Genomic DNA, 54052 nt, shown 5'->3' with positions numbered 1-54052 from the left:
GCATGATCGCAGAGGCCTGAGCGGCCGCGTCCTCGGCAGCCTGCTGCTCAGCCTCGGCCTTGCCGGCCTCCGGCTGTTTGTCTGCGATCGCGGCCTCCGGTTCCGGCCGCCTCGCGGCGCCAGCGCTAAAACCCTGGTCGCGACCACCACCGGCTGCGGCGCGTGCCTGCGTGCCGAAGATACGTTCGATCATTTCTTCTGCCGGTTCGGCAGCACCCGTCTTCTGCTGGTTGGCGGCATCGGCCGCGGTCTTCTGGGCGGCGGCGCGCGCGAGTTCTTCCATCACGCGCTCGGCATTGGCTTGCGCTGCCTTGGCACGCATGGCAGCTTCGCGAGCCGCCTGGCGCTGTTGCATGATCGTGTTCTCATTGGCTTTGGCTTCCGCCATGCGCGCGGCATTGTCGAAGAGGCTCCGCTTCTTCGGATCCTTCAACGTCTCATAGGCGCGGCCAATCTCGGCAAAGCGGGCGCTCGCCGTCGGATCACCCTGATTGTGGTCCGGGTGAACCGCCTTGGCCATGTGGCGCCAGGCTGCCTTGATCTCGTCCTGCCCCGCGTCCCGCTTGACGCCCAAAATCTTATAAGGATCGCGCATGTCCCCAAACCGCCGGTGTTCCGATGCGGTGTGCCTGTCCCTTGCCCTAGCACCCCGAAGCCTCTGACTTGGCGCTCGGCCTCATCCCCAGGGAAGCAGCCGTGCGCACGTCAGGCGGATTGTGAGTAGAAGTTGCTAATCAGTTCTTAGCCCGCGTGGCGGACAACTCGCTTTTGCGCCGAATGGTTAGCCTTTTGCTAAACATCATGAGAGGACGGAACCGCGCGCGTTAAGCACGCAACGCGCGGCACTCAGCTTTCCGGCTGGAAACTCATCAGTTGCCAGTTGCCGCCGCCGACCAGGCAGGTCTTGCCGTAAAATTTCGCGATGCCGACATAGGAGTGCCGCGTCGTGCGGAACTGGCGGCAAACCTGGCCGGAATCCGTGTTCTCGACGATCGTGTCGATGACGCCGGCGCTGCCGGTCGAGGCATTCGCCCAGGGGAGGGGGCGTCCCTCCAACCTTTGGATATCGGCCGAGGTCACGGCGTTGCCGACGGTCATTTCGTCGGAAATCGAGTCGCTCGTCGGCGCTGGCTGTGGCACGGTGCCAGTCGCAACCGACCGATCGACCTTCGAGCTGCTGAAGAGGTCCAATCCGCTGGAGACGCAGGCGGAGAGGGAGAGCACCGCCGTACCGACAACGCAGAGGTCCGCGCTGCGACGCAGCAGACCCTTTGTATGGCGATCTGACTTTGCTATGACTTCCACCCTGCGTCCTGTCCAGTAGCTAAAAGCTGGGCAAACTTCGAATAAACCCGGGGCATTTGAGCTAATATGTCGGCAAATGAGTTAACAAGCGGTGACTTCACCGAGCGAAACGAACCCTTCGATCTTTTCTCGGAGTGGCTGAAAGAGGCAGAAGCTTCCGAGATCAATGACCCGAATGCGGTAGCGCTTGCGACGGTCGACGAGGACGGCCTTCCCAACGTCCGCATGGTACTCCTTAAGGGATTCGATCACGACGGCTTTGTCTTCTACACGAATTTCGAGAGCCAGAAAGGCCAGGAAATTCTCGGACAGAAGAAGGCGGCCATGTGTTTCCACTGGAAAACGCTGCGCCGCCAGGTTCGGTTGCGCGGGCCTGTCGAAGCTGTGACGGACGAAGAAGCAGACGCTTACTTCAAGACGCGCGCCCGCGGCAGCCGGATTGGCGCCTGGGCGTCGAAGCAGTCGCGGCCGCTGGAGAGCCGGTTCGCGCTTGAGAAAGCTGTTGCCGAATACACCGCCCGCTACGCGATCGGCGAGATCCCGCGTCCTGCGCATTGGTCGGGCTTTCGGATCCGACCGGTGTCGATCGAGTTCTGGAAGGACCAGAAGTTCCGCCTGCATGATCGTATCGAGTTTCGCCGGGCTTCGCCGGAAGGCGATTGGACGAAGGTTCGCATGTATCCGTGAAGCGTTCAGCTCCTGTTTGGCGCAAACCGAAACGGAATACCGGAGGCAAGGCCGGACACGTACCGCACCTTTTGATAGAGACCGTTGATCGAAAGCCTCGGCAGATAGGTCATGTTGTTGAGCGAGCGCTTCGTGACGACACCCGCCTGTGTCGTCACCGCGAGGTCGAAACCGACTTCGCGCGCGATCTGTGCCTGTCTCTGGGTTACGGCCTCGCGCGTGCCATAAGGGTAGGCGAAGGAGCCCGGCCGGTGTCCGGTGATCGCTGCAACGTAGTCGCGGGACACCTCCATCTCGTCGCGAACCTCCTGATCGGAGAGGCGTGAGATCGCCCGGTGGCTGATTGTATGGGCGCCGAGTGAGGCGAGGGGGCTCGCCTCAAGCAGATTGAATTCCGCCGGTGTCATGACGAGATCGTCGACGATTTCGTCCGGATCGATCTCGTGCTTTCGCGCCATCAGGTCGATGGCCGCGACGGCGGCGCGTTCGTCATGTCGATGAAGATGGCTGGCGATGCGCGCGAAAGCGCGGCCCTTTGCTTCGGTCGTCGTGATGTCAAGCATCTCGTGGCCACTACCGAAATCGAAGCCGAGCCTCTCCTCTCTCCGCAGAAGCGCTGCCAGCGTCTCCCACCAGATCGTATGCGTGCGTTCGGCGAGGCCCTTGGCGACGAATACCGTGAAAGGCGCATCGTACTTTTCGAAGATGGGCAGGGCGTAGACGAGATTGTTGCGGTAGCCGTCATCGAGCGTGAAGGCGGCAAAGGGCTGGCTGGACCCGGTTTGCGAAAGCAGCGCTGGAATCTCGTGGAGCGCCACGAAACGATAGCCGTCGCTCTTCAGGCGATCGAGAACGAGATCGAGGAATACCGGCGTGATTTCCAGGTGCGCGTTCGGCGCGAAAGCGGTTTCCTCGCGTGGACGGACATGATGGAGCGTGCAGATGGCCCCAAGTCCGCGCGCGCCGCGCATCACGCCTGCTGCGCGCAGGAGGTTGGCCGTCTCAAGACCGCCTGCAATCGCAATCTGCTTTGCAAGCCCTTTGATACTCGCCGCCATCTCAACTGCTCGCTGGTTTCTGGAGCCGCGAAACTAGCAAGCCTGCGGTTAAGTGTTGCTGAATGAAGATTTTTGAGTGTCCTCTTTACGGGATTTTCACTATGAAAGGTAAAACTTGACAAAAATGGTACCGGTTGCCGCAAAGTCGCGCCATATCGGCGACTGCTGTAGTGGAACGGGACAAATCCGAATGGCGCCGGCTATTCGTTCATTGAGGGGAAATTTCATGAAGAAGCTGTTGGCCGCGATTATGACAGCGACGCTCGTCGTTGCGGCGCCGTTGACCGCGATGGCAGGCAGCGCCTCCCTGATCCTGGATGCCCGAACCGGCAAGGTGCTCAGTGCCGAGAACGCCGATGTGCTGAATCATCCCGCGTCGCTGACGAAGATGATGACCATTTATATGGCCTTCGAGGCGATCAAGCGCGGCAAGATCAGCTGGAACACTCCGCTTGTCATGTCGAGATACGCCGCCTCGCGGCCGCCGACAAAGCTCGGCGTTCGCGCGGGCGATTCCATCACCGTTCAAGAAGCAATCCTCGGCATGATCACCAAGTCGGCCAACGATGCTGCCGCAGCCATGGCCGAGAAGCTCGGCGGTTCCGAAGCCAACTTTGCAGCCATGATGACGCAGAAGGCGCGGCAGCTCGGCATGCGCCGTACGGCCTTCTACAATGCCTCCGGCCTTCCGGATGGTCGGCAGGTCACTACGGCGCGGGACATGTCCACGCTTGCCGTGGCGCTGATGCGGAATTTCCCGAGCGAATACCGCCTGTTCTCGACGGCGAGCTTCACGTTCCGTGGGCGCACGATCCGCGGCCACAACAATCTGATGTACCGCTACCAGGGCATGGACGGCATCAAGACGGGTTATACCAACGCGTCTGGCTTCAATCTGGTCAGCGCTGTCAAGGATGGCGACCGCCGGGTCGTCGGCGTCGTGCTCGGTGGCCGCACTGCCCGCAGCCGCGACGCCAAAATGGCCGGTCTGCTCGACAAGTATCTTGGCCGCTCGGCGGGCGGCAACCTCGTCGCGAGCACCAACTCGCGCCAGACAGTCGAAGTTGCTTCGGCTGCCGCTGATGCCGATCTGCCGATCCCGGGAACTGCGCCGCGCACCAATGATCTCGCGCCGAAGGCGCTCGGCTTTCAGAGCGATACGACTGTACCGTTGGAGCGCCCGTTCGCCGCCGCCGAACCCGCCAATGCCGGCAAGATCGCCGCCAAGTCCGCAGGCGCGCCGTCGGCATCCGGCGACTGGCAGATCCAGATCTCGGCTGCATCGAGCGACGATGCCGCCCGTGCCCTTCTGGCCCAGGCCAAGGCCGAAGGTGGTGCGGCACTGAAGGCCGCATCGCCTTATACCGAGGCTGTCGGCAATGGCGCGAACAAGGTCTATCGCGCTCGCTTTATCGGCTTTCAGAGCCGCGAGGCCGCTACATCTGCCTGCGACGCGCTGAAGCAGCGTTCCTACGACTGCATGCTGTTGCCCGATCACGGCTGATCCATCTCGACTTTCCGACAGAATCAGGGTTCTCCTTTGTAAACAAAAGGAGAACATGATGCTGAGTGATCTCGCCGAAAAGTTCGAGCGTGCGTCGCGGAACTACGCCGATGCCAACGGCATCGAGCGCGACGCCGACTGGTTTCTGCTGAAGCTTCAGGAGGAAATCGGCGAGCTTACCCAGGCTTGGAACCGTGTCAGCGGGAGAGGGCGCAAAAAGGGCAGGTCGGATGAGGAGCTACGGCTGGACCTTGCCGACGAGGCGGCGGATGTCCTCGGCCACATCCTTCTTTTCGCGCACAGGAACGATCTGGATCTCTCAGCGGCAATCAAGCGCAAATGGCTCTTCCGGCCAGAGCAGCGCTAGGCTGCAGTGATCCTGCGCCGATAGAATTTGCTGTCCACGGCCATCAGTGGGAACGATGGCGGAAGCTCACTTTTCGAAACTTCGGCGAATCCATTCTTCTCGTAGAACCGGTGGGCGGCGAGGAATTTGTCCGTGGTCCCAAGGAAGATGTCTTTGATCCCCTGAGCCTCCGCATGGTCAACCAACCCGGCAAGAAGACGGGCTGCGACTCCATGTTCGCGACCGCGCACATCGGCAGCAACAAACATCTTGCGCAGCGCCGTCTGGCTGTTGCCGATGTCCTTCAGCCCGATCGTGCCGACGATCTGGCCATTGCGCACCGCCACCCAGAACTGACCTTTTCCGGATTGATAGAAATCAGGAATGGCGGCGAGATCAGGCTGGTCGTCGGCTGTGATCGCGATGCCGAATTCCTCGCGCTGGATCGGCAGGATCACCGCGAAAACATCATCGATATCGGAGGCAACGAAAGGTCTGATTTCGATTTCGCTCATCGCCGCTGCTCGTTCTAGACTAGGCTTTCGTGCCGCCGACGGTGATCTGATCCATCCTGAGGTGCGGCTGGCCGACACCAACCGGAACCCATTGCCCAGCCTTGCCGCAATTGCCGATCCCGGTGTCGAGCTTCATGTCATTGCCGACCATTGAAACACGCTTCATGGCGTCCGGCCCGTTGCCGATCAGCATCGCGCCCTTGATCGGGGCGCCAATCTTGCCGTTGTCGATCAGGTAGGCCTCCGTGCAGCCGAACACGAACTTGCCCGATGTGATATCCACCTGGCCGCCGCCGAACGAAACCGCGTAAATGCCCCTCTTGACGGAGGAAATGATTTCCTCCGGCGTCTTGTCGCCACCCAGCATGTAGGTGTTGGTCATGCGGGGCATTGGAACGTGGGCATAGCCCTGCCGACGGCCGTTGCCCGTCGGTGTCATGCCCATCAGGCGGGCGTTCTGTCGGTCCTGCATGTACCCGACCAGCTTGCCGTTTTCGATCAGCACGTTGTAGCCGGACGGCGTGCCCTCGTCATCGATGGTGATCGAGCCGCGGCGGTTGTCGATCGTACCGTCGTCAACGACTGTGACGCCGGGCGCCGCAACCATCTGGCCGAGGAGACCGGCAAAGGCCGACGTCTTTTTCCGGTTGAAATCCCCTTCGAGACCGTGGCCTACCGCTTCGTGCAACATGACACCCGGCCAGCCGGAACCAAGCACGACGTCCATGGTGCCGGCGGGCGCCTCGATCGCCTCCAGGTTCACCAGCGCTTGCCGCAAGGCTTCGTCGGCGCCGTATTGCCAGTTGTCCTCGGCGATGAAATCGCCAAAACCGATGCGGCCGCCGCTGCCGTAGGAACCGCTCTCCTGGCGGTCGCCTTCGCCTGCAATGACCGAGATGTTGATACGCGTCATCGGCCGGATATCGCGAACGCGGTGACCATCGGCGCGCAGAATATCGACAACCTGCCAGCTGGCGGCGATCGATGCGGTCACCTGGCGCACCTTGGCGTCCTTGCCGCGCAGATAGGCGTCGATGTCCTGTAACACCTTGACCTTCTCTTCGAAGGTCGGCGTGCCGATCGGGTTCTCGTCGGAATAGAGCTTCTTGTTGGTCCGCTGGGGAGCCGCCGCATAGCTGCCCGCATGACCGCGGGTGACGGCGCCAACCGAATCGGCGGCGCGCTTCAGGGCCGCGACGGAGAGGTCGCCCGCATGCGCATAGCCGACCGCTTCGCCGGCAACTGCGCGCAGGCCGAAGCCTTGCTCGGTGTTGAAGCTGCCGCCCTTGAGGCGTCCGTTATCGAACATCAGCGATTCCGCCTGGGAATGTTCGATGTAGAGCTCCCCATCATCAGCGCCGGAAAGCGCCTCGGCAACAAGCGAGCGCATCTTCGCTTCGTCGGCATCGAAAAGCGTCAGGAGATCCGTATTCATATCTTTATGCTCCGCTGAAGCAGGAATGCTATCAGCCGATGTAGGTTCGGTGGACGGTTCGAGCAAGCCCCGAAGGCGAGACGATCAGGGGAGGGCGTCGTAGCCTTCAGCGAAACCCTTGAGGTCGACAGGAATGCCGATCCCCTCTTCCGGCGTCTGGAAGACGATGAAGGTGGCGCTCGCGCCGCTGCGGAAGGTCTTCAGCAGCTCGTCCTCGAGAACGACCTCAGCGTAGCAGCCATCGGCGAAGCAACGTACGAAATAGGCGCGGCCGATATCCTTGCCGTCGACGTTAAGGCCGAGGCCGTTCGGCAGCAGGACGCCGAGCGGGGCGAGGACGCGCAGGATTTTTGACTTGCGGTCGGCGGTCTTCAGCACCACGACGGAGAGACCGACCTCAGGCCGATCCTCGGCTATGACGTTCTGCATCAAGGCGCACTGCTCGGTCGAGGCGCCGGCCGGCTTGTCGCAGACGACCGACCATGCGCCGTGGTTCGACTTTACGGTGCCGGGTGCCTGCGGCTGCGTCTGGCCGGGCGTTGCCTGTGTGGCGGGAGCTTGGGGCGCGGGCTGTGCCGGCGCGGGCTGCTGCTGGGCGAAAGCGGGAGCAGTCGCTGCGGCCGCAATGCACGCTGTCAGCACGAACGGCCGTGCGAGGGAACGGAAACCCATGAAAACCTCTGCAATTCGAATCAGTGCCGCTAAATTGGGGCGCGCCACCAAAAATGAAAAGCCCCACCCGCTGAAAAGCCGGGGACTACGGCGGAAATGGGACGTTTATCCGAGAATGTTGGCGTAGTCGGGCGCTGCACAAGCTTTATTTCGTCGGTGATAGCGAAAAGATGGAATGTTTCTTTATGCTTGGATCAAGCTGTTTGAATGCGAAAATGCCGCACGAACAAACGCTTTGGGCGGTTGCGATCAATGACAAACTGTGGTTTGAAGCGCTGAGATGGCAAGGATTCTGTGCGCGATTTTGCACGGACCAGCGCTCGAGGGAGATATTAAGGTGATTAAGAAGGCTTCTGCAGCTCTGACCGCGCTGGTCTGTCTGCTTTTTGCTTCCGGCAGTTATGCCGACCAGCCGCAGCCGTGGCAGGCAACATTGCAGCCGGCAGCCACGCCGATCATGCGAGACATTCATTGGTTTGAGCAATATACCCTGTGGTTTATCGTTCCGATCACGCTTTTCGTGTTGGTCCTTCTTATTGTCGTCTGTCTGAAGTTCCGCTCCGGTGCCAATCCGGTGCCTTCCAAAACGAGCCACAATACGCTGATCGAAGTCGCATGGACCGTGGGACCGGTTCTCGTGCTTCTTTTCCTCGCGGTGCCTTCGTTTAACCTTTTGACCGCCCAGCTGACTTTGCCGGAAAATCCGGATGTCACCATCAAGGCGACGGCCACCCAGTGGCAGTGGAACTATGAATATGAAGGCTCGGGCGAAACCCCGGTCGCTTTCGACTCCTATCTTCTGAAGGATCAGGACCGCGCCGCTGCCGGCAAGGAAGACAAGTCGCGTTATCCGCGCCTCCTGGCCGTGGACAATGAGCTGGTCCTGCCTGTCAACAAGACCGTCCGTGTTCTCGTGACGGCTGCTCCCACCGACGTCATTCACGCTTTTGCAATGCCGTCTTTCGGCGTCAAGATCGACGCCGTACCGGGTCGCCTGAACGAAACCTGGTTCCGTGCCGAGCGGGAAGGCCTGTTCTACGGCCAGTGCTCCGAACTCTGCGGCAAGGACCATGCGTTCATGCCGATCGCTATCCACGTCGTTTCCGAGGACAAGTACAAGCAGTGGCTCGCCGGTGCTGCTACTGATCTGCCTGGGGCGTACAAGACACTCATGGCCGCAACCGATGGTCCCGCAAAGACCGTCGACGTTGCCGAAAACGTCGCACAGTAAGGGAAGAGGGAACGGGACATGGCTGGACCTTCCGCACACGATCATTCGCATGATCACGGTCATGGCGCACACGCCCATGACGACCATCACGATCACTCGCACAAGCCGAGCTTCATCAATCGCTGGTTCTTTTCGACGAACCACAAGGATATCGGCACGCTTTACCTGATCTTCGCGATCATGGCCGGCATCGTCGGCGGCGCGCTCTCCGTTGCCATGCGCATGGAGCTGCAGGAGCCGGGCATCCAGATCTTCCACGGTCTGGCATCGATGGTTTACGGCTATGAAGGCGACGCCGCCATCGACGGCGCCAAGCAGATGTTCAACATGTTCACCACAGCGCACGCGCTGATCATGATCTTCTTCATGGTCATGCCGGCGATGATCGGTGGCTTCGCCAACTGGATGGTGCCGATCATGATCGGTGCGCCTGACATGGCGTTCCCGCGTTTGAACAACATCTCCTTCTGGCTGATCGTTCCGGCCTTCCTTCTGCTGGTCATGTCGATGTTCGTCGAAGGTCCGGCGGGCGCTTACGGCGCAGGCGGCGGCTGGACGATGTATCCGCCGCTGTCGAGCTCCGGCACGCCGGGTCCGGCTGTCGACCTTGCGATCTTCGCGCTCCACATTGCCGGTGCGTCCTCGATCCTCGGTGCGATTAACTTCATCACCACGATCCTGAACATGCGCGCTCCGGGCATGACGCTTCACAAGATGCCGCTCTTTGCCTGGTCGGTTCTGATCACCGCCTTCCTGCTTCTGCTGTCGCTCCCGGTTCTTGCCGGCGCCATCACCATGATGCTGACCGACCGCAATTTCGGTACGTCCTTCTTCGTGCCGGAAGGCGGTGGCGACCCTATCCTCTACCAGCACCTGTTCTGGTTCTTCGGTCACCCCGAAGTATACATCCTGATCCTGCCCGGCTTCGGCATCGTCAGCCACATCATCTCGACCTTCTCGCGCAAGCCGATCTTCGGCTACCTCGGCATGGCCTACGCCATGGTCGCGATCGGTGCCGTCGGCTTCGTCGTCTGGGCGCACCACATGTATACGGTCGGCCTGTCGCTCGACGCGCAGCGCTACTTCGTGTTCGCAACGATGGTCATCGCCGTTCCGACGGGCGTGAAGATCTTCTCCTGGATCGCGACGATGTGGGGTGGCTCGATCAGCTTCCGCACGCCGATGGTCTGGGCGATCGGCTTCATCTTCCTGTTCACCGTCGGTGGCGTGACGGGCGTCCAGCTCGCCAATGCCGGTCTCGACCGCTCCCTGCATGACACCTATTACGTCGTGGCTCACTTCCACTACGTTCTGTCGCTTGGCGCCGTCTTCGCCATCTTCGCTGCTTGGTACTACTGGTTCCCGAAGATGACCGGCTACATGTACAACGAGTTCATTGGCACGCTGCACTTCTGGGTCATGTTCATCGGCGTCAACCTGGTGTTCTTCCCGCAGCACTTCCTTGGCCTCGCGGGCATGCCGCGCCGCTACATCGACTACCCGGATGCGTTTGCCGGCTGGAACTATGTTTCCTCGATCGGTTCCTACATCTCGGCCGTCGGCGTGCTGATCTTCCTCGTCGGTGTCTTCGAAGCCTTCGCCAGGAAGCGCGTTGCCGGTGACAATCCGTGGGGTGAAGGCGCAACGACGCTCGAATGGCAGCTGTCTTCGCCGCCGCCGTATCACCAGTGGGAACAGCTCCCGCGCATCAAGTAAGATGCGAGAAATCGCGACCGCCGCGTGTTACAGTGCGGCGGTCGGCTTACAAGTTTGCAGGACAATAGAATGACAGTTATCGGCAATCGCAAAGCTCTTGCACACGACGGCGAGTTCCGCCTGTCGGAGGCGAGCGCGCGCGATTATTTTGAGCTTCTGAAGCCGCGCGTCATGTCGCTCGTGGTCTTCACGGCATTTGCCGGTCTCGTTCTGGCACCGGGGCACATCAATCCGGTTCTCGGTCTCATTGCCATCCTGTGCATCGCCATTGGCGCAGGCGCTTCAGGCGCGCTCAACATGTGGTACGACGCCGATATCGATGCGATCATGACCCGCACAGCAAAGCGTCCGATACCGGCCGGTCGTGTCGCTCCGCGCGAGGCGCTGGCATTCGGCTTGGTGCTTTCCTGTTTTTCGGTGGTTATCCTGGGGCTCGCCGTCAATTGGCTCGCAGCCTCGATCCTCGCCTTCACGATTTTCTTCTACGCCGTGATTTATACGATGTGGCTGAAGCGCTCGACGCCGCAGAACATCGTTATCGGCGGTGCCGCCGGCGCCTTTCCGCCGATGATCGGCTGGGCCTGCGTGACGGGTACCGTCACGATCGAAAGCTTCGTGCTCTTCATGATCATCTTCCTCTGGACGCCAGCCCATTTCTGGGCGCTGGCTCTGTTCAAGATGAAGGATTATGAGGCCGTCGGTGTTCCGATGCTGCCCAATGTCTCGGGTGAGCGCACCACCAAGCATCAGATTGTTGCCTATGCCGTGCTGACGGCGGTGTGCGGCGTGCTGCCGACTGTCCTAGGCTTTGCGAGCCTCGGCTACGGCCTGGTTGCCGCAGTCCTGGGCGCAATCTTCATCTACTGTTCCATCGCCGTCTGGCGGATGCCGGACGGCGATGAGAAGATGATCCCGGCCAAGAAGCTCTTCGGCTACTCAATCCTGTATCTTTTCGCAATTTTCTCCGCCCTGATGTTCGACCGGCTGGCGGCCGTGCTCGTTTCGCATGCGGGAGGCATTTTCTGATGGACGTCGTCAAGCTTACGGAAGCGCAACGCAAGTCGCGCCGCAATCGCAACGTCGCTCTTGGCCTGGTTCTGGCCGGCCTTGTCGTACTCTTCTACGCGGTCACGATCGTGAAGTTCACATCGGGGCACATGTAAGATGAGCGAGATGCAGAGCACGCCGAGGAAACAGCGCAACAATGGCGCCGTCGTTTTCATGTGCCTTGCCTTCGTCGTCGGCATGGGCGCTGCGAGCTATGCGGCTGTTCCGCTCTATCGGATGTTCTGCCAGCTTACTGGTTACAACGGCACGACACAGCGCGTCGGGCAGGCCTCCAGCGTGATTCTCGACCGCAAGATGCGCGTCACCTTCGACGCCAACATTGCGCCGGGTCTCGACTGGGAGTTCAAGCCGGTCCAGCGCGAGGTCAACCCGCGCATCGGCGAAACCGTTCAGGTGAATTTCACCGCGGTGAACAAGTCGAACGAGCCACAGCGCGGCCAGGCGGTGTTCAACGTCACCCCCGGCGAAGCTGGCGTCTATTTCAACAAGGTGCAGTGCTTCTGCTTCAACGAGACTGTGTTGAGGCCGGGCGAAAAGCTTGAAATGCCGGTCGTATTTTACATTGACCCTGACATTACCAAGGCCGTGGAATCGAAAGATATCCACACTGTTACCTTGTCCTATACGTTCTACCCTAAAGAGGGTCCGAAGCCGGTGGCTTCGAATGAGGGTGGAACGGTAAAGCTTGAAAAGAAACTTTGATTGAGGTTCGTGTCCGGCGATGCCGGAGCGGAGAGGAAGAGATCCGGGGATAGCTTACATGGCTGATGCGCATCAGAAACATCACGACTACCACATCATCGATCCGAGCCCGTGGCCGCTGCTGGCTTCGATCGGCGCGTTGATCATCACCTTCGGCGGCGTTGGCTTCATGCGCTACCTCAACGGTGGCTCGCTGCATCTCTTCGGCGTCGAATGGGCGCATCCGTGGCTGTTCTTCATCGGCCTCGCGCTCATCCTCTACGTCATGTTCGGCTGGTGGTCGGACACGGTGAAGGAAGCGAATGAGGGCGCTCATACGCGCGTCGTCTCGCTGCACCTTCGCTACGGCATGATCATGTTCATCGCTTCCGAAGTGATGTTCTTCGTCGCCTGGTTCTGGGCCTACTTCGACGCCAGCCTGTTCCCGAATGAAGCGATCCAGGCCTCGCGCGTTGCCTTCACCGGTGGCCAGTGGCCGCCGAAGGGCATCGAAGTCCTCGACCCCTGGCACCTGCCGATCTACAACACCGTCATCCTGCTGCTGTCGGGCACGACCGTCACCTGGGCGCATCACGCGCTGCTGCATAACGACCGCAGGGGCCTGATCCAGGGCCTGACGCTGACCGTTCTGCTCGGTGTCCTATTCTCGAGCGTGCAGGCCTACGAATACGCGCACGCTCCGTTCGCCTTCAAGAACTCGATCTACGGCGCGACCTTCTTCATGGCGACCGGTTTCCACGGCTTCCACGTTCTGGTCGGAACGATCTTCCTGCTGGTCTGCCTGCTGCGCGCGATCCGCGGCGACTTCACGCCGAAGCAGCATTTCGGCTTCGAAGCGGCGGCCTGGTACTGGCACTTCGTTGACGTCGTCTGGCTCTTCCTGTTCTTCTGCATCTACGTCTGGGGCGGCTGGGGCGCTCCGTTGGCGGCAGGCTGAGCGGGCTGTCTGGAATTTGAATAGGGCGGGTGCCACGGCACCCGCCCTATTCGTTTTGGGGATTAGCGCATGGCGGCGATGCGCTCGAACGCGGAGGGTTCCGGAATGCCGAGGTCCAGGCGTTGCCGGATCGCCTCGGCGCATTCGAAAGGCGTCAATACAGAGGTATCGACCTCCAGGTCGTAGATGCCGGGGATATGCACCTGCTCCTGCCAGAGCTGGACCGGATGGGGGACGGCGTCGTGTTCGTCGGCGCGCACATACAGCGTATGCCGTCCGGGCGCAGGAATGTTTCGCCTTTTCATGATGACCTTGATTGGACATTTGACGCCGACGAAAAGCACCGGCAATCCCTCAAGCCGACGCGCGCAATCGGAAAGAATACCGAGCGGCCGAGAGTAGCTGTCGTGATGACCGAGGTCAGCCACCACATTGAGCCCGAGGCCGGCATGGATTGCAATCGACTCGTAAAGCGCAGCATAGAAGAACGGCACCATCTCCTCGAGGTCGGGACGTTCCCCACCCGGGCGGAGCCCGATGCCCGGCAGATAGCGTTCCGGGGTCATGTCGTTGTAGGTGTCGACGCCGAGGTTCATCCAGGGACCGTCGAAGTGCTCCTGGATCGTGTTGGCGATCGACGATTTTCCACTGCGCGGGGCGCCGTTCAGAATGACGATCTGTCCGGCCGAGCTGTCGTATGTCATCAGTTTTCTTCTTCTGTTTGGCGCGAATCGCTGAGGCGAAAGAGCGCAGGTATTTCCTTTCCCTCTGCGAATACTTTATGGGTGAGTTAAGGCAGACGCACAGGTTGGCCATAGGCAATTGGAAGGATGGCATGAACGAGGACAGCGCGCATTTTCCACCGGTCGATCCGGTGAAGACAGGCATCAGGGGATGCTGCCCGCGCTGCGGCCAGGGGAAGCTCTTTGATGGCCTGCTCGCGCTGAAGCCCCGCTGCTCGGCCTGTGGTCTGGACTACGCCTTTGCCGATGCTGGCGATGGCCCCGCCGTGTTCGTCATTTTGATCGTCGGCTTCATTATCATCGGCTCGGTGTTGTGGCTGGAAGTCAACTACGCGCCGCCGATCTGGCTGCACATTATGCTGTTCGGCCCCCTGACCGTCATTCTCTCCCTGCTTGCCCTTCGCTGGTGCAAGGGGATCCTGATCGCGATGCAGTATCGCCACAACGCCAGCGAGGGGCGCATTTCCCGTGACTGAATTTCATGTTTCGGCGTCACGCCGAAAGCGACCGGTCCTCACCGGCATCGCGGTGGTCATTGCGCTTGCCATCCTCCTCTCGCTCGGCACCTGGCAGGTCGAACGGCTGCACTGGAAGGAAAAGCTGTTGGCCAATATCACCGAGCGCCGGCAGGCGTCGCCGGCATCGCTTGCTGATATCGAAGGAATGGCCGCGACGGGCGAGGATATCGACTATCGCCACATCACGGTCAGCGGCGAATACGTCAACAGCAAGGAGCGGCACTTCTTTGCGACCTGGCATGGCCAGACGGGTTTCTATGTCTACACCCCGCTGCAGTTTGCCGATCGCCGCTATCTCTTCGTCAACAGAGGTTTCGTTCCTTACGACAACAAGGAGCCGGAAATGCGGATGCAGGGCCAGCTCACCGATCAGCAAACGGTGACCGGCCTTGCTCGTGCAAAACTTCCGGGCAAGCCGTCCTGGGTGGTGCCTGATAATGATGTCGCCAAGAATATCTTCTACTGGAAGGACCTCGACGTGATGGCGTCGAGCGTCGGGCTCGACAAGGCCGAGGTGGTTCCGTTCTTCGTGGATGCGGACGATACCCCCAATCCGAAGGGGCTGCCGATCGGCGGGGTCACCGATGTCGATCTGCCCAACAACCATCTGCAATATGCCTTCACATGGTTTGGGCTTGCGGCAACGCTTGTCATCATCGTCGTAGTCGCGCGTTTCCGTAAGCGGGGTCCCGCGCAATAGTATCGCTTCAATTCTTGCCTATATTGGGCTAGAGAGCCCTATCCCTACGAACCGGAACAGACATGAATATTGCGGCGAAACCTCCCTTGACGATCAGGCTCTGCGGACCGCGCGGCTTTTGCGCAGGCGTCGACCGTGCCATCCAGATTGTCGTGCTGGCGCTGAAATCCTACGGTGCGCCTGTTTATGTCCGCCACGAGATCGTCCACAATCGCTATGTGGTCGAAGGCCTGGAAGCCAAGGGCGCCGTCTTCGTCGAGGAGCTCGACGAGATCCCGGAAGAGCACCGCGCTCAGCCGGTCGTCTTCTCCGCGCATGGCGTGCCAAAATCCGTGCCGGAGGATGCAAGCGCCCGCAACCTCTTCTATCTCGACGCCACATGCCCGCTGGTCTCCAAGGTGCACAAGCAGGCGATGCGCCACAACAAGCTCGGTCGCCATGTCGTTCTGATCGGCCACGCGGGCCACCCGGAAGTGATCGGCACGATGGGCCAACTGCCGGAGGGCACGGTCTCTCTCATCGAGACGGTCGAGGACGCCGACGTCTATCAGCCCGCCGATCCCGACAATCTCGGCTACGTGACGCAGACGACCCTGTCTGTGGACGATACGGCCGGCGTGATCGCGCGCCTGCAGGAACGTTTCTCCAATCTGACCGCACCGGCGGCCGACTCGATCTGTTACGCCACGACCAACCGGCAGGAAGTGGTGAAGCAGGCAGCCCCCGGCTGCGATCTCTTCATCATCGTTGGAGCGCCGAATTCCTCGAACTCCAAGCGGCTCGTCGAGGTGGCTTTGCGGGCAGGGGCCAAGAAATCGCTCCTTGTGCAACGCGCCTCGGAACTGGATTGGGACGAGATCGGCCCGATCTCCACGCTTGGTCTGTCAGCCGGTGCATCGGCGCCCGAGGTGATCGTCAACGAGATCATCGAGGCCTTCCGCGCGCGCTTCGACGCCAAGGTCGAGCTTGCCGAGACGGTTCAGGAAAACGAGCATTTCCTCGTCAACCGCGAACTGCGCAGCATAGAGCTGACGCATGAGGATATGGCGTGGGTGAACGGGTGAGCCGCAATCCCGGTTAGGGGAGCAGTCGTCGAGGGGACGATTGCGGTGGCTGCCAACGCTCTGCGGGGCGCTGGCGTTCGATTGATCAAGCTTTCGTGGGACGTAAATTGGCAGTCTATACCGATATTTCCGAAGACGATTTGAAGTGGTTCCTGACGGAGTACGACACCGGAACGCTGCTCTCCTACAAGGGGATCGCGGAAGGCGTCGAGAACTCGAACTTCCTGCTGCACACCACCAAGGATCCGTTGATCCTCACCCTTTACGAGAAGCGCGTCGAGAAGAACGATCTGCCGTTCTTTCTGGGGCTGATGCAGCATCTGGCCGCTCGCGGTCTGTCCTGCCCGCTGCCGTTGCCGCGAAAGGACGGGGCCTTGCTTGGTACGCTGTCCGATCGCCCGGCGGCGCTGATCTCGTTCCTGGAAGGCATGTGGCTGCGCAAGCCGGAAGCCAAGCATTGCCGCGAGGTCGGCAAGGCGCTGGCAATGATGCACGTCGCTGGCGACGGCTTCGAGTTGAAGCGGCCCAATGCGCTGTCGGTCGATGGCTGGAAGGTACTCTGGGAGAAGTCCGAGGCTCGCGCCGACGAGGTGGAGAAGGGGCTGCAGAACGAGATCCGCACGGAGCTCGATTTTCTCGCGGCCCACTGGCCGAAGGACCTGCCTGACGGTGTCATCCATGCGGATCTTTTCCCCGACAACGTCTTCTTCCTCGGCGACGAGCTATCGGGCCTGATCGATTTCTATTTCGCCTGCAACGACCTCTTGGCCTACGACGTCTCGATTATCCTGAACGCCTGGTGCTTCGAGAAGGATGGCGCCTACAACATCACCAAGGGCATGGCGATGCTGGAAGGCTACCAGAGCGTCCGACCGCTCAGCGATGCCGAACTGGCAGCACTACCGATCCTTTCGCGCGGTTCGGCATTGCGCTTCTTCCTGACGCGCCTCTACGACTGGCTGACGACGCCGGAGGGGGCGCTGGTCACCAAGAAGGACCCGCTCGAATATCTGCGCAAGTTGCGCTTCCACCGGCAGATCGCCAACGCCGCGGAATACGGACTCTCGGCATGAAGCACGTCGATATCTACACCGACGGCGCCTGCTCCGGAAATCCCGGCCCCGGCGGCTGGGGCGCGGTGCTGCGCTATGGCGAAGTCGAAAAGGAACTGTCGGGCGGTGAGGCGGAGACGACCAACAACCGCATGGAGCTGCTGGCCGCCATCTCGGCGCTGACGGCGCTGAAGAGCGCGTGTGAGGTCGACCTCCACACCGACAGCAAATACGTAATGGACGGCATCTCCAAGTGGATCTTCGGCTGGAAGAAAAACGGCTGGAAGACCGCCGACAAGAAGCCGGTAAAGAACGGCGAACTTTGGCAGGCGCTAGACGCCGCCAACCAGCGCCACAAGGTCAAGTGGCACTGGGTCAAGGGCCACGCCGGCCATCCGGAAAACGAGCGCGCCGACGAGCTCGCCCGCAAGGGCATGGAGCCGTTCAAGAAGCGCTAGACTTGGTGCTCGGAATGGTGCGGAAACAAGGACATCGCGCGTTTCCCTGAATCTGCAAGGAAACGTTCGGCGTAGATCGGGGAGGGATGTGATGCGGATTGTCTCGCTGAATGCATGGGGCGGAAAGCTGCATGCGCCGCTCATTCCCTACCTCGCCGAGATCGACGCCGATGTTCTCTGCCTGCAGGAAATCACGCGCTCGGTAACCGTTTCCAGTGACTGGCTGGTCTACCGCGACCGCAGTCATATCCTGCCGCAACGCGCCAATCTGTTTGCCGAGATCAAGGCGATCCTTCCCGCCCATGATGCCCTCTACGCGCCGACCGCAAGGGGCGAACTTTTCGAAGGCGAGACCTCTGTCGTGTCGGAATTCGGGCTTGCAACCTTCGTGCGCCAATCGCATCCGGTCATTGGCCAGGCGATGGACTTCGTACACGGCGACTTCTCGAGCGATGGCTATGGCGCACACCCCCGCGCGCGCAACGCGCAGTGCCTTCGCCTGTTCGATTATCGCGCCAATCGTCCGATTACCATCGCCCAACTGCATGGCCTACGCGACCTTGCCGGCAAGGGCGACACGCCAGCGCGTCGCGGCCAGGCGGATGTCTTGGTCGCTCTCATCCGCCGCATATGGCGCGAGGGCGAGCCGCTCGTCGTCTGCGGCGACTTCAATGTGCTTCCTGACAGCCTCATGTTCGACGCGCTTGCCGAACTCGGTCTCACCGACCTCGTGACCTCGCGCGGCCATAAGGATACTCGAACCTCGCACTACACCAAGGAAGGCCGCTACGCCGACTACATGTTGGTCACGGCAAATGTTGACGTCGTGGGGTTCGACGTCGTTGAACAGCCCGAGGTGTCCGACCATCGGGCTCTCTTGCTGGATATCGCGTAGGAATTTTGGGGTGGCGCAACGGACGCGGAATGCACCCGCTGCGCCGAGCCTCGGGAGGCTTGTTGATTACGCCGCCTTGGCGACTTCGCCGTGCGGGTCGAGCACGAACTTCATCGCAGCACCATGGTCGAAGCTTTCGTAGCCCTGTACCGCATCTTCAAGCGGGATGACCTTGGCGTTGACGATATCGGCGATCGGCAACCGGTCATGCAGGATCGCCTGCATGAGCTGGCGGTTATACTTCAGCACCGGCGTCTGGCCCGTATGGAAGGACTGCGCCTTTGCCCAGCCGAGGCCGAAGCGGAGCGACAGGTTGCCGTGCTTGGCGGCGTTGTCGACGGCGCCCGGATCTTCGGTCACGTAGAGGCCGGGAATGCCGATCGAGCCGGCCGCGCGGGTGATTTCCATCATCTGGTTCAGAACGATCGCCGGTTGCTCGCCGCCCGAATGCCCGCGTGCCTCGAAGCCGACGGCGTCGATGGCGCTGTCCACTTCGTTAGTGCCGGTCACCTGCGCGATCATGTCGCCGAGCCGGTCGCTCTTCGACAGGTCGATCGGCTCGAAGCCGACCTTGGCGGCATGGGCAAGGCGATCCTTGTTGAAGTCGCCGATCATCACGACGGCAGCCCCGAGGATGCGGGCGGATGCAGCCGCCGCAAGCCCGACCGGACCGGCGCCGGCGACATAGACGGTGGATCCGACGCCGACACCGGCGCGCACCGCACCGTGGAAACCGGTCGGCAGGATGTCGGAGAGCATGGTCAGATCGCGGATCTTTTCCATCGCGCGGTCGCGGTTCGGGAATTTCAAGAGATTGAAATCGGCATACGGAATGGTCACGTAGCGGGCCTGCCCGCCGATCCAGCCGCCCATGTCGACGTAGCCGTAGGCGCCGCCGGCGCGCGACGGGTTGACCGTCAGGCAGACGCCCGTGTCCTGCGATTTGCAGCAGCGGCAGCGGCCGCAGGCGACGTTGAACGGAACGGAGACGAGATCACCGATCTGCAGCATCTCGACATCGACACCCTTCTCGATCACCTCGCCGGTGATTTCGTGGCCGAGAACAAGGCCGGGCATCGCGGTAGTGCGGCCGCGAACCATATGCTGGTCCGATCCGCAGATGTTGGTGGAGATCACTTTCAGGATGACACCGTGCTCGATCTTGCGGCCATCGGGTGCCTCAAGTTTCGGATCGTCGATGTCGTGGATTTCGACCTTGCCGGGCCGCATGTAGACGACGCCTCGGTTCTTGCTCATTTCCATCTCCTCCGTTGAAAATGCTGCCTCGTGCGGGGCTCCTCTTCCCCGCGCACTGGATACCGACAGATTAGACGAGAATGTAGGACGCGCCGTTCCGTTTACGACGGTTTAGGGCGTCGAATTGGTCACGTCTCGCACGCCGGTCTTGCCGTGGCCATTCAGATGGGGATCTCTGCAAAACGGCACATCCTTGTCACTTGCCCCCGCGACGTTTCTCCTTATGCTCGCCTGAAAACGGATCCGGGAGGTCACCACATGATCCTGCACTGCGTGCTGATGCGGCTTAAGGCTGCCATGACAGGGGAAGAGAAGCAGTCCTTGTTTGACGCGATCGTCGCATTGAAGCAGGTGATCCCCGGCATCATCGACATCAAGTATGGCCCGAATGTCTCGCCCGAGGGGCTACATGCGGGCTACGTCGATGGTTTTGCCGTCACCTTTGAAAGCGCGGAAGCGCGCGACGTCTACCTCGTGCATCCCGAGCACGTCGGCGTCGGCGAGCGCATCGTGTCCTCGACCGACGGCGGCTTGGGCGGCCTGATCGTCTTCGATCTCAACTATTGAGGCCGGGCCGCGCCTTGGCGCGACCCAGCCGTCGCCGTCAGCTAGCTTTCGCCATCGCCGCCACGAGCTGGTCGACGTTGTAACGCAACATCTTCTCGTAGGTCGGAGCCGGCCCCTTGGTGTCGGAAAGAGACTCGACGTAAAGCTCGCCGCCGGGCTCTGCCCCCGTCGCCTTCGCGATCTGCCTGACGAGGCGCGGATCGTTGGAATTCTCGATGAAGTACGTCTTCACGTGCTCGGCCTTGATCTGCTCGATCAGCTTGGCGACATCGGCGGCGGAGGCTTCGCTCTCTGTCGAGACGCCGACCGGAGCGAGGAACTGCACGCCATATTCACGGCCGAAATAACCGAAGGCGTCGTGGCTGGTCAGGACCTTGCGATGGTCCTCAGGGATTTTGGCAAGCTCCGAGTGCGCGTAGGCATCGAGCGCATCAAGCTTCTTCAAATAGACTTCGGCGTTGGTCTTGAACGCCGCAGCATCGGCCGGCGCGGCCTTCGCAAGCGCCCCTTCGATGTTGGCGACCCAGACCTTGACGTTGACCGGGCTGTTCCAGACATGCGGGTCGGTGACCGTCTGCCCATCCTCTTCCATGGTGCGGAACTTGATCCCTTCCGAGACGACGACCGGTTTGCCCTTGTAGCCCGAGGCGCTGATCAGGCGGTCCATCCAACCCTCCAGACCCTCACCGCTGACGAAGGCAACCTGTGCAGCGTTGAGGTTCTTCGCGTCGCTTGGTGATGGTTCAAACTCATGGGGGTCGCCGTTCGGGCCGACGAGGCTTGTGACCGTGACGCGGTCGCCGCCGATCTGGCGGACGACGTCGGCAAGCACGGTGAACGATGCGACCACCTTGAGGGTTGCGGCAGAAGCCGACGTCGTCGAAAGCGCGACGAGTGCGGGAAGCATCATTGAGAAAAGCAGTCTGCGGGAAATCATTGGGGGTCTCCGGTTGTCAGCCCTTCAGATGCGGGCGAGGAAGATACCGCCGGGCAAGGCCCGACGGGGCAAGGAAGATCGAAATGGCGTAAAGCAGCGCCGCCGTCATGATGATCGTCGGTCCGGAGGCGAGTTCGAGATGGTAGGAGGCGATGAGCCCGAGATAGCCGGAGGCTGTGGCACTCGCCGCCGCGATTGCCATCATCGACGGGAGGCTAGGCGACCAGAGCTGCGCGATAGCGGCCGGCAGCATCATAAGGCCGACCGCCATCAACGTTCCCAGGGCCAGGAAGCTCGCGACCAGATTGAGTACGACCAGCAGCAGGAAGATAAAGTGATAGATCGGTCCGCGTCCGCCGATGGCTCGGAGAAAGCCGGGATCGAAGCATTCCGCGACCAGCGGCCGGTAGATGATCGCAAGCGTTGCCAGCGTCGCCGTGCTGATCGCGCCGATCTCGTAAAGGGCGGATGCATCGATCGCGAGGATGGTGCCGAAGAGAACGTGCAACAGGTCGATATTCGAACCGCGCAGCGAAACGATGAGCACGCCGAGCGCCAGCGAGGAGAGGTAGAAGCTGGCGAAGCTCGCATCCTCCTGTAAGGAGGTCGCGCGGCTGACCATGCCCGACAAAAGTGCAACTGAAAGCCCGGCAACGAGCCCGCCCAATCCCATTGCCGTAAGCGAGAGCGAACCGGCAATAAGATAGCCGATGGCGGCGCCGGGGAGAACGGCATGGCTCATGGCATCGCCGACGAGGCTCATTCGCCGCAGCATCAGGAACACACCGATCGGCCCGGAGCCAAGCCCCAGGCACAGGCAGGCGACGAGCGCGCGGCGCATGAAGCCATAATCCGCGAAGGGCGCGAGGAGGAGATCGTAGGCGGTCATCTGGCGGGCTCGCAAATGCCGGCGCTCTCGTCCCATCGCTCGGCCATCGCCCGCGCTTTGCGAAGGTTCGCCTCGGACATGACATCCGCCGTTGCGCCCCAGCCGATGACGTCGCGCGCAAGCAGGAGTGTCTGCGGAAAGTGGGCGCGGACCTGCGCGAAATCGTGAAGGACAGCAAGCACCGTTCGGCCTTCGCCATGCCAGTTGGCAACGATATCCAGAAGATCCCGCGTGGTGCGGCCATCGATAGCCGTGAACGGCTCGTCGAGAAGGATGACATTCGCATCCTGCAGCAGCAGCCTTGCAAAGAGCACGCGCTGAAACTGGCCAGCCGACAGCGATCCGATGCCGCGCCGTTCGAAGCCTCCCAGCCCAACTGCCTCCAGTGCGTCGTGCGCTTTCTGCCACTCCGCTGATGCAATGTGCCCTAAGGCCCCAGACTGTCGCCAGGCTCCCAGCAGAACCGTGTCGAGTACCGAGATAGGAAAGCGGCGGTTGATGTTGGCTGCCTGTGGCAGATAGCCGAAATCCGTGCTCTTCAGCCGGTGCCTTATCATGCCGGAGGAGGGACGGAGTTCTCCGATAATCGCCTTCAGCAGGCTCGATTTGCCGGCTCCGTTTGGGCCGGCGATCGCCGTCAGGCTTCCGGCCGCGATGGTTCCGGTCACATGATGCACGGCTGGATGCCGCTGATAGGCGACCGTCAGATCTTCAAGCTCGATCGCAATGGCGCTCATGGCAGCAGCGTCGCCCAATGGATTGCCGCCCAGAGCGGGATGCCGATCAAGGCAACATAGAAGACGCGACGGCCGGCAGAGAGCGCCATCAGGCCTGAAGAATGTCGAAGCTCCCAAAAAGTCATAGCAACACCAATGTAATAACATTACAGTTATGTTATAACAAATGAGGCAAAAAAGTGGCGTGCTGTGAACTTTGACGACGAAACACAAAAGCGGCCGCATGGGCCGCTTTCAGTTTGGGTGAGGCTCGAAGCCTTACAGCTGTTCCAGCATCCTGGCGGCGCCGGAAACCGTAGCCTGACCTGGGCTTTCTTCGACGTTCAGTGATTTCACGACGCCGTCTTCGACGAGCATCGAGTAACGCTTCGAGCGAACGCCGAGACCGCCTGCCGAGAGATCGGTGTCGAGGCCAAGCGCCTTGGTAAAGCCCGCGTCCCAGTCGGCGAGGAAGTGGATCTTGCCCATGCCGCCGGAAGACTGGGCCCAGGCACCCATCACGTGCCAATCGTTGACGGCGACGACGGCGATGTCATCGACGCCTTTGGAAAGGATGGTGTCGCGGTTCTCGAGATAACCCGGCAGGTGGTTCAGCGAGCAGGTGGGCGTGAACGCACCGGGGACCGCAAAGAGAACAACGCGCTTGCCGTTGAAAAGCTGCTCCGTCGAAATTTCGACCGGGCCATCCGACGTCTTTTCCTTGAAAGTGGCCGCAGGAAGCTTGTCGCCGATTGCGATGGTCATGGACGTCTCCTTGTCATATGGCGGCACTAATGCCGCGATTTTGGCGCGACTATAGAACGCGATCACTCAAAGGCAAGCGGTGTCTCGATGGCGCGCGAGCCGTCGATGACAAGAGCACTCCATGTCTTTCCGCTGAGGTCATATGCCTTGGGAAGCTTGTCCACGGACAGCGTCGTCGTGAAGTTGCGACCGTCGCGATGGGTTGCCGTCTGTTTGGTAAAGACGCGCCCGCTCGGGCCTGTGACGATCACCTCAGGCGCGCTCTCGCCACTCTCCGGCAGGGTAATGCTGAGGGAAAGTTGCTTCATGTCGGCCGACAGCGCGTGGTCGTCGACTTTGAATGCGGAGGAGGCGGCTTGTGGCAAGGCTGCCTCGGCATCCCTGAGAATAGCCTCTTCGGCCGGCCGCGACTGGGCCAATGGTTTAAAGGTCAGCGATAGCTCTGCCTGGAAGGGGATGCAGATTTCCTCGCAGATGCCGATAAAGGCGTTTGCCTTGAGCTCATGAAGAGCAGGGTCTTTCGCCGTCAGTTGCAGCGGGAAGGTGACAGGCGCGTCGTAGGCAACCTCATCGATCTTGTCGGCGACAATGTGCTTTGGGACGGGGTAGCTCATCTTGTCGAGCGACACGCCTTCGGAGGAGAGAGTGACTTGAGGCGGGATGCCGCTGTTGCCCGGTTCGCGCCAATAGGTGATCCAGCCTGGCTTCGGCTCGATCTGCAATCCGGCGCGAATATTTCCGTTTGCATCGGGCGGAAGCGCGATCAGGCGCATCCGACCGCCCTCGTTGTCGGCCCAGGCGCTCATCTCCGCCCTGGCGGGCTGAGAAAACTGCAGCACGGCGACGAACAGGCACAGGGCGGAACCGCATTGGCGGATGGTGAGTGAAATAGTCTGCATGGATCAATGATGTATTGAAAATCCCTATGCTCGGCTAGAACTCGCGTACATTTAAGTTTTCATTTTCAGTTGATTGATCCGTGACATTGGCTCATGCTCATGGTGTCGGGGCCTAGCGCGGTCTGGCAGAAGGAGGAGTGATGTCCTTGGCGACCGTGAAAAACAAAAGAGAACGCGGCTTCTTCGATGGCCAGTTTCTCATTGCCATGCCGGGCATGGAGGATCGCAATTTCGCCCGCACGGTGATCTACATCTGCGCCCATTCGGATGCCGGCGCGATGGGGTTCGTGATCAACCGCCCGCAAGAGCTGACCTTTACTGACGTTCTCCTGCATCTCGAAATGATCAAGGACGAAGAAGCTATCCTCCTTCCTCAGCATGATTGCCCGATCCAGACGGGTGGGCCCGTGGAAAGCGGCCGCGGCTTCGTGCTGCACTCCGATGACTATCTCTGCGAATCCAGCATTCCCGTCAGTGACGATATCTGCATGACGGCAACGCTCGACATCATCCGCGCCATTTCCAATGGCAAGGGACCGAAGCGGGCGACCATGCTGCTCGGCTATGCCGGCTGGGGTGCGGGACAGCTGGAAGCCGAAGTCGGCAACAATGGCTGGCTCACATGCGCGGCGAATGAGGAGCTGATCTTCGATCGCAGCCTCGACGACAAGTACGAGCGAGCACTGGCCGCAATGGGTATCAATGCCGCCATGCTTTCAGCCGAAGCCGGCCACGCCTGATCGGCGGAACGATCTGCAAAAAAAGCGCGTTCTCTGCTGGCGCGGGCAATAAGGCCCAGTCAGGAGAAGCAGGTTGATGGAAACCACGACCGGAAATTGCCCGCCGTCCATGTTGCACGATGGGTTTTTGATCCCTATCCCGAGGGAGGCGCGCGTTGAGGCTCTTTGTATGTGACAACTGCGACCAGGTTGTTCATTTCGACAATCGCCAGTGTGTTCGGTGCGGTCATCGCCTTGGCTTCGTGTCGAATAGTCTGCGCATGCATGCAGTTCAGCAGCAGGACGGCGATGTCTGGCAATACGTGGCTCAGCCGGATCTGGTGCGCTTCTGTGCCAATGCCGGCCTCGACGTCTGCAACTGGCTGGTGGAGGACGGAGACGCGGGGGATTACTGCGTCGCCTGCCGGCATAACAGGCTTGTGCCGAATTCAGCGACGCAGGATGGCGTCGATCGGTGGCGCCGCATCAGCCAGGCACAGCGGCACCTCTTCTACTCCCTCTTGCGTTGGCGGCTGCCGCACCCGGACCGCACGCAGGATCCCGTAGGCGGCCTGGTTTTCGACTTCCTCGAAGACACCGTCAAGGAAGACGGCAGCGTCGTGCCAGCGATGACGGGACACGAGGAGGGCCTTATCGCAATTCGGGCCGCCGAGGCCGACGACGTCACGCGCGAACAGGCTCGCACCTCGATGAACGAACCTTACCGGACGCTGCTCGGTCATTTCCGCCACGAGACGGGTCATTTCATCTGGAACCGCCTCGTGCGCGATAGGAACGCCTTCGATGGATTCCGAGCGGTGTTCGGCGATGAGCGCAAAGACTACAGCGAAGCCCTTGCACGGCACTACGCGAATGGCGCTCCGCCCGGCTGGCAAGAGAGTTTCGTCAGTGCTTATGCCAGCGTTCATCCCTGGGAGGACTTCGCTGAGTGTTTTGCTCATTACCTTCACATTGTCGATACCTTGGAGACCGCTCGCGCCTTCGGCGTTGCAATTGATCCCCGCGGTCACGAAGAGATGGCGGCCGAGGTGGATTTCGACCCCTACAGGGCAGCAAGTGCCGATCAGCTTGTCGACGAGTGGGTGCCGCTCAGCGTTGCGATCAACTCGATACAGCGCAGCATGGGACAGCCCGATTCCTATCCGTTCGTGCTCTCAGCGCCGGTGGTCACCAAGCTTGAATACATGCATCAGCTGATAGCGGGAGCCGCTGCGCCGCAATAGGGAGCGGCATAGCTTGGGTCGCGGGTCGGCTAGGCGCGCTTCGTCAGCGGGAACCGCTCCTTCAGCAGCCGCAAGACGGACTCCGATGCCATCGGCGGTCCGAACAGATAGCTTTGCCCGAAGGTGCAGCCCATCTTGGCGAGTTCCATCGCATCCTCGTTGGACTCGATCCCCTCGGCAACGACCTTCATATCCAGTTCGCGCGCCATGGCGATCACGGAGCGAATCACGGTCGCCTTCTTGTCGCTAGTGTCGCACACCATCGTCTTGTCGAGCTTGATCGTGTCGAACGGGAAGCGCGTCAGATAGGCAAGCGACGAATAGCCGGATCCGAAATCATCCAGAGCAAGGCCAAGGCCCATTTCGCGCAGCTTCTCGAGAACGAGGCGCGCCTGTTCCGGGTTCTCCATGACCATGGATTCCGTCAGCTCGAGTTTCAGGCGTGACGGATCGCAATGGGTCTTCGCCAGCACCGAGCGCACATCGTCGAAAAGCTCGTTGTTAAGCAGCTGCGCACTGGAGAGGTTGATCGAGACGAAGATCGGCAGTTCGCCCGTCTGGTTCTCCCAGCCCATCAGGTCGTTCGTCGCCTGCTCCAGCGCAAAGCGGCCGAGCATGTCGATAATGTCGGATGCCTCCGCGATCGGTATGAACTCCGAAGGCGGAATGCCGCCGCGTTTCGGATGCTCCCATCGCATCAAAGCTTCGAAGCCGGCGATCTCCACGTCTTCAAGCCCTGCGATCGGCTGGTAGACCATCGACAGTTCCTTGCGCTCGATGGCGCGGCGCAGGTCGGATTCGAGCTGCAGCCGGTCGGCGCCGAAATCGCGGAAGGCGGGCTGGAACGGCTCGACGCGATTGCCGCCGGCGCGCTTTGCCCGGTACATCGCGAGCTCCGCGTCGCTGAGCATACCCGCAGCACTTTCCTGCTGATCGACGAAGGAGGCCAGCCCGATCGACGCCGTCAGGATGATCTCGCGATTGGAGAAGTTGATCGGCACCATTATCGCCTTGCTGATCGCATCGGCAAAATCGGCCACCTTCGTCGGATCGCGTTCGGACGTCAGGATGAGACCGAACTGATCGCCGGAGAGGCGCGCGAGCGTATCCTGCGGCTTGAGGAGGCGGCGCAGGCGGCGCGTGAGCGCGATCAGGATATTGTCGCCGGCGGCGATCCCGAGCGTATCGTTCACCAGCTTATAGCGGTCGATATCGATCACCATCACCGTCGGGCGCAGCGTCTCGCCACCGGGCGCCAATGCCAGCACGGCCTGCAGGCGATCGAGGAACAGCTGGCGGTTCGGCAAGCCGGTCAGGTTGTCGTGCAGTGCGTCGTGGAGCAGCCGCTCGACGGAGTTCTTCTGTTCGGTGACGTCGATGATGGTGCCTACGCAGCGGATGATCTCACCGTTCGAGCCAAGCACAGGCCGCGCGCGGATGAGAAGCCAGTGGAAATGACCGTCTTCCGCGCGGATGCGGAACTCGTGGTTTAGTCGCCCGCGGCGATGTTCAAGGAGCACATCAAGCGTCGCGCGGAAGCGGTCGCGATCGTCGGGATGCAGCCGCGGCAGCCAATTGCGCGCGGCGCCATGCATAGCGCCGGGCGGGAGGCCGAGCTTGACGGAGACATCGGGTATCGTGACGATACGATCGCGCGCCACATCCCAGTCCCAAACCGTATCACCCGAGCCCGTTAGAGCCAGCGATTGACGCTCGAGATCGGAAAACAGCCCTTGCTGGAACGCGCCGCCAGCAAAGGCGTGCTGCATCACGGTAAAGCCGATCAGCAGGACGATGAGAACAAGGCCGCCGCCGAGTGCGGGCTGGATGATGTCGTTATCGAGCCGGCCGGTAATCGTCAGCCATGCACCGAAGATCCAGACAAGGATCAAGGCCCAGGCCGGGACCAGCAGGATCGCGCGGTCATAGCGGTTGAGCCCGAGGTAGACGATCAGCAGAAGGCCCAACGTCGCGGTCAGCGCGAAGGAGAGGCGCGCGATGCCTGCGGCAATTGCCGGGTCGTAGATCGCGACGCCGAAAAGCAACGCCAGGCCGAGCACCCAGGCGAGCGTCACGTAGCCGAGGTGCGTGTGCCACCGGTTGAGGTTGAGATAGGTGAACAGAAAGATGACGAAGCTGGAGGCAAGGGCGACTTCCGCACAGGCGCGCCATATTCGCTGGTCGGTCGACGCAATGCTGATCAGTTTACCGAGAAAGCCGAAGTCGACGCAAATGTAGCCGAGGACGGCCCAGGCGAGTGCCGCGGTTGCCGGCAGCATCGACGTGCCCTTGACGACGAAAAGGATAGTCAGGAACACCGCCAGTAGGCCGGCAATGCCGAGCACGATGCCGCGATAGAGCGTGAACGCGTTGATCGTGTCCTTGTAGGCGTCGGGTTCCCAGAGGTAGATCTGCGGCAGCTCCGGCGTCGTCAGCTCAGCAACGAAGGTGATGACGGCGCCGGGGTTGAGCGTGATGCGAAACACGTCCGCCTCGTCGCTCGGCTGCCGGTCGAGCGCAAAGCCTTCGCTCGGCGTAATGGCGATAACGCGCTGCGAACCGAGGTCCGGCCAGAAAAGCTTGGAATTCACGAGGCGGAAGTGGGGGGCCACGATCACGCGCTCAAGCTGCTCGTCGGAGACGTTGGCAAGCGCGAAGACGGCCCAGTCGCCCTGGTGGTTGTCGGAGCTGGCACGTACCTCAATACGGCGACGGATACCGTCGGCACCGGCAGCGGTCGAGACCTGAAAGGCTTCGCCCTGGTTGGCGTAGATCTCCGTCGTGGCAGTCAGGTCGAGTGCCGTGTCGTCGCGGGAAATCTTGACCGGTTCGGCGGCCTGAACGTGGCCAGCCACTAGCAGGATGGCTGACAGCAAGAGAGCTGCGATCACCGCGATCGATCGCCTGGCCGGTGATGAGAGCAGCATGCGGTTGTTGGTCATCGGCTGTCGGTTATCCTGCCTTTATCCGTGTCGGTGGCGAGCAATGAGAACATTACATGGTCGTGCCAATGACCGTTGATTTTCAAGTATCCGCGCAGATAGCCTTCCCGCTGAAACCCGGCTTTTTCAAGCAGGCGGATGCTCCGAGCATTGTCTGGAATACAGGCTGCTTCGATACGGTGCAACTCAAGCCCTGCGAAGATGTAGGGTATAACCAATTGAAGTGCGGCGAACATATGACCCTGACCGGCATAAGCCTCGCCCATCCAGTAGCCGATCATGCAGCTTTGTGCCGCCCCGCGCCTGATGTAGCCGATCGTGATGCCGCCGAGCAGCGTCATGCCCTGTTTGTGAAACAGAAGGAGCGGAATGGCCTGGCCGGAAGCGTACTCCTGCTTGCCGCGGATGACACGGGCGCGATAGGAGCCCTCCGTCAGCTCGTCGCGGCGCCATGTCGGCTCCCACGGTTCCAAGAACTGCCGGCTCGCCGCCCGCAGCTTGTGCCACTGGTTGAAATCCTGGTAGCGCGGCAGGCGCAGCACATAGTGCTCGTTCTCGAGCTCGACCGAATCCGGCTGCCGCGACAGAAACCGAAAAACCGATTTTGGCATCGATCACTCCCGGCAGGATGGATCTGGGATCAGACGAGGGCTTGCTTGCCCTGGTGATCGGGCGAGGAAAGAGACGCGGTAATATCCTCCATCGGGGCCAGATGTTCGAGCGGTCCAATGGCCGAGAGCGTCGGCACGGTATCGAAGAACAGGCGTCCCGCAAGATCCGTAAGGCGCTCGACCGTGATCCCCTCGAGGCGTTCCATCATCTCCTGGTTGGAGATGGGGCGGCCGTAGAGCATCATCTGCCTTGCGATCTGGCCGGCGCGGGCGGCGGGGCTTTCCTGGCCCATCAGCAGCTGGGCGCGGATCTGGGCGCGGGCGCGTTCGATTTCCTTCTGTTCGATCGTCGCCGCCGACTTGTGTAGTTCGTTAATGATAACAGGCACCAGTTCCGGCAGGTTCTCGCCACCGGTGGCGGCATGGATGCCGAAGATCCCGGTATCGGAGAAACCCCAGTGGAAGGCGTAGATGGAATAGCAGAGGCCGCGGATCTCGCGCACCTCCTGGAACAGCCGGGATGACATGCCGCCGCCGAGGATGTTGGCGAGGATCTGCGAACAGTAGAAGTCGCGGGCGTGATAGGCCTTGCCTTCGAAGCCGAGCAGGATCTGCGCATCCATCAGGTCGCGCGTCTCGCGGATATTGCCGCCGATGTATTTTGCAGGCTCCATGACGGGCGTCGCCGATGGCGAGGTGGGAAGGCTCGCGAAGCGCTCCTCGACCATGCGAGCGAACTCGTCGTGCCGGACGGCGCCGGTCGCAACGACGAACATCCGGTCGGTCGTGTAATTGCGGCTGAGATAGCCGCGGATCTGCTGCGGCGTGAACGACACCACGGTCTGCGGCGTGCCGAGGATCGCCCGGCCGAGGGTCTGGTCGCGATAGGCGGTCTCGGAAAACTTGTCGAAAACGACGTCGTCAGGCGTGTCGTTTGCCGCGTTGATTTCCTGCAGGATGACCTGTTTCTCACGCTCGAGTTCTTCCTCCTCGAAGGCGGACTCCGTCAGGATATCGGCCAGAATGTCGACAGCGAGCGGGACATGATCCTTAAGCACGCGGGCATAGTAGGAGGTCGTTTCGGTGGATGTTGCGGCATTGACCTCGCCGCCGACATCCTCGATTTCTTCAGCGATTTCGCGCGCGCTGCGGCGTGCCGTGCCCTTGAAGGCCATGTGCTCGAGCAGGTGAGCGATGCCATGCTCGTCTGTCGTCTCGTTGCGCGATCCTGATTTGATCCAAACTCCCAGCGCAACGCTTTCCAGATGCGGCATGGTCTGTGTGACTACTGTCAGCCCGGATTTGAGCCGGGTGCACTCAACTGTCATTGGCTATCTTTCTGCGCCTGCGTTACTTAGGCCCGAGTATGCTCGCCGATGAAGGTCTCAATGGCTTTGAGCTCAGGCTTCACAATCTGAAAGCGCTCCTCCTTGTGCATCAGATCAGCAAGCCACGTCGGAAGCGCGGGGTCAATACCGGAGGCCGATTTTACGGCGGCGGGGAATTTTGCCGGGTGTGCGGTGGCAAGCGTCACCATCGGCGCGTTCGGCTTCTCGTGTTTACCTGCAACGAAGACGCCGATTGCCGAATGCGGATCGAGAAGATAGCCGGTGTCGGCATGGGTTTTCTTGATCGTCAGGGCGACCTGCTTTTCGCTGGCGCGCCCGGCGCGGAAGTCCTTTTTGATGAAGGCGAGGGCGTCCTTTGCAATCTCGAAGCCGTTGGACTGCTTGAGGCTGTTCATCGCCGCGCGAACCTTCGATGCGTCGCGATCATAGGCCTCGAACAGCAGCCGCTCGAAGTTCGAGGAGATCTGGATGTCCATCGACGGCGAAGTCGTCGCTTTCACGGTTTTCATCTCGTAGCGGCCGGTCTTGAGCGAGCGGTCGAGGATATCATTCTCGTTGGTGGCGACCACCAGCTTGCCGATCGGCAGGCCCATGCGCTTGGCGCAGTAACCGGCAAAGATGTCGCCGAAATTGCCCGTCGGCACGGTAAACGAAATCTTACGGTCCGGTCCGCCAAGCGCGATCGACGTCGTGAAGTAGTAGACGATCTGGGCCATGATGCGGGCCCAGTTGATCGAGTTGACGCCGGAGAGTTTAACGCGGTCGCGGAAAGGTGCATCGTTGAACATTGCTTTGACGAGGTTCTGGCAGTCGTCGAAATTGCCTTCGACGGCAAGCGCGTGAACGTTGGAGGCCGTGGAGGTCGTCATCTGGCGCTGCTGCACCGGCGAGACCTTGCCGTTCGGGAAGAGGATGAATATGTCGGTGCGTTCGCGACCGGCAAATGCGTCGATCGCCGCGCCGCCAGTGTCGCCGGAGGTGGCGCCGACAATGGTCGCGCGCTCGCCACGCTTCTCCAGGGCATGGTCCATCAGCCGGGCAAGCAGCTGCATCGCGACATCCTTGAACGCCAGCGTCGTGCCGTGGAACAGCTCCATGACGAAGCTGTTCGGGCCGGTCTGGACGAGCGGGGCGATCGCAGGGTGACGGAAGGTACCATAAGCCTCGTCGATCATGGAGCGGAACGTCTCGTCGGGAATCTCGCCGTTGGTGAAAGGCGAAAGGATCGTAAAGGCGACCTCCTGGTAGCTCTTGCCCCGAAGCGCGCGGATTTCCTTTTTCGTGAAATGCGGCCACTTACGCGGCACGTAGAGACCGCCGTCGCGCGCCAGGCCGGCCAGCAAAGCATCACAAAAACCGAGGGGAGGGGCTTCGCCGCGGGTCGAGATATAATCCACTGTCGTCATCCTTGATGTGCCGGCCGGAGGAAATCCGGGTTGGAGGGGAAGTCTGCCTGTCGCCGCATCTCGCTTGCCCTGCCGGCGGTGGCCCGCGATCCCGAAATGTGCATCAAAACGGTTCTTACCCAATCGATTTTTGTTTGCGCCGCTGATATAGACCATCGCAAACTGTCACGAAAGGCCTGCCATCAAGTGATTGGGCCTGCCAAAAAACTTTGTGAAGAGGGTGGAATAATCGTGCTTGGCAAGGTCTCGCGTCTCATCGTTTCGGCTTCTTTTGCGGCAATTCTTGCCGGCTGCAACTCGCTCGGTGTGGGCGGGGGAGACAGCGCAACAGCACCGGCCCAGCCGAATGGCAATGCGCAGATCATGCCGATGGCGCCGGCCAATCCCTCGTCCAATAACGCATCGATCGGCACCGCCAAGACCGCGTCGGGCAACACTGCCCCTGTCGTCCAGGGAGCATGCCCGCAGATCTTCATGAAGGACAAGGACGCGATCTTCCGCACCTATGCCGGCGGCGCCAAGACCGGCGATGCGGACAAACTCGCCTTCCAGGCATCGATCGGTGACTATACGCGCCAGTGCAGCCTGAACGATGCAAACCTGACGATGACTGTTGTCGCCCAGCTTCGGGTTCTCGCCGGCCCGAACGGTTCGCCCGGTAAGGTCACGCTCCCGGTTCGCATCACGGTCTTTGACGGCGAGGATGCGCTTTATTCCGAAGTAACGAATTTCCCGGTCGAGGTCGGCTCCGGAGCCACCCAGGCGCTGTTCCGCAAGGACGGTATCAAGCTTCCGGTCGGTTCCGGCTCAATGGTGCGCGTGAACATCGGTTTCGACCAGGGGCCGGTTTCGACGAAAAAGAAGAAGGCCTGAGGAACGTTTCCGTATCGCTAAGCTGATCGGCGCGGGGAGAGCAGATCGCTTGAAAATCGGCATCGTATTGAATCCGGCGTCGGGTCGACGCGGAAAGAAGCTGTTCTGGTCGGCGCTGCGGCGCGCCATAGAGGCGAGATTTACCAATCTCAGCCTGCGTGAAACCAAGGGGCACGGCGATGCCGAACGGTTCGGGCGCGAACTGGCGGATGACGGCGCCGATCTGGTGATCGCCGTCGGTGGCGACGGGACGATCGGCGAAGTGGCCGGCGGCATTTTGAAGTCGCATCGGCCGGGCACGGCCTTCTCCTTTATTGCAATCGGCACCGGATGCGACTTCGCCCGCAATTTTCCGGTGTCACGCGATCCTGCTACGATCGCCAACCGCCTGACCTCTCCAACGGTACGGCAGATCGATGCCGGATTGCTCACCTGCGACGACGAGGATGGGGACACCGTCAGCCGCCACTTCGCCAACATCGCGAGCTTCGGCGTTTCCGGTCACATCGTGCAGGCAGTCAACGAGGCGCCCAAGGGCAGGCGTCTGCTGGGACCGATGGTCTTCTTCTTCCACAGCCTGCTTCAAATCCTGCGTTACACGCCACGCGACATCCGTCTCAGGCTGGACGGCGAGGATATCTATGAAGGGCCGATCACCGCGGTTGCCGTTGCCAACGGCGCATGGTTCGGCGGCGGCATGAAGGTCGCTCCGGATGCCGATGTTGCCGATGGCCTGTTCGACGTAATCATCATCCGCGGCGCCGGCAGGCTGAAGGTCCTGACGCTGATGAACAGCATCTACAGCGGCGGTCATCTGAAAAGCCCGCTCGTCAGCATCCATCGCGCAAGGCTCGTCGAGGCTTGGCCGATCGGCAGGGAGCCGGTGCCGATCGACAGCGACGGCGAAGCCCCTGGGCGGCTTCCGGCGCGCTTCGAGATTATGGTCGGTGCGCTAAGCCTGAAAATCTAGCAATTGCAGGATAACAAAGGGACGATCGGCAAGGCCGTGGCTCTCATGCGACGTTCAACCCTTCCAGGCGTGCTTGAATCATCGCCCCGAGATTGGTTTCGTGAAACGTCTCGTAGAATGCCACCGCTTCCGGCGACATGTCGGCCGGGATGGCCACGAAATCCTGAAGTCGAAGGCTCACCAATTTTCCCAATTCCGGGTCTGCGAGTTCAGTCGCGCTTAGGTTTTCGACCCGGGCCGCCAGTGCTCGGAAATAAGACAGGTTGTCGTCAACAGTGGACGGCGAGATCGTCCCTCCATGTGCGGGGATGACGAACTTGGGGTGCAAGTCGCGGATCCGTTCGAGCGATGAACAGATCAGCCGAAGGTCGTCGGAGCTTTTACTCCAGACCTCCGGAATGGGCGTCTCGACGGCGTCGACAGCCAGGCAGACACGGATCTCCGGAATCCAGATGGCAACATGGTCAGGCGTGTGCCCCGGTGTGTGGATGAGCTCCAGAGTGAGGTCGCCGCCATGAAGGGCCATCGAATCTGAAAAGGTGATATCGGGCGCGATGAGTTCGACGTTTCGGAACCGCGGCTCCTCACGCATCTTCTCGTCCAGAACTTGACAGCAGGAAGTGTCGCTCAGACGTGCACGCGCAGCCGTGTGGGCAATGATCGGGGCCTTGCCGGCAATCGCGGCGTTGCCCCAGAAGTGATCCCAGTCCATGTGGGAATTGACAACGATGAGAGGACGAGCGCGCATGTCGTCGTCAAGCAACTCCAATGCCATCCGGCATAACTCAGGCGTTCCGAGAGTGTCGACGAGGACGTTGAATCTCTCTGTGCGGACGAAGACGGCGTCAACCTCTTCGCCCGCCCTGAGGATGGAAATCCGATCGTCGAGTTCGGGATGGGTGCACAATTCCACGGAAATAGTCATGCGAGACAACCAGCATTCAGACACAGACAAGTACTTTGATAGCTGAATGAGTTCGTTTTGTCGCGGTGCTATGCGGGGCCCCCGGTCCCCATAGCAAGATCGGTCGCAGAGTTTCGACTCTGCGACCGATCTTGGAGCTGAACTTCAAATGAGGACTGTTCCGGCGGCTGCTGCTCGAGAGTAACCGGAGTTACACTGCGCCTTCCCACTCGGCGAGCGCGGCGACGACGCCGGGCAGATCGTTCATGCGGGAGATGACGGTTTCAGCGCCGGCATCGGTCAGCTTGTCGGCATGTGACGGATAGGTGTGCGAGGCACCGGTAAAGCCGATGACTCGCATGCCTGCTGCGCGTGCGGCGTGGATGCCGTGAACGGAGTCTTCAACCACAACAACACGCTCGGTCGAAACGCCCATCTGCTTGGCGCCGTGCAGGAAGATATCCGGCTTCGGCTTCACGCGATCGGCCCCGAGATCCTTTGCCGAGAAGATGTGGGGCGCGAAGAGGCGCTTCAGGCCAACTTTGCCAAGCATCATGTCGAGGCGCGCGGTGCTGGAGTTGGAGCAGATGCAGCGCTTCAGATTCAGACGCGAAAGAGCGGCTTCGACGCCCGCTATCGCCTGCACGTCTTGCTCCAGGCGCATATCGAGGAGCTTCTCGGACTTGTCGAGCAGCGAGGCTGATATCGGGATGCTGGCCTCGCGCTCGACCTGGAAGAGAATATTCTGCCACGTCATGCCGGCGAAGCGTTCGCCCATTTCCTCGATGCTGATCGGATAGCCTGCTTCGGTGAGAAGCTTGGATTCGACATCCGCAGCGATGATTTCCGAATCGACCAGAACGCCGTCGCAGTCGAAGATAATGAGGTCGAAGCCTTCCATTTACTCACGCCTTGTTTGGGATGATGCCCCTTTACACGATGCCTCGCAGAAGCTCAACCGACAGCGGGGCATGGCTGGATTGCGTGTCGCGGGCGGCTTCGATTTTACGGGTGTTCGCGGCTATTTGGTGGCTGGAAACAGTGCAAGAAACTGCCGTTCGCCTTCCGGGGAAAAGACCACGGAGCGGCTTTCCGCCGTGCGGCGGGCCCAGCCCTTCTCGAGGAAATTCGAAAGCAGGGCCTTGCCGAGGCTGCCGGCGAGGTGCGCCCGCCGTTCACTCCAATCCAGACAGGAGCGGCAGAGCGGCCGACGCGACGATTTCAGGGCGTGGACGTCGATTCCGATAGTTTTGAGCTCGGTTTCGCCGCTCTCCGTCAGGGCAAGACCGTCGCCCATGGCATCGATCGCTCCCTTGGCAATCAGGCTGTCGAGCATGCGAACGCCGTAGTCGCCGGCGAGGTGATCGTAGCAGATGCGGGCCTTGCGCAATGCCGGTTCCTTTGGCCCTGGCTTATGGCGCAGATGGCCGCGCCCTGACGCAAAGCCCATGATGCTCTCCAGGAACTTGCCGACGCTGTCATCCGCCAGCGTGAAATAGCGATGGCGGCCCTGTTTGCGCTGCACGAGCAGATTGCCCGCTTCCAGCTTGGCAAGGTGCGTGCTCGCCGTCTGCACGGTAACACCGCCCGCCGCTGCAAGCTCGGTCGCCGTCAGCGCCTTGCCGCCCATCAATGCAGTCAGCATGTTGGCGCGGGCGGGGTCGCCGATCAGTGCGCCGATCTGAGCTATATCAGGTCCTTCCTTCATACTTCGATCATAACCGAAGCATCGTCGTCGGACAATGTGCGAAAACTATCTCCAGACAACAAGGAGACCACGATGATTACTTGCTTCATCCGCTACGAGATCGATCCGTTCAAGAAGGAAGCCTTTGCCGAGTATGCCCGCAACTGGGGCCAGGCGATCCCGCGCAACGGTGCAGACCTGATCGGCTATTTCGCACCGCATGAGGGTTCGGCCACGACGGCTTACGGCGTGTACAATATCGAAAGCCTCGTCGCCTACGAGGCCTATCGCGCCCGTCTTGCCGCCGATACGCTCGGCAAGGAAAACTACGAGTTCGCCAAACGCGAACGTTTCATTCTCAAGGAAGATCGTATCTTCCTCAAAAACACTTCCCTTCCTCATGCAAAGCTGGTGATGCCATGATCGCTGTTATCTTCGAAGTCCTGCCCTTCATGGGCGAACGCCACACCTATCTCGATCTCGCCGGCGAGCTTCGCGGTGAACTGGAAAAGATCGACGGCTTCATCTCGATCGAGCGCTTCGAAAGCCTCACCAATCGTGGCAAGCTGCTTTCGCTTTCCTTCTGGCGTGACGAGGAGGCTGTGAAGACGTGGAGAAACCTGGAGGCGCACCGCGCCGCCCAGCACGCCGGCCGCAACGGCGTCTTCGCGGACTATCGGCTGCGCATCGGCCACATCGTCCGCGACTACGGCATGAATGACCGCGGCGAAGCGCCGGCGGATAGCCGCAAGGTGCACGACGTGGCGGCCTAACGAGAGCAGCCGTAAGGGCAGGGGCCGCTGCCCAACTCCTTCGGCGCCAAAGCGCCTGCGACTTATTTTCCCGAAATCGCTCATGCCTTCAGGCTTTGGTAACCAAACTGAGTAACCATAACAGACAGTAAAAAGCGTAATGTGTATGAGCGAGTTTCCAGATGGCGTCAGTATTTCCGCTTGCCGATCTCAAGGCCTCCGCAAAGCCGGACTCCTGGATCGACACGATCATCAAGGGCGATTGCGTTGCTGCCCTTGAAGCCCTGCCGAACCACTCCGTAGACGTAATTTTCGCCGATCCGCCGTACAATCTGCAGCTTGGCGGCACGCTGCATCGTCCCGATCAATCGCTGGTCGATGCCGTCGATGACGAGTGGGATCAGTTCGCGTCGTTCGAAGCCTATGACGCCTTCACCCGCGCCTGGCTGCTCGCGTGCCGCCGTGTCCTGAAGCCGACGGGCACGATCTGGGTGATCGGCTCCTATCACAATATCTTCCGCGTCGGCGCCACGCTGCAGGATCTGAACTTCTGGATCCTGAACGACATCGTTTGGCGCAAGACCAACCCGATGCCGAACTTCAAGGGCCGTCGTTTCCAGAACGCGCACGAGACGATGATCTGGGCGAGCCCGAACGCCAAGGCCAAGGGTTACACCTTCAACTACGACGCCATGAAGGCTGCCAACGACGACGTGCAGATGCGTTCCGACTGGCTGTTTCCGATCTGCAGCGGCAACGAGCGCCTGAAGGGCGACGACGGCAAGAAGGTGCACCCGACGCAGAAGCCGGAAGCGCTGCTTGCCCGCGTCATCATGGCTTCCTCGAAGCCCGGTGACATCATCCTTGACCCGTTCTTCGGCTCCGGCACGACGGGCGCCGTCGCCAAGCGCCTCGGCCGCCACTTCGTCGGCATCGAGCGCGAGCAGGACTACATCGACGCGGCCTCCGCCCGCATCGAAGCGGTGGAGCCGCTGGGCAAGGCTGAACTCACCGTCATGACCGGCAAAAAGCAGGAAGTCCGCGTGGCGTTCAACGTGCTGGTCGAAAGCGGCCTGATCAAGCCCGGCCAGGTGCTGACTGATGCGCGCCGTCGCTACAGTGCGATCGTTCGTGCTGACGGCACGGTCGCCTCCGGTGGCGAGGCCGGCTCCATTCATCGCCTTGGGGCAAAGGTTCAGGGCCTTGATGCATGCAACGGATGGACATTCTGGCACTTCGACGACGGGCAGTCCCTGCGCCCGATCGACGAATTGCGGTCCGTGATCCGCAGTGATCTGGCAAAGGCGGAATGACGCGCGCCTCGACCTGATCGAGACTCCCTTCTTCCGGTGTTTTGTACCTCCAGTTACGGAAGAAGGCCTGGCGCCCGGGATCAACACCCCGGGCGCTCTTCATTTTGGCTCGCGCGGCAGCGCAATTCCGTGTCATGTATCGGCGGCTGATGATCCGAAAGAGGCAAGGACCCCGCCATGTATCTTGCGATCATACTGTTGCTGATGCTTGTCCTGCCGCTGGGTTCGGTTGCCGCCGAAGCCCATTGGAGCGCGGACGCCAACGTCGTCTTCCTCGTCGGGAAATGGTTCGTCTTTTGGGGCGTCGGCATGCGACTGCTCGTGGCAAGCCTGAAGCAGATCATCAACCCGGCCTTCACTGCGGAGACGATCTTCGGTGTCACCGATCACAAGGCGCAGGCATTGGTGCAGGAGATCGGCTTCGGCAATCTCTCGATCGGCATGCTTGGCATATTCAGCCTCTTCGAGCCGCGGTGGATTGTCCCGGCAGCGATCACCGCCTGCCTTTTCTACGGGCTCGCCGGTCTGAAGCATCTTCTCGAGCGGCCGAAAAACAGGTCGAGGAAGATCGCGATGTTCTCCGACCTGTGGCTCTTCTTCGTGCTCGCTTTTTATCTTTCCGCAGCGTTCTTTCAAAACGCCTGATAGTCCGTTACCTGGACGTGAGTGACACGACCGTCGTCGTTGAAGGTGATCGTCTCTTCGCCTTCCCGGACGAGTGGCTTGCCCGTCTTGCTGTGCGTTGCGCGAACGGACCACACGGCGCGGCCGGCATTCGGGCTGACCTTCTCGACCAGCGTGTTGATTGCCGTCTGGTCCGGGTAGTCCTCGAAATACTTGCGGAAGGCGACCATGATCTCAGCCCGCCCCGACAGGCTTCCGACCCCGTTCGAGACATAGGTCGCGTCGTCCGCGAAATAGTCCTCGATCATATCGAAGTCGAGCGCGTTGATCGCGCCGTGAAAACGTTTGATTTCCTCAACCGGATCGAATGCCATCGTCAGAGCCTCACGCCGCGCGCTGCAAGATCGGCGCGCAGCTTGTCGGCGCCGGTGAAGAGAACCGCATCCCAGCCGGCCGCCTTGGCGCCATCGACGTTGGGGGCGGAGTCATCGATGAAGATTGTCGCCGCCGGATTGAGGCCGAAGCTCTTGGCGTGTGTTTCGTAGATCGCAATGTCGGGCTTGATGAGACCGACGTCGCCGGAAACGGTAACGCCGCGCGGCTTCGTCAGGAACGGAAAGCGGACCTGCGCTTCGCGGAAGGTGTCGGAAGCGAAGTTCGTCAGCATCGTCACGTCCTGGCCATCGGCAATCAGGCCTTCCATGATGGTGACGCTGTCGTCGTAGGAGTGGGGGACCATCTCGTGCCAGTATTTGCGGAAGGCCCGGATATGCTCCTCGCGATCCGGATGAACCTCGATCAGCAGGGCTTCAGCTTCCTCCCAGGTGCGGCCGCGATCCTGCTCGACGTTCCAGTCATGAGTGCAGACATTATCGAAAAACCACTTGCGTTCGGCCTCATCGGGAATGAGGCGGCTGAACGGAATATTCGGATCGTAATGGATGAGAACTTTTCCGATGTCGAAAACAATATGGTCGATGGGCATCGATTAATCCTTGGCATGTTTGAACGCGAGCGGGATAGCCGCGGTGATTGCTTTTTTCATGACGGTCGGCAGTGCCTGCGAGTCTAGATTTGTAACCGGCTCCCACCAACCGTTATCCACTTGAATTCGCGAGGGGATCGCGACGCGGTAGATCGAGAGCCTGAGCTCGAAATGGGTGAAGACGTGGGTGACGGTCCCGCAAGGCTCCCAGGCAGCCGGGAAAGGCGCAGCATCGGCCGAGCTTTCCCCGTCCTGCCGCGCCGTCCAATTGGTCGTCGGCACTTCCGTCATGCCGCCGAGCAGGCCGCTCTCGATGCGCCGCCGCAACATGAGGTCGCCATCCGCCGTGACCGCGATAAAGGCTGCGCCCTGACGGATCGGCTTTTCCTTCGTGGCTGCCTTGACCGGAAAGCGCTCGGGATCGTGCAGGCGCAGCGCCTCGCAGGATCCCCTGAAGGGACAGAGCGAACAGGCGGGCCGCTTCGGCGTACAGATCGTGGCGCCGAGATCCATCATTGCCTGCGCAAAGTCGCCGGGCCGATCCTGCGGCGTCAGCAGAGCCACCTTCTGTTTCATCAATGGTTTGGCAGCGGGTAGGGGCGTAGCGATCGCGTAAAGGCGCGAGATCACCCGCTCGACGTTGCCATCCATCACGGCTGCCTGCCGGTTGAAGGCTATCGCCGCCACCGCGGCCGCCGTATAGTCCCCGATGCCGGGAAGCGACTTCAGCCCCTCCTCGGTATCTGGAAAGATGCCGTTATGATCGGACGCGACGGCCTCCGCGCATTTCTTGAGGTTGCGGGCGCGGGCGTAGTATCCAAGCCCGGCCCAGGCCGCCATAACGTCTTCGCTGGCGGCATCGGCGAGGTCACGCACGCTCGGCCAGCGTGCCAGGAAATTGGCGAAGTAGGGTTTCACCGCCGGCACCGTCGTCTGCTGTAGCATCACCTCGGAAAGCCAGACGTGATAGGGATCGGCCTTGATGCCGCGCGCCGCCATCGGCGGCGAGACGCGCCATGGCAGATCGCGATGGTGGCGGTCGTACCAGTCGAGAAGGGGCTTGGCGGCAGGCGCGTCCAGTGTCGTCGATGTCATCATTTGCCGTCGTGAGGGGAAGTGCCCTATACTTGGCGAAGCAATGCCGCGCGATCAAGGCAGTGGTGCCTGAACGCAGGGCGATCTGAAGGTTTCGATGAGTTATCCACGCAAAGGTGAAAAGCAGATCTCCGAATTGGCCAACGGGCTGATCGATCCCGTGCTGGCGCGCCGTGCCGGAATCAACACTGCGCTGCTTGGCTCGTGGGATGAAATCGCCGGTGCGGAGTTCGCCGACTGCACGCGTCCGGAAAAGATCGCCTGGGCGCGCGGCAACGACGAGGGCAGCTTTCGGCCCGGTGTGCTCACGATTGCCTGCGAGGGCGCCCGCGCGCTGTTCCTGACCCATGCGCAAGGCGAGTTGATCCAGCGCGTCAACAGCTTCTTCGGATTTGCCGCCGTCCACCAGATCCGTATCGTCCAGAAACCCGTCTATCCGGCGGTGAAGCGCTCCCGCACGCCTCCTCCCTTGAAGGGGGCGGCTGCGGCAAAGCTGGAGGATATGATGGAGGGGATCGAGGGCGATAAGCTGCGCGAAGCCGTGAAGCGGCTCGGCACGGCCGTGCTGGGCAAGCGCGGTCGCTAACGCCTTGCAAGTGTTGGCGCGGCAATTCTGTCCGCAATTTAATCGGGCTGTCCAACCAAGGTCACAATTCTTTGAAGAAAGTTCGCGAGCCGTGTCTTGTTCAGGACTTCGAGGCGCTATATCGGACTCACAGCCATTACTCTCATTTATGGGGACCTTCATGCCGATTTCTGAAATGCAACTGACGAAACGCCAGCTTCTGGGCGGCGTGGCTGCCGCGACCGCGACCCTGGCGGTTTTCAGTAGCGCGCATGCCGCTGTCGAAGTGCCTCAGCCCGATGGCGAGGTCGACATGGCCGCCGTGCTGAAGCCGGGCCCGCTGCCGGAAATGGTGCTTGGCAAGGAAGACGCCCCGGTAACGATCGTCGAATACATGTCGATGACCTGCCCGCACTGCGCTCACTTCCACACGACGACCTTCGACGCGATCAGGAAGAAGTATGTCGACACCGGTAAGGTCCGCTTCATGATCCGCGAATTCCCCTTTGATCCGCGCGCCGCTGCCGCCTTCATGCTGGCCCGCTGCAATCCGCAGAAGCCGGAAGAAATGAGCACGCCGGAACAGTATTTCGCGATGGTATCCATGCTCTTCAAGCAGCAGCAGACCTGGGCCGCTGCCGATGATGGCCGCGCTGCACTGCTGCAGATGGCCAAACTTGCTGGATTTACTGAGGATAGTTTCACGAAGTGCTTGACGAACCAGAAGCTGCTGGATGAAGTGAACGCAACGCGGGAACGAGGTTCCAAGGAGTTTGGCGTCAATGCCACGCCGACGTTCCTCATCAACGGCAAGCGCTTTTCTGGAGACATGACGGTTGACACCATGTCGGCCCTTATCGACAGCCTGCTCTAATCTGAACCGTATCCGATCGGCGGGCGACGGCGGAAGCCGTACGCCCGTCTTTTGCTTTATCAGGCGCGGGGACGCGGCATGAAGTTCAACAAGCTTCGCGTCGTCGGCTTCAAGTCCTTCGTCGAACCCACCGAATTCATCATCGAGCGCGGACTGACCGGTATCGTCGGCCCGAACGGCTGCGGCAAGTCGAACCTCGTCGAAGCGCTGCGCTGGGTGATGGGCGAGAATTCCTACAAGAACATGCGCGCGTCCGGCATGGACGATGTCATCTTCTCCGGCTCCGGCAATCGTCCCGCCCGCAACACGGCTGAAGTAGCACTCTATCTCGACAATGCCGAGCGTACGGCGCCCGCTGCCTTCAACGACAGCGACGAGATCCAGGTCACGCGCCGCATCGAGCGGGAGCAGGGATCGATCTACCGCATCAACGGCAAGGAAAGCCGCGCCAAGGACGTGCAGCTTCTCTTTGCTGACGCCTCCACCGGCGCCCGTTCGCCGTCCATGGTCGGGCAAGGACGGATCGGCGAGTTGATCTCGGCAAAGCCGCAGGCCCGCCGCCAGTTGCTTGAAGAGGCAGCCGGCATATCTGGCCTGCATTCGCGCCGTCACGAAGCCGAGCTTCGCCTGCGTGCCGCCGAAAGCAATCTCGAACGTCTCGACGACGTGACTTCTCAACTGGAGAGCCAGATCGAGAGCCTGAAGCGTCAGGCCCGCCAGGCAAGCCGTTTCAAGTCGCTGTCCGCGGATATACGCGCCCGCGAGGCGCTGCTTCTGCACATCCGCTGGGTTCAGGCCAAGGAGGCCGAAGCCGAGGCCGATAGCGCGCTCAATCAGGCCACCGTCGTCGTCGCCGAAAAGGCGCAGATGCAGATGGAGGCCGCCAAGGTTCAGGGCATTACAAGCCTGAAGCTGCCGGAATTGCGGGACGCCGAAGCACGCGCCGCTGCCGCGTTGCAGCGCCTGCAGATCGCCAAGACCCAGCTCGAGGAGGATGCCAACCGCATCCTGCGCCGTCGTGACGAACTGACCCGCCGTCTTGCGCAGCTCGGCGAGGATATCCGCCGCGAGGAGCGGCTGGTTGCCGATAACGCCGAAATCCTGGCGCGGCTGGATGCCGAAGAGAGCGAGATCACTGAGATCCTTGCCGATTCCGGCCGTTTTGCCGAGGAGACACGCGAGGCCTTCGAGGAGGCTGCCGCAAAGCTCGCCGACAGTGAGCGCACTTTTACCGCGTTGACAGCCGAACGCGCCGAGGCTGCAGCCGGGCGCAACCAGCTCGAGCGCGCCATTCGCGACCTTGCCGATCGCAAAATGCGCCTTGAACGGCAGATGGATGAGGCCAACCGCGAGCTGTCGGCCATCGGGGAGAAGATTTCCAGCCTGCCCGATCCGGACGAGAAGCGGGACGTGGTCGAGGCGGGCGAGCAGGCTCTTGCCGAGGCGGAAGCCGCAATCCAGGGCGTCGAGCAGGCCTTGGCCGCTGCGCGCCAGACCGAGGCTCTTTCCCGATCGCCTGTCGATCAGGCGCGTGCGAAGCTGAACGCCATCGAAACGGAAGCCCGGACCATTTCGCGCATGCTGGCTGCCGGTGCCGCGGCAGGCGAATTTGCACCCGTTGCCGATGAACTTCGCGTCGATCGCGGCTTTGAGACGGCGCTCGGTGCGGCCCTTGGCGACGACATCGAATCCCCGCTCGATCCGAAGGCGCCGGTGCATTGGTCCGGCCATGGTGACGGTGCCGCCGACCCGGCATTGCCGGCTGGCGCGACGCCGCTGATCGACCATGTGCGCGCTCCTGCCGCACTGATGCGCCGCCTGAAGCAGATCGGCCTCGTCTCCGGTTCGGATGCGGCAACCCTGATGAGGGACCTCAAGCCAGGCCAACGCCTGGTGACCAAGGAGGGCGCCGTCTATCGATGGGACGGCCATGTCACCGGCGCGGATGCGCCGAGTGCGGCGGCACTCCGGCTGGCACAGAAGAACCGGCTCGCCGAACTGGAAAGCGAAGCCGCGCTTGCCCGCGACATACTTGATGAAGCGGAGGAACGCCTGGCGAGTGCGGCCGATGCCATCCGACTTCAGGAACAGCGCCTCGCCGAGGCGCGCGAGAAGAGCCGTATATCCGCGCGGCAACTCGCCGAGGCGCGCGAAGCGCTGGCAGCGGCCGAGCGGGCCTCTGGCGATCTCATCCGCCGCCGTGATGTCATTGCAGAATCTGTCAGCCAGCTTCAGATCCAGCTTGAAGATCTCTCGATCCAGGAAGAGAACGCTCGGATCGAGTTGGAAGACGCCCCTGATTTGACGGCGATCGACGTACGGCTTCGAGCGCAGCAGGCGGAAGTCGCGACCGATCGTGGCGCACTTGCAGAAGCGCGGGCACGCCATGAAAGCCTGAACCGCGAGAACGAAGCCCGTCAGCGCCGCATCATTGCCATCGGGCAGGAGCGCGAGACCTGGCGCCAGCGCGCTGCCAGCGCCGAGGACCACATCGCGACACTTCGCGACCGCGAGGAGGAGGCGCGGGAGGAAGCGTCTGAGCTCGAAATGGCGCCCGATGAGTTCGACGACAAGCGCCGCGCGCTCTTGATCGAACTCCAGAAGGCCGAGGAAGCACGTCGCCACGCGGCCGATGTGCTTGCTGAAGCCGAGCTCGTCCAGCGTGACGCCGACCGCAAGGCGGCGACAGCGCTTTCCGAACTCGCCGAAAGCCGCGAGCGCCGCGGTCGCGCCGAAGAGCGGCTAGTCTCGGCGCGCGAAAAGCGACAGGAAACCGAGGCCCGAATTCGTGAGGCGCTAAACGTTGCGCCGCACGAGGCGCTTCGGCTTGCCGGACTTGAGTCGCTGCAGGCAGCACCCGATCTTCGCGAGGTCGAGCGCGAACTCGAACGCCTCAAGATGGAGCGCGAGCGCCTTGGCGCCGTGAACCTGCGCGCCGAGGAAGAACAGAAGGAACTGAGCGGGAAGCTCGAGGCGCTGATCAAGGAACGCGACGACGTGATCGATGCGATCCGCAAGTTGCGTGGCGCGATCCAGAGCCTCAATCGCGAGGGTCGCGAGCGCCTGCTCGCCGCGTTCGACGTGGTCAACGGCCAGTTCCAGCGCCTTTTCACCCATCTTTTCGGCGGAGGAACGGCCGAACTGCAACTGATCGAATCCGATGATCCGCTCGAGGCAGGCCTGGAAATTCTCGCCCGTCCGCCGGGCAAGAAGCCGCAGACGATGACGCTCCTTTCGGGCGGCGAGCAGGCGCTGACGGCAATGGCACTGATCTTTGCCGTCTTCCTGACCAATCCGGCCCCGATCTGCGTGCTGGACGAAGTGGACGCCCCGCTCGATGACCACAATGTCGAGCGCTATTGCAACCTGATGGACGAAATGGCCGCCTCCACCGAGACGCGTTTCGTCATCATCACACATAATCCGATCACCATGGCGCGCATGAACAGGCTGTTCGGCGTGACGATGGCGGAGCAGGGGGTATCGCAGCTCGTGTCGGTCGATCTTCAGACCGCCGAACAACTGCGCGAGATTGCCTGAGCCAAAGGCTGGGAAAAGCCCAAAAAAAGTCTGCCAGAATGGGCTGACTCCACCATTCAGGTAATGTTTTCCTACCGATCTTGTATTAGAGATTGCTTCATGGTGTCGCCGAATTGCCGCGAAAAGGTATCGGCTGCATGGTTTCCTGCGCGACGCGCTCGGAGCAATATGGTTTTGGCTCTGACAGTCCGTATGGACGGAACCCCCCGTCCGGTTTTCCTGGCTGGACGGACATAAGGCTTTGCGGGACTTTGTTGCAGTCCCGCAAAGCTTTTTCTCCCCTCAATCGCTTCAGTCTGTCGCAGTTATTGTGCGCCGCAACATTTCGGCCGCATTTGTCGATTTTCATTTCAACACCAAGGGATTAAGTTGATCCGGATTTGGTGTTGGGGGGAATATGACCAAGTGGGTCTATACATTTGGCAATGGTCAGGCAGAGGGTAGTGCCCTTGAGGGCGAGCGTTTGGGCGGCAAAGGCGCAAACCTCGCGGAAATGTGCAACCTGGGTCTGCCTGTCCCTCCTGGTCTGACGATCATCGCCGGCGCCTGCTCTGCCTACTACAAGAACGGACGGCAGATTGCAGAAGAGCTGAAGGCACAGGTCCGCGCGGGCATTCAAGGGATCGAAGAAATTACCGGCCGGCGGTTCGGCGCGGGCGATCGGCCGCTGCTCTTGTCCGTGCGCTCGGGAGCGCGCGTTTCGATGCCGGGGATGATGGACACCGTCCTCAATCTCGGCCTCAACGATGAAACCGTACAAGCGCTCGGCCACGATGCCGGCGACGCACGGTTCGCCTGGGATAGCTACCGCCGTTTCATCCAGATGTATGCCGACGTCGTCATGCGTCTCGATCACGAGGTGTTCGAGGAGATCCTCGAGGACGAGAAGGCGCGGCTCGGCTATGAGTTTGATACCGAACTGACCGCCAACGAATGGCAGCACGTGGTCTCGCTCTACAAGAGCCTGATTGAGGAGGAGCTGGGCGAGGAGTTTCCTCAAGATCCCGAGGTGCAGCTATGGGGCGCTGTAGGCGCCGTCTTCGCCAGCTGGATGAGCGTCCGGGCAGTCACCTATCGCCAGCTTCACAATATTCCCGAAGGCTGGGGCACGGCGGTCAACATCCAGGCGATGGTCTTCGGAAACCACGGTAATTCGTCCGCGACCGGTGTTGCCTTCACGCGTAATCCGTCGACGGGCAATAAATCGCTCTATGGCGAATTCCTCGTCAATGCGCAGGGCGAGGATGTGGTTGCCGGCATCCGCACGCCGCAGAGCATTACCGAGGAGGGACGCATCAGCTCCGGTTCCGAACGACCGTCGATGGAAAAGCTGATGCCGGATGCCTTCAAGGAGCTGTCAGGCATCTGTTCCGAGCTTGAAACGCATTATCGCGAGATGCAGGACATCGAGTTCACCATCGAGCGCGGAAAGCTCTGGATGCTGCAGACCCGCGCGGGCAAGCGCTCGACGCGCGCTGCGATGAAGATCGCCGTCGACATGGTAGATGAGAAACTCATCACCGAAGAAGAAGCGGTGCTTCGCATCGAACCTTCGTCACTGGACCAGCTCCTGCACCCGACGATTGACCCGCGTGTTACCCGCGAGATCATCGGCACCGGCCTGCCGGCCTCGCCCGGCGCGGCGACCGGCGAGATCGTCTTCACCGCCGAGGAGGCCGTGACAGCGTCCGAGGAGGGGCGCAAGGTTATCCTGCTGCGTGTCGAGACCAGTCCAGAAGACATCCACGGCATGCACGCGGCCGAGGGCATTCTGACGACACGTGGCGGCATGACCAGCCATGCCGCGGTTGTCGCACGCGGCATGGGCATCCCCTGCGTGGTCGGCGCTGGTGGCATGCGCATCGACGCCCGCAACGAGCGGCTGATCGGCGTCGGCGTCACGCTGAAGAAGGGCGACGTCATCACCATCGACGGTTCGGCCGGGCAGGTGTTGAAGGGTGACGTGCAGATGATCCAGCCGGAGCTCTCCGGCGATTTCGGGCGCATCATGCAATGGGCCGATCGGGCGCGGCGCATGACCGTGCGCACTAATGCCGATACGCCGGCTGATGCGCGCGCGGCTCGCTCCTTCGGTGCCGAGGGCATCGGCCTTTGCCGCACCGAGCACATGTTCTTCGAGGGCGACCGCATTCATCTGATGCGCGAGATGATCCTGGCGGAGGATGAAACCGGCCGCCGCGCCGCTCTTGATAGCCTGCTGCCGGTCCAGCGCCACGATTTCACCAGCCTGTTCAACGTCATGCACGGCCTGCCGGTGACGATCCGTCTGCTCGATCCGCCGCTGCACGAATTCCTGCCGAAGACGGACGAGGAGATCGCCGACGTTTCCGCCGCAATGGGCATGGACGCTGCAGCACTGCGCCAGCGCGTCGATGCGCTGCATGAGTTCAATCCGATGCTCGGCCATCGCGGCTGCCGACTGGCGATTTCCTACCCTGAAATTGTCGAGATGCAGGCGCGCGCCATTTTCGAGGCGGCGGTCGCGGCAGCCCATGAAACGGGTGCTGCCGTCGTGCCCGAGATCATGGTGCCCCTGGTTGGGTTGCGCTCCGAGCTGGACTACGTCAAGGAGCGCATCGACGCCATCGCCGGGGACGTCATGGCGGAGGCCGGCATGCGGATCGACTACCTGGTCGGCACGATGATCGAACTGCCGCGTGCAGCCCTCAGGGCCCATATCATCGCCGAAGCGGCGGAGTTCTTCTCCTTCGGCACCAACGACCTGACGCAGACAACCTTCGGCATCTCGCGCGACGATGCATCCGCCTTTATTCCGACCTATCAGCGCAAGGGGATCATCGAGCACGATCCCTTCATTTCGCTGGATTTCGACGGTGTCGGGGAGTTGATCCGCATTGCCGCCGAACGCGGTCGGCGCACGCGCAATGACATGAAGCTCGGGATTTGCGGCGAACATGGCGGCGATCCGGTATCCATCCATTTCTGCGAGGAAATCGGATTGGACTACGTGTCCTGTTCACCCTTCCGCGTGCCGATTGCCCGGCTTGCCGCCGCGCAGGCGGTGATTACCAATGGCGCCCGTATCCGCGACCGTAGTAAGGACGGTCGAGATCATAGGACATCTGCAACATGAGCATATCGCTGTCGTAACGCGCCTGGGCACGGCGATAGAGATCGATGCGCTGCATGCAGGTCGCGAAGCCCTCCGTGCCGCGCCGGAAGCCATAGCGTAAGCATTGAGCCTCGTCGGCGGCGCGCCGCTCTTCCGGCGTCATTGTTTGGCAGGCCGAGAGGCCGATTGATAGCGCGGCAAGCGCGAGAGCTAAAACGAGCGTACGCATCCACATGTCTCTGCAATCAAAACTCTGCGCCATCAGATGACGCCAATCGGCGGTTACAGTCAACCAAAAGAATAACTTAGGCCGAAGCGGTGCGCTTGCATCGCTGCTTTCAACGCCTGTGGCCTTCCGTCTGTGGAGGATCGTCTGTAAGAAGACGGCTCGGACGACATTGGAAGATAAACATGGCACTACGCGATCGATTCTCGAAGAAACTGACCTGCCCGCAATGCGGCAACGCCGGCTTTGCGGAAGCGTCCGAGACGGATGATCCGAAGCGCAAGCATCCGGGCTTTAGCGTCGATCATCTACCGCGCGGCTTCTTCATCCAGCGCGCGTCCAACCATCAGGAAACTTCCATGATCAAGTGTGAGTGCGGGCGCAAATTCCCGTTCCGCAGCCTGGCTGAAGCAGCGGCGCAACGCGATTAGAGCCGAAAGGCTCTAGGTCAGAACCGTTCAAGAACCTTGATGAAGGCGTCGGCGAAGCGGATGAGGTGGGCCGTCGCAGGATCCGGCGCTTCCATGCGGATTTCCGTGCCGCTGTGATCCAGCACGGCAAGAACGACACGCATCTGTTCGCTCATGGACGGGATGCGCAGCACTGCAATGCGCTTGCAATCGTCCATCAATCCCTCGGCGGGAAGATCAAACAGGAATTCTCCGCCAGCCTTGGCGGATGCTACGCGGACGGTTTCGCAGAAGTCGGATTTGCCATCGTATCCGTCGAGCGACAATTCCAGTTCCAGAAGCTCTATCGGCAGAAGCGGATCTGCATGATCGGCTGCGCCCAGCGTCGGCGACTGGGTTCCCGATGCGGGCTCCGGTGCAATCATTGCCCTTCTCCTGTTGGTCGGTTGCGACCCAAACCATACAACTGCAAATCAAGGAATATCAGAAAATGCTTACGCACGCCATTGTCGTCTTCCCCGTGGATTGCGCCCATCGGAATGACACAACAGTTCAATTTAGGCGAATCTTGCACTAAACAAGTGGAGGGCGATTTTGCGCGTTCATGCGAGACGCGCCGCTTGCGAGTAACCGGTAAGTTTGATGGCAATCCGTTTCGACCGCCCTGTTTCAAATGCTGCCCGCTTCTCGCGGCGCTTCGCAGCGTTTGCCCTGGTTCTCTGCCTTGCGGCTCTGGTTGGTCATCGCTTCGCCGGCCTTTCTACGCCATACCTTGTGCTGGTTCTGCTCGTCTCCGCGGGCTTCGCGCTGCTTGGGACCTTGCTTGCCGTTGCCGGGCTGCGCAGCCTCTGGCTGACGGGTGCCGAAGGCGGGCTCGATGCCTTGAAAGCCTTGATTTATGTGGCCCTTCCGCTCGCCATCGGCGGGATTGCCGCCGAACGCTATTTCGCGCTGCCGGCGATCTACGACGTGTCAACCGATATCGTCTCGGCGCCGGACTGGCTGAAGACGCCGAACGCAGATCAGATCTGGCTGAAGCGAGAGCCGGCGGTCACGCCTGAGGACCGCGAAAAGCAGCTCGAAGCCTACCCGGAACTCACAGGCCGTCGCTACGACGGCGCTATCGACCGCGTGCTCGAAGCCGTCAAGAAGGTCGCCAAGGAGAATGGCATCCGCATTACCCGCGCCGACGGTGACAGCGAGCCAAGCCCCGATCTCGAGAAGCGACCGGCGAAGCCGCAGCCAGATGACGCCGCGGTTGCTGAGGCGCCAGAAGCCGTGCCGGTCCCGACGCCACGGCCCTACGACGACGACGTTGCGCAGCTGATTCGCCGGGCCAATGGCGTAACGCTGCAGGGCGAAACCCGCACCTTGGTTCTCGGCCTGCGTTTCGACATCGTCATCCGCTTGCGGGAGGAAGCGGAAACCACCTTCGTCGACGTCAGGGTCGCCTCGCGCTACGGCCCGCATGATCTCGGCCTCAGCGCCGATATCGCGGAGAACTACCTCAAGGCGCTCGATTCCGAATTGCTCGGCATCGCTGGCAGCTAGCCTCGTTCGCCTTAATATCTGCCATCGAAGACGATGACAGGCTTGTCGTCGGCAAATACAGGCGCCGTCGTAAGCTATTTCCGTGTTGCAGGTCGGTAGGAGCCGAAAAGGGCAGGCGGTCCATCCGTTTCGATCTCACCCCGCTCCACCAGATCCTCGATATGGGCAAGAACCGAAAGCGCGGCAGCGCCATGCAGGCGCGGATCCGTCTCGCGATAGATCACCTTCACCATGTCGGGGATGTTCGTATCGCCAGCGCGGATGCGGCCGAGCACGGCGCGTTCGCGCATCCGCCGATGCGTCTTCAGGGCTCGCATGAAAGAGATCGGCTTGCGGACGGGGCCGCCATGTCCGGGAAGCAGCAGGCGGTCGTGCCTCTCGATCAGCTTGTCGAGGGAGGCCATGTAGTCGGCCATCGAGCCATCGGGCGGCGCGACGATGGAGGTAGCCCACCCCATGACATGATCGGCGGAAAACAGGATCCCGGTTCCCTCGAGCGCGAAGGCCGCGTGATTGGCGGTATGCCCGGGCGTCAACACGCCCGTCAGCCCCCAGCCGTCGCCCTCGATCGTCTCGCCGTCGCCGATTGTGACGTCGGGCCGGAATTCCAGGTCCGAGCTTTCGGCGAAGGGATTGATCTCGCCCTGATGCAGTGGCCGGGCAGCGCGGTGTGGTCCCTCGGCGACGATCCGCGCCCCGGTCGCCGCCTGCAGGCGCCGAGACAGCGGGGAGTGGTCGCGATGGGTATGACTGATGAAGATATGGGTGACCTCGCGTCCATCGAGCGCTGCCATCAATGCCTGCAAGTGTGCCTCGTCCTCCGGCCCAGGATCGATGACCGCCACGGAGCGATCCCCGACGATGTAGCTGTTCGTGCCGTGAAACGTGAAGGCGCTCGGATTGTTGACCGTAATGCGCTGCACGTCTGAGGCAACAGGCACGGCCTGGCCATAGGCGGGCTCGAAGGCCAAATTGAACTCGGGACTTGCCATTTACTTGTATTCGATCTCGATGAAGGACATCGGCTGATCGCCGGCATTGACGACATTGTGCTCGATCCCGGCGTCGCGGCGGTAGGCAGCGCCCTTGGCAATATCGACCCTGCGGCTGCCGTCCTTTTCCTCCAGCAGGAACTGGCAATCGGTCATCGGCACGACGACATAGCCCATCCCATGTGTATGGATGCCCGTATCGGCTCCCGGCTCGAAGTCCCAGCGCGTGATCCGAACCACGGCATCGTCGAGCAGCAGCGTTGCGAGGGCAGGCGGGCGGGCGCGGTACTGGCTCATCGTTACTCCATCGTCCTGGACGGCTGACGCGAGACCTAGCATGGTGACGCAAAATGCGCACAGAAATATGCAATGGCCCGAAACTTAATGATTGTGACGTCAAGCGAGCTTTGCTAAGCAGGCGTCGATTTGGCAAGCGGGTCTCCGCTTTCAAGCTCTGGTGGGGCGTCGCCAAGCGGTAAGGCACCGGTTTTTGGTACCGGCATTCCCAGGTTCGAATCCTGGCGCCCCAGCCATTGAATTCCGGTCCGTTCTGGACACATAGGTTACGTTTTATTCCTGAGACATAGGTGACACTTTTGGACCGAAAGGGTTCGGCAAAGGTTCAAGCCTGCATGTCTCATCATCGAAGTATCCCAGATCGTAGTCCATAAAGCTTGTCAGCGAGATATG

The 54052-nt window shown here is 61.2% G+C and carries 58 protein-coding genes and 1 tRNA gene (1 of these 59 cut by a window edge); 31 read left to right on the top strand and 28 right to left on the bottom strand.

Going from position 1 to position 54052, the window contains the following annotated elements:
* Together AC1DPR_RS23220 and AC1DPR_RS23215 are read right to left on the bottom strand one after the other, a co-directional pair.
* A protein-coding gene (locus tag AC1DPR_RS23220) for a J domain-containing protein (protein WP_113471802.1) crosses the window boundary here: on the bottom strand, positions 1–595 show its 5' portion. 575 nt of this gene lie to the left of the window's left edge; only the first 595 of its 1170 coding nucleotides appear in the window; it begins with the start codon at positions 593–595; its stop codon lies off the left edge, out of view.
* A gap of 251 nt (positions 596–846) precedes the next feature.
* The gene (locus AC1DPR_RS23215) at positions 847–1305 is read right to left on the bottom strand and encodes an RT0821/Lpp0805 family surface protein (RefSeq protein ID WP_018858985.1); all 459 of its coding nucleotides are present in this window, start codon (positions 1303–1305) and stop codon (positions 847–849) included.
* A gap of 66 nt (positions 1306–1371) precedes the next feature.
* On the opposite strand from AC1DPR_RS23215, the gene pdxH reads away from it, so the two are divergent.
* Positions 1372–1992 (top strand): pyridoxamine 5'-phosphate oxidase, encoded by a 621-nt coding sequence (gene pdxH, locus AC1DPR_RS23210; RefSeq protein ID WP_113471801.1) that lies wholly within the window; start codon positions 1372–1374, stop codon positions 1990–1992.
* Between the two features lie 5 nt (positions 1993–1997).
* Here the strand turns inward: pdxH and AC1DPR_RS23205 are convergent, their stop codons facing one another.
* Positions 1998–3050: a polysaccharide deacetylase family protein gene (locus AC1DPR_RS23205; protein ID WP_112642984.1), complete on the bottom strand. Its 1053-nt coding sequence runs from the start codon at positions 3048–3050 to the stop codon at positions 1998–2000.
* Positions 3051–3276: 226 nt separating this feature from the next.
* Here AC1DPR_RS23205 and AC1DPR_RS23200 point away from each other — a divergent pair, with 226 nt between their 5' ends.
* Together AC1DPR_RS23200 and AC1DPR_RS23195 are read left to right on the top strand one after the other, a co-directional pair.
* A complete protein-coding gene (locus AC1DPR_RS23200) occupies positions 3277–4554 on the top strand; it encodes a D-alanyl-D-alanine carboxypeptidase family protein (protein WP_113471800.1) in 1278 nt (425 codons plus the stop codon).
* Positions 4555–4612: 58 nt separating this feature from the next.
* Entirely contained in the window at positions 4613–4921 is a 309-nt protein-coding gene (locus AC1DPR_RS23195; protein ID WP_018858989.1) for a nucleoside triphosphate pyrophosphohydrolase family protein, read from the top strand.
* Here AC1DPR_RS23195 and AC1DPR_RS23190 read toward each other — a convergent pair.
* The 3 genes from AC1DPR_RS23190 to AC1DPR_RS23180 all read right to left on the bottom strand — a co-directional run bounded on the left by AC1DPR_RS23190 (position 4918) and on the right by AC1DPR_RS23180 (position 7522).
* A complete protein-coding gene (locus AC1DPR_RS23190) occupies positions 4918–5415 on the bottom strand; it encodes a GNAT family N-acetyltransferase (protein WP_018858990.1) in 498 nt (165 codons plus the stop codon). The two genes, AC1DPR_RS23195 and AC1DPR_RS23190, sit on opposite strands and share 4 nt — an antisense overlap.
* A 19-nt stretch (positions 5416–5434) precedes the next feature.
* The gene (gene tldD / locus AC1DPR_RS23185) at positions 5435–6850 is read right to left on the bottom strand and encodes a metalloprotease TldD (protein ID WP_113471799.1); all 1416 of its coding nucleotides are present in this window, start codon (positions 6848–6850) and stop codon (positions 5435–5437) included.
* A gap of 84 nt (positions 6851–6934) precedes the next feature.
* Complete coding sequence (locus AC1DPR_RS23180; protein WP_007793136.1) at positions 6935–7522, bottom strand: invasion associated locus B family protein; 588 nt, start codon at positions 7520–7522, stop codon at positions 6935–6937.
* A gap of 337 nt (positions 7523–7859) precedes the next feature.
* On the opposite strand from AC1DPR_RS23180, the gene coxB reads away from it, so the two are divergent.
* The 6 genes from coxB to AC1DPR_RS23150 all read left to right on the top strand — a co-directional run bounded on the left by coxB (position 7860) and on the right by AC1DPR_RS23150 (position 13176).
* The gene (gene coxB / locus AC1DPR_RS23175; RefSeq protein ID WP_025661096.1) at positions 7860–8753 is read left to right on the top strand and encodes a cytochrome c oxidase subunit II; all 894 of its coding nucleotides are present in this window, start codon (positions 7860–7862) and stop codon (positions 8751–8753) included.
* An 18-nt stretch (positions 8754–8771) separates the two neighbouring features.
* Complete coding sequence (gene ctaD / locus AC1DPR_RS23170; protein ID WP_018858993.1) at positions 8772–10469, top strand: cytochrome c oxidase subunit I; 1698 nt, start codon at positions 8772–8774, stop codon at positions 10467–10469.
* Between the two features lie 69 nt (positions 10470–10538).
* Complete coding sequence (locus AC1DPR_RS23165) at positions 10539–11495, top strand: heme o synthase (protein WP_018858994.1); 957 nt, start codon at positions 10539–10541, stop codon at positions 11493–11495.
* Positions 11495–11632: a hypothetical protein gene (locus tag AC1DPR_RS23160; RefSeq protein WP_018858995.1), complete on the top strand. Its 138-nt coding sequence runs from the start codon at positions 11495–11497 to the stop codon at positions 11630–11632. Before AC1DPR_RS23165 ends, AC1DPR_RS23160 begins: the two co-directional genes overlap by 1 nt.
* A gap of 1 nt (position 11633) precedes the next feature.
* Positions 11634–12239: a cytochrome c oxidase assembly protein gene (locus AC1DPR_RS23155; RefSeq protein ID WP_113471798.1), complete on the top strand. Its 606-nt coding sequence runs from the start codon at positions 11634–11636 to the stop codon at positions 12237–12239.
* Between the two features lie 58 nt (positions 12240–12297).
* Positions 12298–13176 carry a cytochrome c oxidase subunit 3 gene (locus AC1DPR_RS23150; protein WP_018858997.1) on the top strand — a complete coding sequence of 293 codons (879 nt, stop codon included), beginning with the start codon at positions 12298–12300 and terminating at the stop codon, positions 13174–13176.
* Positions 13177–13238: 62 nt separating this feature from the next.
* Here the strand turns inward: AC1DPR_RS23150 and AC1DPR_RS23145 are convergent, their stop codons facing one another.
* Positions 13239–13880, bottom strand: a complete 642-nt coding sequence (locus AC1DPR_RS23145) for a chloramphenicol phosphotransferase CPT family protein (protein ID WP_018858998.1) — start codon at positions 13878–13880, stop codon at positions 13239–13241.
* A gap of 131 nt (positions 13881–14011) precedes the next feature.
* Here AC1DPR_RS23145 and AC1DPR_RS23140 point away from each other — a divergent pair, with 131 nt between their 5' ends.
* From AC1DPR_RS23140 to AC1DPR_RS23115, 6 genes are all read left to right on the top strand, one after another.
* A complete protein-coding gene (locus tag AC1DPR_RS23140; RefSeq protein ID WP_018858999.1) occupies positions 14012–14395 on the top strand; it encodes a DUF983 domain-containing protein in 384 nt (127 codons plus the stop codon).
* Positions 14388–15137 (top strand): SURF1 family protein, encoded by a 750-nt coding sequence (locus tag AC1DPR_RS23135; RefSeq protein WP_025661099.1) that lies wholly within the window; start codon positions 14388–14390, stop codon positions 15135–15137. Before AC1DPR_RS23140 ends, AC1DPR_RS23135 begins: the two co-directional genes overlap by 8 nt.
* Positions 15138–15199: 62 nt before the next feature.
* A complete protein-coding gene (gene ispH, locus AC1DPR_RS23130) occupies positions 15200–16201 on the top strand; it encodes a 4-hydroxy-3-methylbut-2-enyl diphosphate reductase (RefSeq protein WP_113471797.1) in 1002 nt (333 codons plus the stop codon).
* Positions 16202–16308: 107 nt separating this feature from the next.
* A complete protein-coding gene (locus AC1DPR_RS23125) occupies positions 16309–17274 on the top strand; it encodes a homoserine kinase (protein WP_018859002.1) in 966 nt (321 codons plus the stop codon).
* Positions 17271–17711, top strand: coding sequence for a ribonuclease HI (gene rnhA / locus AC1DPR_RS23120; protein WP_018859003.1), 441 nt, complete (start codon positions 17271–17273; stop codon positions 17709–17711). Before AC1DPR_RS23125 ends, rnhA begins: the two co-directional genes overlap by 4 nt.
* A gap of 91 nt (positions 17712–17802) precedes the next feature.
* Entirely contained in the window at positions 17803–18606 is an 804-nt protein-coding gene (locus AC1DPR_RS23115) for an endonuclease/exonuclease/phosphatase family protein (protein ID WP_113471796.1), read from the top strand.
* Positions 18607–18672: 66 nt separating this feature from the next.
* Here AC1DPR_RS23115 and fdhA read toward each other — a convergent pair whose 3' ends face one another.
* Complete coding sequence (fdhA, locus tag AC1DPR_RS23110) at positions 18673–19863, bottom strand: formaldehyde dehydrogenase, glutathione-independent (RefSeq protein ID WP_018859005.1); 1191 nt, start codon at positions 19861–19863, stop codon at positions 18673–18675.
* Between the two features lie 258 nt (positions 19864–20121).
* Here fdhA and AC1DPR_RS23105 point away from each other — a divergent pair, with 258 nt between their 5' ends.
* Positions 20122–20430, top strand: a complete 309-nt coding sequence (locus tag AC1DPR_RS23105; protein WP_018859006.1) for a Dabb family protein — start codon at positions 20122–20124, stop codon at positions 20428–20430.
* 37 nt (positions 20431–20467) lie between these two features.
* Here AC1DPR_RS23105 and AC1DPR_RS23100 read toward each other — a convergent pair whose 3' ends face one another.
* The 6 genes from AC1DPR_RS23100 to AC1DPR_RS23075 all read right to left on the bottom strand — a co-directional run bounded on the left by AC1DPR_RS23100 (position 20468) and on the right by AC1DPR_RS23075 (position 24636).
* Positions 20468–21367 carry a metal ABC transporter substrate-binding protein gene (locus AC1DPR_RS23100; RefSeq protein ID WP_113471795.1) on the bottom strand — a complete coding sequence of 300 codons (900 nt, stop codon included), beginning with the start codon at positions 21365–21367 and terminating at the stop codon, positions 20468–20470.
* Between the two features lie 16 nt (positions 21368–21383).
* Entirely contained in the window at positions 21384–22256 is an 873-nt protein-coding gene (locus AC1DPR_RS23095) for a metal ABC transporter permease (protein ID WP_018859008.1), read from the bottom strand.
* A complete protein-coding gene (locus tag AC1DPR_RS23090; RefSeq protein ID WP_018859009.1) occupies positions 22253–22993 on the bottom strand; it encodes a metal ABC transporter ATP-binding protein in 741 nt (246 codons plus the stop codon). The genes AC1DPR_RS23095 and AC1DPR_RS23090 overlap by 4 nt, the downstream gene beginning before the upstream one ends.
* Positions 22990–23118 carry a hypothetical protein gene (locus tag AC1DPR_RS23085; RefSeq protein ID WP_272481253.1) on the bottom strand — a complete coding sequence of 43 codons (129 nt, stop codon included), beginning with the start codon at positions 23116–23118 and terminating at the stop codon, positions 22990–22992. Before AC1DPR_RS23085 ends, AC1DPR_RS23090 begins: the two co-directional genes overlap by 4 nt.
* Positions 23119–23251: 133 nt before the next feature.
* On the bottom strand, positions 23252–23737 hold the full coding sequence (locus AC1DPR_RS23080) for a peroxiredoxin (RefSeq protein ID WP_018859011.1): 486 nt from the start codon (positions 23735–23737) through the stop codon (positions 23252–23254).
* A gap of 62 nt (positions 23738–23799) precedes the next feature.
* The gene (locus tag AC1DPR_RS23075; protein ID WP_018859012.1) at positions 23800–24636 is read right to left on the bottom strand and encodes a protein-disulfide reductase DsbD domain-containing protein; all 837 of its coding nucleotides are present in this window, start codon (positions 24634–24636) and stop codon (positions 23800–23802) included.
* 140 nt (positions 24637–24776) lie between these two features.
* Here AC1DPR_RS23075 and AC1DPR_RS23070 point away from each other — a divergent pair, with 140 nt between their 5' ends.
* Both AC1DPR_RS23070 and AC1DPR_RS23065 read left to right on the top strand, forming a co-directional pair.
* Positions 24777–25376 carry a YqgE/AlgH family protein gene (locus tag AC1DPR_RS23070; RefSeq protein ID WP_018859013.1) on the top strand — a complete coding sequence of 200 codons (600 nt, stop codon included), beginning with the start codon at positions 24777–24779 and terminating at the stop codon, positions 25374–25376.
* A gap of 155 nt (positions 25377–25531) precedes the next feature.
* Complete coding sequence (locus AC1DPR_RS23065) at positions 25532–26599, top strand: putative zinc-binding metallopeptidase (RefSeq protein ID WP_113471794.1); 1068 nt, start codon at positions 25532–25534, stop codon at positions 26597–26599.
* A gap of 29 nt (positions 26600–26628) precedes the next feature.
* Here AC1DPR_RS23065 and AC1DPR_RS23060 read toward each other — a convergent pair whose 3' ends face one another.
* Genes AC1DPR_RS23060 through thrC form a run of 4 tightly spaced genes read right to left on the bottom strand, consistent with a single transcriptional unit; the run spans position 26629 to position 32898 of the window.
* The gene (locus AC1DPR_RS23060) at positions 26629–29541 is read right to left on the bottom strand and encodes an EAL domain-containing protein (RefSeq protein ID WP_018859015.1); all 2913 of its coding nucleotides are present in this window, start codon (positions 29539–29541) and stop codon (positions 26629–26631) included.
* Positions 29538–30152, bottom strand: coding sequence for a GNAT family N-acetyltransferase (locus AC1DPR_RS23055; protein ID WP_062370482.1), 615 nt, complete (start codon positions 30150–30152; stop codon positions 29538–29540). The genes AC1DPR_RS23060 and AC1DPR_RS23055 overlap by 4 nt, the downstream gene beginning before the upstream one ends.
* Before the next feature lie 29 nt (positions 30153–30181).
* Positions 30182–31480 carry a M16 family metallopeptidase gene (locus AC1DPR_RS23050; protein ID WP_025661111.1) on the bottom strand — a complete coding sequence of 433 codons (1299 nt, stop codon included), beginning with the start codon at positions 31478–31480 and terminating at the stop codon, positions 30182–30184.
* Positions 31481–31506: 26 nt separating this feature from the next.
* Positions 31507–32898 carry a threonine synthase gene (gene thrC / locus AC1DPR_RS23045; protein WP_477817237.1) on the bottom strand — a complete coding sequence of 464 codons (1392 nt, stop codon included), beginning with the start codon at positions 32896–32898 and terminating at the stop codon, positions 31507–31509.
* A gap of 237 nt (positions 32899–33135) precedes the next feature.
* On the opposite strand from thrC, the gene AC1DPR_RS23040 reads away from it, so the two are divergent.
* Both AC1DPR_RS23040 and AC1DPR_RS23035 read left to right on the top strand, forming a co-directional pair.
* Positions 33136–33780, top strand: coding sequence for a hypothetical protein (locus AC1DPR_RS23040; protein ID WP_025661113.1), 645 nt, complete (start codon positions 33136–33138; stop codon positions 33778–33780).
* A gap of 49 nt (positions 33781–33829) precedes the next feature.
* Positions 33830–34750, top strand: coding sequence for a diacylglycerol/lipid kinase family protein (locus AC1DPR_RS23035; RefSeq protein ID WP_113471792.1), 921 nt, complete (start codon positions 33830–33832; stop codon positions 34748–34750).
* A gap of 43 nt (positions 34751–34793) precedes the next feature.
* Here the strand turns inward: AC1DPR_RS23035 and AC1DPR_RS23030 are convergent, their stop codons facing one another.
* The 3 genes from AC1DPR_RS23030 to AC1DPR_RS23020 all read right to left on the bottom strand — a co-directional run bounded on the left by AC1DPR_RS23030 (position 34794) and on the right by AC1DPR_RS23020 (position 37362).
* Positions 34794–35675 carry an MBL fold metallo-hydrolase gene (locus tag AC1DPR_RS23030; protein WP_018859021.1) on the bottom strand — a complete coding sequence of 294 codons (882 nt, stop codon included), beginning with the start codon at positions 35673–35675 and terminating at the stop codon, positions 34794–34796.
* 190 nt (positions 35676–35865) lie between these two features.
* Positions 35866–36555, bottom strand: coding sequence for an HAD family hydrolase (locus AC1DPR_RS23025; protein ID WP_018859022.1), 690 nt, complete (start codon positions 36553–36555; stop codon positions 35866–35868).
* Between the two features lie 120 nt (positions 36556–36675).
* Positions 36676–37362, bottom strand: coding sequence for an ArsR/SmtB family transcription factor (locus AC1DPR_RS23020; RefSeq protein WP_018859023.1), 687 nt, complete (start codon positions 37360–37362; stop codon positions 36676–36678).
* Positions 37363–37434: 72 nt separating this feature from the next.
* Here AC1DPR_RS23020 and AC1DPR_RS23015 point away from each other — a divergent pair, with 72 nt between their 5' ends.
* The 4 genes from AC1DPR_RS23015 (at position 37435) to AC1DPR_RS23000 (ending at position 40051) form a co-directional block, all read left to right on the top strand.
* A complete protein-coding gene (locus tag AC1DPR_RS23015) occupies positions 37435–37764 on the top strand; it encodes an NIPSNAP family protein (protein ID WP_018859024.1) in 330 nt (109 codons plus the stop codon).
* Complete coding sequence (locus tag AC1DPR_RS23010; RefSeq protein WP_018116426.1) at positions 37761–38114, top strand: antibiotic biosynthesis monooxygenase family protein; 354 nt, start codon at positions 37761–37763, stop codon at positions 38112–38114. Before AC1DPR_RS23015 ends, AC1DPR_RS23010 begins: the two co-directional genes overlap by 4 nt.
* 161 nt (positions 38115–38275) lie before the next feature.
* Positions 38276–39406, top strand: coding sequence for a site-specific DNA-methyltransferase (locus AC1DPR_RS23005; protein ID WP_016553038.1), 1131 nt, complete (start codon positions 38276–38278; stop codon positions 39404–39406).
* Between the two features lie 177 nt (positions 39407–39583).
* Positions 39584–40051, top strand: coding sequence for a DUF6790 family protein (locus tag AC1DPR_RS23000; protein ID WP_113471791.1), 468 nt, complete (start codon positions 39584–39586; stop codon positions 40049–40051).
* Here AC1DPR_RS23000 and AC1DPR_RS22995 read toward each other — a convergent pair.
* Genes AC1DPR_RS22995 through mutY form a run of 3 tightly spaced genes read right to left on the bottom strand, consistent with a single transcriptional unit; the run spans position 40039 to position 42110 of the window.
* A complete protein-coding gene (locus tag AC1DPR_RS22995) occupies positions 40039–40404 on the bottom strand; it encodes a nuclear transport factor 2 family protein (RefSeq protein WP_018859026.1) in 366 nt (121 codons plus the stop codon). The two genes, AC1DPR_RS23000 and AC1DPR_RS22995, sit on opposite strands and share 13 nt — an antisense overlap.
* Positions 40405–40406: 2 nt before the next feature.
* The gene (locus AC1DPR_RS22990; RefSeq protein ID WP_113471790.1) at positions 40407–41015 is read right to left on the bottom strand and encodes an HAD family hydrolase; all 609 of its coding nucleotides are present in this window, start codon (positions 41013–41015) and stop codon (positions 40407–40409) included.
* A 3-nt stretch (positions 41016–41018) separates the two neighbouring features.
* Positions 41019–42110, bottom strand: a complete 1092-nt coding sequence (gene mutY / locus AC1DPR_RS22985; RefSeq protein ID WP_026372017.1) for an A/G-specific adenine glycosylase — start codon at positions 42108–42110, stop codon at positions 41019–41021.
* Between the two features lie 97 nt (positions 42111–42207).
* Between mutY and AC1DPR_RS22980 the strand changes: the two genes are divergently transcribed.
* The 4 genes from AC1DPR_RS22980 to ppdK all read left to right on the top strand — a co-directional run bounded on the left by AC1DPR_RS22980 (position 42208) and on the right by ppdK (position 50204).
* Complete coding sequence (locus AC1DPR_RS22980; protein WP_018859029.1) at positions 42208–42696, top strand: DUF721 domain-containing protein; 489 nt, start codon at positions 42208–42210, stop codon at positions 42694–42696.
* Positions 42697–42856: 160 nt separating this feature from the next.
* Entirely contained in the window at positions 42857–43549 is a 693-nt protein-coding gene (locus AC1DPR_RS22975) for a DsbA family protein (RefSeq protein WP_026372018.1), read from the top strand.
* Between the two features lie 78 nt (positions 43550–43627).
* Entirely contained in the window at positions 43628–47089 is a 3462-nt protein-coding gene (locus AC1DPR_RS22970; RefSeq protein ID WP_113471807.1) for a chromosome segregation SMC family protein, read from the top strand.
* Between the two features lie 397 nt (positions 47090–47486).
* Positions 47487–50204, top strand: coding sequence for a pyruvate, phosphate dikinase (ppdK, locus tag AC1DPR_RS22965; protein ID WP_018859032.1), 2718 nt, complete (start codon positions 47487–47489; stop codon positions 50202–50204).
* Here the strand turns inward: ppdK and AC1DPR_RS22960 are convergent.
* Positions 50137–50412, bottom strand: a complete 276-nt coding sequence (locus tag AC1DPR_RS22960) for a hypothetical protein (RefSeq protein WP_083929893.1) — start codon at positions 50410–50412, stop codon at positions 50137–50139. The genes ppdK and AC1DPR_RS22960 overlap by 68 nt on opposite strands.
* A gap of 182 nt (positions 50413–50594) precedes the next feature.
* Here AC1DPR_RS22960 and AC1DPR_RS22955 point away from each other — a divergent pair, with 182 nt between their 5' ends.
* On the top strand, positions 50595–50840 hold the full coding sequence (locus tag AC1DPR_RS22955; protein WP_018116436.1) for a hypothetical protein: 246 nt from the start codon (positions 50595–50597) through the stop codon (positions 50838–50840).
* Between the two features lie 17 nt (positions 50841–50857).
* On the opposite strand, the gene AC1DPR_RS22950 is transcribed toward AC1DPR_RS22955, so the two are convergent.
* Positions 50858–51244: a hypothetical protein gene (locus AC1DPR_RS22950; protein ID WP_018860461.1), complete on the bottom strand. Its 387-nt coding sequence runs from the start codon at positions 51242–51244 to the stop codon at positions 50858–50860.
* 217 nt (positions 51245–51461) lie between these two features.
* Here AC1DPR_RS22950 and AC1DPR_RS22945 point away from each other — a divergent pair, with 217 nt between their 5' ends.
* Positions 51462–52370: a DUF1499 domain-containing protein gene (locus AC1DPR_RS22945; protein ID WP_018860462.1), complete on the top strand. Its 909-nt coding sequence runs from the start codon at positions 51462–51464 to the stop codon at positions 52368–52370.
* Between the two features lie 74 nt (positions 52371–52444).
* Here AC1DPR_RS22945 and AC1DPR_RS22940 read toward each other — a convergent pair whose 3' ends face one another.
* Entirely contained in the window at positions 52445–53362 is a 918-nt protein-coding gene (locus AC1DPR_RS22940) for an MBL fold metallo-hydrolase (protein ID WP_018860463.1), read from the bottom strand.
* A complete protein-coding gene (locus AC1DPR_RS22935; RefSeq protein WP_018860464.1) occupies positions 53363–53659 on the bottom strand; it encodes a cupin domain-containing protein in 297 nt (98 codons plus the stop codon).
* A 161-nt stretch (positions 53660–53820) separates the two neighbouring features.
* On the opposite strand from AC1DPR_RS22935, the gene AC1DPR_RS22930 reads away from it, so the two are divergent.
* Positions 53821–53895 (top strand) — tRNA-Gln (locus tag AC1DPR_RS22930).
* The last annotated feature ends 157 nt before the right edge of the window (positions 53896–54052 follow it).

It is taken from the genome of Rhizobium sp. 01T417, from assembly GCF_056398905.1.
The sequence above is the reverse complement of the archived record's forward strand: the minus strand, read 5'-3'. Positions and strand labels throughout refer to the sequence as shown.

What these genes read in the sequence shown, in the direction of transcription:
- pdxH (WP_113471801.1), top strand. Translation starts at nt 1,372, where the DNA reads ATGTCGGCAAATGAGTTAACAAGCGGTGACTTCACCGAGCGAAACGAA.
- AC1DPR_RS23205 (WP_112642984.1), bottom strand. Translation starts at nt 3,050, where the DNA reads ATGGCGGCGAGTATCAAAGGGCTTGCAAAGCAGATTGCGATTGCAGGC.
- AC1DPR_RS23200 (WP_113471800.1), top strand. Translation starts at nt 3,277, where the DNA reads ATGAAGAAGCTGTTGGCCGCGATTATGACAGCGACGCTCGTCGTTGCG.
- AC1DPR_RS23195 (WP_018858989.1), top strand. Translation starts at nt 4,613, where the DNA reads ATGCTGAGTGATCTCGCCGAAAAGTTCGAGCGTGCGTCGCGGAACTAC.
- AC1DPR_RS23190 (WP_018858990.1), bottom strand. Translation starts at nt 5,415, where the DNA reads ATGAGCGAAATCGAAATCAGACCTTTCGTTGCCTCCGATATCGATGAT.
- tldD (WP_113471799.1), bottom strand. Translation starts at nt 6,850, where the DNA reads ATGAATACGGATCTCCTGACGCTTTTCGATGCCGACGAAGCGAAGATG.
- AC1DPR_RS23180 (WP_007793136.1), bottom strand. Translation starts at nt 7,522, where the DNA reads ATGGGTTTCCGTTCCCTCGCACGGCCGTTCGTGCTGACAGCGTGCATT.
- ctaD (WP_018858993.1), top strand. Translation starts at nt 8,772, where the DNA reads ATGGCTGGACCTTCCGCACACGATCATTCGCATGATCACGGTCATGGC.
- AC1DPR_RS23165 (WP_018858994.1), top strand. Translation starts at nt 10,539, where the DNA reads ATGACAGTTATCGGCAATCGCAAAGCTCTTGCACACGACGGCGAGTTC.
- AC1DPR_RS23160 (WP_018858995.1), top strand. Translation starts at nt 11,495, where the DNA reads ATGGACGTCGTCAAGCTTACGGAAGCGCAACGCAAGTCGCGCCGCAAT.
- AC1DPR_RS23155 (WP_113471798.1), top strand. Translation starts at nt 11,634, where the DNA reads ATGAGCGAGATGCAGAGCACGCCGAGGAAACAGCGCAACAATGGCGCC.
- AC1DPR_RS23150 (WP_018858997.1), top strand. Translation starts at nt 12,298, where the DNA reads ATGGCTGATGCGCATCAGAAACATCACGACTACCACATCATCGATCCG.
- AC1DPR_RS23145 (WP_018858998.1), bottom strand. Translation starts at nt 13,880, where the DNA reads ATGACATACGACAGCTCGGCCGGACAGATCGTCATTCTGAACGGCGCC.
- AC1DPR_RS23140 (WP_018858999.1), top strand. Translation starts at nt 14,012, where the DNA reads ATGAACGAGGACAGCGCGCATTTTCCACCGGTCGATCCGGTGAAGACA.
- ispH (WP_113471797.1), top strand. Translation starts at nt 15,200, where the DNA reads ATGAATATTGCGGCGAAACCTCCCTTGACGATCAGGCTCTGCGGACCG.
- rnhA (WP_018859003.1), top strand. Translation starts at nt 17,271, where the DNA reads ATGAAGCACGTCGATATCTACACCGACGGCGCCTGCTCCGGAAATCCC.
- AC1DPR_RS23115 (WP_113471796.1), top strand. Translation starts at nt 17,803, where the DNA reads ATGCGGATTGTCTCGCTGAATGCATGGGGCGGAAAGCTGCATGCGCCG.
- fdhA (WP_018859005.1), bottom strand. Translation starts at nt 19,863, where the DNA reads ATGAGCAAGAACCGAGGCGTCGTCTACATGCGGCCCGGCAAGGTCGAA.
- AC1DPR_RS23105 (WP_018859006.1), top strand. Translation starts at nt 20,122, where the DNA reads ATGATCCTGCACTGCGTGCTGATGCGGCTTAAGGCTGCCATGACAGGG.
- AC1DPR_RS23100 (WP_113471795.1), bottom strand. Translation starts at nt 21,367, where the DNA reads ATGATTTCCCGCAGACTGCTTTTCTCAATGATGCTTCCCGCACTCGTC.
- AC1DPR_RS23095 (WP_018859008.1), bottom strand. Translation starts at nt 22,256, where the DNA reads ATGACCGCCTACGATCTCCTCCTCGCGCCCTTCGCGGATTATGGCTTC.
- AC1DPR_RS23090 (WP_018859009.1), bottom strand. Translation starts at nt 22,993, where the DNA reads ATGAGCGCCATTGCGATCGAGCTTGAAGATCTGACGGTCGCCTATCAG.
- AC1DPR_RS23085 (WP_272481253.1), bottom strand. Translation starts at nt 23,118, where the DNA reads ATGACTTTTTGGGAGCTTCGACATTCTTCAGGCCTGATGGCGCTCTCT.
- AC1DPR_RS23080 (WP_018859011.1), bottom strand. Translation starts at nt 23,737, where the DNA reads ATGACCATCGCAATCGGCGACAAGCTTCCTGCGGCCACTTTCAAGGAA.
- AC1DPR_RS23075 (WP_018859012.1), bottom strand. Translation starts at nt 24,636, where the DNA reads ATGCAGACTATTTCACTCACCATCCGCCAATGCGGTTCCGCCCTGTGC.
- AC1DPR_RS23070 (WP_018859013.1), top strand. Translation starts at nt 24,777, where the DNA reads ATGTCCTTGGCGACCGTGAAAAACAAAAGAGAACGCGGCTTCTTCGAT.
- AC1DPR_RS23060 (WP_018859015.1), bottom strand. Translation starts at nt 29,541, where the DNA reads ATGACCAACAACCGCATGCTGCTCTCATCACCGGCCAGGCGATCGATC.
- AC1DPR_RS23055 (WP_062370482.1), bottom strand. Translation starts at nt 30,152, where the DNA reads ATGCCAAAATCGGTTTTTCGGTTTCTGTCGCGGCAGCCGGATTCGGTC.
- AC1DPR_RS23050 (WP_025661111.1), bottom strand. Translation starts at nt 31,480, where the DNA reads ATGACAGTTGAGTGCACCCGGCTCAAATCCGGGCTGACAGTAGTCACA.
- AC1DPR_RS23030 (WP_018859021.1), bottom strand. Translation starts at nt 35,675, where the DNA reads ATGACTATTTCCGTGGAATTGTGCACCCATCCCGAACTCGACGATCGG.
- AC1DPR_RS23025 (WP_018859022.1), bottom strand. Translation starts at nt 36,555, where the DNA reads ATGGAAGGCTTCGACCTCATTATCTTCGACTGCGACGGCGTTCTGGTC.
- AC1DPR_RS23020 (WP_018859023.1), bottom strand. Translation starts at nt 37,362, where the DNA reads ATGAAGGAAGGACCTGATATAGCTCAGATCGGCGCACTGATCGGCGAC.
- AC1DPR_RS23015 (WP_018859024.1), top strand. Translation starts at nt 37,435, where the DNA reads ATGATTACTTGCTTCATCCGCTACGAGATCGATCCGTTCAAGAAGGAA.
- AC1DPR_RS23010 (WP_018116426.1), top strand. Translation starts at nt 37,761, where the DNA reads ATGATCGCTGTTATCTTCGAAGTCCTGCCCTTCATGGGCGAACGCCAC.
- AC1DPR_RS23005 (WP_016553038.1), top strand. Translation starts at nt 38,276, where the DNA reads ATGGCGTCAGTATTTCCGCTTGCCGATCTCAAGGCCTCCGCAAAGCCG.
- AC1DPR_RS23000 (WP_113471791.1), top strand. Translation starts at nt 39,584, where the DNA reads ATGTATCTTGCGATCATACTGTTGCTGATGCTTGTCCTGCCGCTGGGT.
- AC1DPR_RS22995 (WP_018859026.1), bottom strand. Translation starts at nt 40,404, where the DNA reads ATGGCATTCGATCCGGTTGAGGAAATCAAACGTTTTCACGGCGCGATC.
- AC1DPR_RS22990 (WP_113471790.1), bottom strand. Translation starts at nt 41,015, where the DNA reads ATGCCCATCGACCATATTGTTTTCGACATCGGAAAAGTTCTCATCCAT.
- mutY (WP_026372017.1), bottom strand. Translation starts at nt 42,110, where the DNA reads ATGACATCGACGACACTGGACGCGCCTGCCGCCAAGCCCCTTCTCGAC.
- AC1DPR_RS22980 (WP_018859029.1), top strand. Translation starts at nt 42,208, where the DNA reads ATGAGTTATCCACGCAAAGGTGAAAAGCAGATCTCCGAATTGGCCAAC.
- AC1DPR_RS22975 (WP_026372018.1), top strand. Translation starts at nt 42,857, where the DNA reads ATGCCGATTTCTGAAATGCAACTGACGAAACGCCAGCTTCTGGGCGGC.
- AC1DPR_RS22970 (WP_113471807.1), top strand. Translation starts at nt 43,628, where the DNA reads ATGAAGTTCAACAAGCTTCGCGTCGTCGGCTTCAAGTCCTTCGTCGAA.
- ppdK (WP_018859032.1), top strand. Translation starts at nt 47,487, where the DNA reads ATGACCAAGTGGGTCTATACATTTGGCAATGGTCAGGCAGAGGGTAGT.
- AC1DPR_RS22960 (WP_083929893.1), bottom strand. Translation starts at nt 50,412, where the DNA reads ATGCGTACGCTCGTTTTAGCTCTCGCGCTTGCCGCGCTATCAATCGGC.
- AC1DPR_RS22955 (WP_018116436.1), top strand. Translation starts at nt 50,595, where the DNA reads ATGGCACTACGCGATCGATTCTCGAAGAAACTGACCTGCCCGCAATGC.
- AC1DPR_RS22950 (WP_018860461.1), bottom strand. Translation starts at nt 51,244, where the DNA reads ATGATTGCACCGGAGCCCGCATCGGGAACCCAGTCGCCGACGCTGGGC.
- AC1DPR_RS22945 (WP_018860462.1), top strand. Translation starts at nt 51,462, where the DNA reads ATGGCAATCCGTTTCGACCGCCCTGTTTCAAATGCTGCCCGCTTCTCG.
- AC1DPR_RS22940 (WP_018860463.1), bottom strand. Translation starts at nt 53,362, where the DNA reads ATGGCAAGTCCCGAGTTCAATTTGGCCTTCGAGCCCGCCTATGGCCAG.
- AC1DPR_RS22935 (WP_018860464.1), bottom strand. Translation starts at nt 53,659, where the DNA reads ATGAGCCAGTACCGCGCCCGCCCGCCTGCCCTCGCAACGCTGCTGCTC.